The sequence below is a fragment of the Nitrobacter hamburgensis X14 genome, assembly GCF_000013885.1.
In the GTDB taxonomy this organism is placed as follows: Bacteria; Pseudomonadota; Alphaproteobacteria; order Rhizobiales; family Xanthobacteraceae; genus Nitrobacter; species Nitrobacter hamburgensis.
The window spans coordinates 3,071,237-3,128,907 of sequence record NC_007964.1 but is presented as its reverse complement, the minus strand read 5'-3'; the positions used below and the strand labels follow the sequence as shown (position 1 = coordinate 3,128,907).

The following is a 57,671-nucleotide window of genomic DNA, read 5'->3' as shown; positions in this document are numbered from 1 at the left end:
GCGGCCCGTCTTTCGACCGCCTGGCAGCGGCCCGTGTCGTCTGTGCGTTGAAATCAGCCCGGAGTGGTAGGGGCGACATGGCGAACCTCCCGTGTTCACGCAAACATGTTGCCGAACCTTCAACTGCTCGAAGGCGCCATCAACAACGAGAAACGGGCAACCTTGCCTATAGCTTGGCTGTCGGCGCATCTGCCCGATACAACATCTCATGTCCACTATCGCACCAAGCATGAACTTGGTGAGATGCCCGCCGATCTTGAAGGGTTCGAAGCCTTCTATTTTGGCCGGCGAGATCGTCTCCGAAAGAAGCTTATTGATCTACTTGGAAGTCCAGTGGCTGCGGCGGCACCGACCATCGCGGTCAAATGACCGTTTCATTTGAAAAGCCGTTGCCGTGGTGAAATCACGCCGCGACGTTGCGCCGGTCGTGCCCCCCTTTAAAGAGCAGGATGGGGTGGGCAATATGATTGAGCCGATAAGACCGAGAGACGACCTCTTTCCTTACGAGATCGTCAACGAGGAAGATCGTGTGACACTCAAGAAGAACTGGACCAATGAGAAGGAGATCGACCCTCGACATTCGAACCATCGACTACTTCCTTCAATTCAAGGAATATCATCGTTTCGGCGCGTTAATCAACATGATTGCGAGCGACAGCATACGAGCAATGAAAATCGGGACCGAGAAACAGAAGGAACGTTTTCGAGAATTTCTGGCAGTTCGGGAGGAATGGCTTCGCGCTCGAAGTGCTGCTTGAATCCGTTACATCCCAAAACTAGTGGATGGAATCTAACACTTGGTGCCCGCGTCTGACGGCTCGGATAATTTTGTTGGGATCGGCAGTCCATGTGAAGGGCTTCGGTTCGGCGTTATGTTCGATTACGAAGCGATTGATTGCAGCCTGCAGGTCGACGACCGATCGGAAGATGCCGCGTTTCAGTCGTCGTTTTGTGAGTTTGGCGAAGAAGCCCTCGACGGCGTTGAGCCAGGATGCTGATGTGGGCGTGAAGTGGAAGGCCCAGCGGGGATGCCGGGCCAACCACTGGCGCACTTTCGGGTGCTTGTGGGTTGCATAGTTGTCGACGATAGCGTGGATTTGCTTTCGCGGCGGCACCTGCGCTTCGACGGCGTTGAGGAAGCGGATGAACTCCTGGTGCCGATGGCGCTGCATATTGCGGCCAATGACGGTGCCGTCGAGGACGTTGAGGGCCGCAAACAGTGTCGTCGTGCCATGACGCTTGTAGTCGTGGGTCATCGTCCCGGCGCGACCCTTCTTTATTGGCAAGCCGGGCTGGGTGCGGTCGAGCGCCTGGATTTGGCTTTTTTCATCGACCGAGAGAACGACGGCATGGGCGGGCGGATCGACATAGAGGCCGACGACATCGCGCAATTTGTCGACGAAGCGCGGGTCAGTGGAGAGCTTGAACTGTTTCACCCGGTGCGGCTGCAGCCCATGGGCGCGCCAGATGCGTTGAACGGAACTCGCGCTGATATCGACGACCTTCGCCATCATGGCCGAGGTCCAGTGGGTCGCCTCTGCTGGCGGCTCGGTCCGGGTGAGCGCCACGACGCGTTCAGCGATGCCCGACCCCAGCGGCGGAATGCGCGAGGGGCGTGTCTTATCGTGCAGGAGGCCGTCATAACCCGCCACCATGAAGCGTTCCTGCCAGCGCCACACACAGGTCTTCGACTTGCCGGTCCGGCGCATGATCTCATGGGTGCCGAAACCGTCCGCGCTCAACAGTACGATCTCGGCCCGCCAAACATGCTTGTGTGGGGTGTTGCGATTCCGCGCCAGCGCCTTCAGATGGCGGCGGTCGGCAGGCTTAAGGGTGATGAAAATTCCGGTTCGCATGCGCCAGACTCGCATGCATCCAGTCAGATGGGAATCCCATCCCGGATTCAAATGTCAGACGCGATCCACTAGGTGGTGGTGGATCGATTGAAAAGGCTGCTTCCTGATCTGCTTCAGGCGTTTCGTATTTCCCCACAATTCGAGGACCATCGACGAACTACAGAGCGATCTCGATGGTTGATGACGGCGTATACGAAATGCGTTCTCATCAGGGACAATGGTGATATGGCAATTGGCAATGAATTACCGAGACGACACGAAGAATCGTGAAGACTGGATCAACAAAAGATCTGAATGTCGCCTGCAGACATTTCGTAACGACCATCATCCTGCCAGTTCGACCGACCACTTAACGCGCTCGGCAAGGAAAGTCGCAAACGGTCTAACGTTCATCTCGACGCTGGCCGTTTCAAGACACGCCAAGTATTGAGATCGATCATCGACTCGCACAATGGTCCATGAATATCCGCCTGAAGCAAGCATTGCATTCATGAGGAATCGCGCCATTCGACCGTTTCCATCAGGATATGGATGCACGTAACCGACGAGCCAATGACCCAGCACTGCGCGTACTGCGGATTCCTTTTCTTTCTCCAGGAGGTCGAATAGCGCTTCCATACCATCCGCTACCGTCTCGGATCGCGGCGGCACGTGCCATGAACCGCGCAAATAAACCGGATGGTTACGATAGCCAGCCAGAGCTTCGGGCCTAAGGATGCCGGCAACAACGGACGGGCTGAAGAGTTCACGATACCAGTCGCGATGCTTCTCACGCACGAACGATCCGGGGTCTGCACCGTTCAGGATTTCGCTGACTGACGCTTTTACGCTCTGAAACGCTTGCCAATAACCGCGTGCGGCGAGCGCGTCGCGGTTCTTTTTGTCCCGCTCGTCGGCCTGCGGGTTCCAGTCGCCCTGCCGGACGCGGTCGATCAGTTCGGGCGTCACGCTGTAGCCCTCGATCGACAAAGAGTGATAGGCATCGCTCTTGTAAATGCCATCGACGAATTTCATGTACTTGTCCTTGTCGTCCGGAATGCCGGGAGCTTCCGGAAACTCTTCAAGGACTGCCTGCCGTTGGGCCACCCAAATGGCGTTCAGTCGAGCAACGATTGGTGCTGCGCCAGCGACGATCGCAGGGACATACTGCTGCTGTGCGAACGGATCGCTTTCTCGAGCGTTGTAGTCGGCACTTTTCATGGTTTTGAGGATGTCGTCGGCGAACCTCTCGCGGCCAACACGCCGGAACGCGCCTGCGAGCCGCCCTGCAACGGTGGAATGCCCCCCTTCGAGCAATCTTCCGAGGATGCTGGAGACGTCACGCACCATGCCGAGCGTAACTTGCGCCTCGACGGGGTACTGCTGGAAGAATTGCTCGGACACCTTCAGAAGGGCGGCATCGACGCTGTATAGGCGCAGGTTGTTCTTCTCGCTGATGTCTTTTGCGGGCGGCATCTCCTTGATCTTGACGTCGAAGAGTGACGTCCCGAACAGCAATTTGAGATTATTGTTGGCCCCCTTTGTACTGTTCACGATCACCTGGGCGGGAATAGCCGTTGCCTCGGCGTGAACCAGCAACGAATGTTCAGGCGATAAAAACCATGTCGTCCCGAACCGATCTCGGCAGTAGCGCGAGCAGAACTCCCAAAACGATGCGTACCAAGGCGTTGTGTCACCTTCTTGAGGTTGCGGTCCGGTGGACATAAGCCAACCCTTGATGATCTCGCGTAGAAATCCGTGCTGGATCAACCGCTCGCGGTGGACGCGGGTGATCTCGCTGGATTTGAAAATCCGCCGCCCTGCATCTTGCAGTTCTTTGAGAATGGCGAGGGAGTCTGCGAGCTTTTCGTTTGGAGCAGCCATGAAACAAGTTCCACAGTTTTGTGTCATTACACGTATATTATGTTGTGTGTTTACAAGTCAATAATGCTGCGTTATTGCACGTTGTTTATGATGCGCTGGTACAAGTTTATTTTGCTGTTTCGTTTCACGTTTTATGTTATCATATTGTAAATACTTTGAATTTTAACCGCAGCACGGCGACGCACGCATTGCTCATTATCTCTGCATTCATGCGTCGATGAGGTTGTTGACCGTCCCGTTCTACGCATGGAATCGTATTGACAATTGTTGAAATGTTCTCTACTTGTTCCAAACGATGAAATTCCATCGCTTCATACGCTGATCGTCGAAAGCCACCCAAACCGGGTGGGACGACTTAGCGTGCGGCGAAGACTTCCCCATAATCCTTTTGCCGATTTCATCCGCTCTGCGGAGCGCTTTGACGCGCGCGGCCTACCTGCTGATTGCAACAGTCGTCCCACCCGATGCCTGCACCGCTGATGCGGTGCGTTCTCATGCATCGGTGTTTTCAATGTTCAGATCCTCTCTCCCCTGCTCACCCGGCCTTGGCCTCGTGAAGGCCTTCAAGGCCAACGCGGCCATGTTTCTTGCGTATTGTTCTTTGGCCCGCTCCCTTCGAAGGGAGCACTATCTCCGGCGCGGGTTGCCCGCGATCATCATTGCCGTCGTTCCGGAAGGAATGTCTGCGTCGGACGTCGGTGACGCGGCTCATTACCTGGTGGACCAAAAAGCTACGAGGTTTTCAACCTCGCAAAGGTTCGACGTTCCGGTTCTCAGACGACCCTTAGCACAACCGAGCTTGCGACCATTCTGCATAAATCGCATCAGATCATCGTTGCCGAAGCAACCCAGGCGATCCCGGAAGCCATCATTGCGGCGGCCGACTCCGTCGCATCGATGGAGCCGCCCTACTCGCCGCCATGTCGAAGCCTCTTGCCACCTCACACTGGGTTTCGTGCCGGATTCCGCTTCGCTCGATATGCTGATGCAGGCTCCGGCGTCCGTGATCGGCGTCGCAATCCGTCAGAGGCGCTCCGCCCGGCAAACGCTCGATCGGTTGGAGCGGCTGATGGCACATCGGTCCAAAGTCTCCGGCATGCGTGCCGGAGATGACGAGGTGCCGTCCCTGAACGACATGCATGGCCTCGGCGAGGCAGGCAGTTGGGGACGCGATCTGGCCGTTGACCCGAAGGCGTGGGCCGAAGGCTCCTTGCCGTGGAGTGACGTGGATCGCGGCGTTCTCCTGCATGGTGTCCCCGGTACAAAACGACCTACGCAAGAGCTTTGGCAAAGACCTGCGGAGTGCCGTTGATCCTGGGCAGCATTGCGCGGTGGCAGGCCAAGCGACACCTCGGCGAAATGCTGCAGGCCATCAGATCGGCATTCAGCGATGCGAAGAGCAAAGCACCGAGCATCCTGTTCCTGGACGGGATCGACGCGGTCGGTGATCGCGAATAGTTCGATGGTCACAACGCTCAATATTCGACCGAAGGCGTTGCCGCCTTGTTGGAATGTGTCGACGGGAATGGTGGTAGCCGGCACGCTTGGCCACGATGTGATAGCCGGCGCCCGCAACGCCATCCTCATCGAACTCGTCCTGCATGATCGGCACGATCTTTTTGATTGCGCGCAGGCCGAGCCGGCAATGGCCGTCCGGCAGCGTCGTATTGGCGACGCGCGCGGCCGCTGCGCCGTCAAGTGCGCATTCCATTTTGAGCCATGCGAGCAGTTCGTTTTCGTCTTCGGTTTCTTCCAGTCTGGTGACGATCGCGATCTGCCGTTCCGGAGGAAACCCGCACCACGTCTTATTGAAGCTCTTCTTGTCCGACAGCCGTGCGGCGGTCTGGTCGCCGTCGAGCGCCGGTCTGATTCAAGATTGAACCTGGCTTCCGCCGGAAGCTTGAGCAGGGTGCGCAGCTTGTCGAATTTCACTTCCCTGTTGGCGAGCAGCGCCGCCACGACGAGATCGCTCTGGTCCTTGGTCAGCCTGCGCGAGGTTTTGCCGGTTTCGCGGATTTCGAGGTTGCGCGCCTCCGAGAGAATACGAAATCGCTGCGCCAAAGGATGGGACCACGGTGCGCGATAGCCTTCGGGGTCTTCCTTGAAGGGGCGCGTTGCGGGGTCGAGCGTGCATTTGCCGACAATCGCAGGCTTCAGCGGGCGGTGGTAGAAGATGATGTGCTCGATCTCCGCCTTCGCCTCGTCCGTCATCGCGAGGTGGTGTTCGCGCTGCGCCGCCCAGATGGCATTGAACTCATCCAGCAGCATCGCGCGGGTCGGATAGAAGTCGTAGCTCGCCTTGGTGCCGGTGGTGGTGGCGCGGGCGCGCGCACCGTCCGAGGTATCCTTCGGCCGCAGCACCTCATCGCCGAACAGACGCTTGCGAACCTTGGCCCAGACCTTCTTGCGGGCGTTGCCGGTGAGGTGATCCTTGCCGAGCCGCACAAGTTCGGCGCGGATCGCAGTCTGCTGGTCGTCATAGGATTTGCGCAGGTGCATGTCAGCGAAGAATGCGCCGAGTGTCGGTGCGGCTTCCTCGTGCATTCTCGCCTTCAGTTTCGAGGCCGCCTGCTTGATGGCGCCGTCCTCGCTCTGCTTGCGGTCGGTTTTACGATTGGATTGAAATCCGCGACGCTGGTTGAGGTGGAAAATAGCGCGGCCGACGCGATGCGCAGGCAGGGCGTTTGTCAGCGCGGCCTTGCGCAATGCATAGGGGTCGACGAAGCGGTCGCGCCGCTTGCGCGCGCCCCGCGCCATCCGGCGATCGACGGCGTTGGACATGCCCGATTGCGGGTCGCGGCCATCGGGGAAAATACGGACACCGCCGGGATCGAGCGCGACAGGTTCATAACGGTCGCCGCGTTTCTCAAGATGGGTGACGAACCAGCCGAGAGAGTTGGAGCCGAGGTCCAGTCCGAGGCGATACGATCTTGAGTTCCTTTTGTGCATTCTTCATGCTTCCCCAGCACGAGAGACGAGAAGCGAATCAGGAAGGCAACGCTTGCATCGGCTGTCTTATCGATCCGCTCCCGCCTCCTTGCCCCAGCCAAGCTGACGAATCGCGCTTGTGGCGTTACGATGGGCCCCATTCTTGACACGTCCATTGGAACACGACACAATCCGCGTGCAATGGCCTTACGGCAGACTTACTGGTTTAGCGGACTGGTGATTGAGGGCCTCCCGTTAACAAGCTTATGCACAAAATGGGGCACCCCGCGGGGTGCTCCTTCCATGTGTGCGGAATAGATCGTTCGTCAAATTCCGTTTCTCTCTGCCGTCGCCGACATACGCGCGTGTGACCACCCCGTGAAAAGATCCTCCATCTTGTCGATGGCCGCCGGACCGCCACAGAGATGCGTTTCACCTTTATTCACGCAGCCGATCTCCACATTGACAGCCCGCTCGCCGGCCTCGGCCTGAAAGACAAAGCTGTTGCGGAGCGGTTTGCTGACGCCGGTCGCCGTGCGGTGGAGGCGCTCGTTTCCGAGACGATCGAAAGCAAGGCCGCTTTTCTTATTATCTCCGGTGATATTTTTGACGGTGACTGGAAGGACGTCACGACCGGACTGTTTTTTGTCCGCGCCGTTAGCGCGCTGCACCGCGCCGGCATTCCCGTCTTTATGGTGAAGGGCAATCACGACGCCGAAAGCGTGATATCGCGCGGCCTTCCTTATCCCGAGACGGTTCATGTCTTTCCATCCGACAACGCGGCAACGATACCGATCGAGTCTCACCGCGTAGCGCTGCACGGGCGCAGTTTCCCCAGTCGTCTCACGGGCGATTTCGTCGCCACCTATCCGGTGCGCCGCGAGGGGTGGCTCAACATTGGCGTGCTGCATACATCACTCGACGGAACGCGCGGTCACGAAGGATACGCGCCGTGTACGGTCGATGACCTGAAGCGTTTCGGTTACGATTACTGGGCGCTCGGGCATGTTCACGCGGCGGAGATCGTGAGCTGCGATCCCTGGATCGTCTATCCCGGCAATCTGCAGGGGCGTAGCGTACGGGAAACCGGCGCAAAAGGCGCGATGCGCGTTACTGTCGAGGATGGCCGTATCGTAGAGGTGGCGCCGTTGGTGCTGGACTGCGCACGATGGGCGCATCTTGCGGTCGACGTGTCGGAAGCGACGAACGACGCCGATGTGATAGAGCAGATTTCGGCTGAATTGGCAGGCGCGCACACGCAAAGCGAGGGTCGCCCGATGGCCGTTCGCGTGACGCTGGTCGGCGCGACGGCGTTGCACGACCAGCTCGTTGCCAGGCGGGAGCCATTGCAGGACGACGTTCGCGCCCGTGGCTTCCGGCTCTCCGATGATTGCTGGGTCGAGCAGGTAAAAGTGAAAACCGCGTTACCGCAGCGATCGGCTGCCCCCCTGCTGTCGGCCGAAGGCCTTGATGTCGATATTCTTCTTGAGCAGGCCGCCAATGATCCCGGATTCGCTGCGGACCTGGCCGAATTGGCCGAAGCGGTGAAAGCCAGGTTGCCGAAAGACCTGCGCGACGGCTTCTCCGACGCCGACATGCTGAGAGCGCTGGCCCGCGATGCACGCGCGCTGCTCGCCGGAGAATCATCGTGAGAATCGAACGGCTGGTTCTTGAGCGTTATGGCATCTTCGCTGACCATACCCTGTCGTTTCATCCGGATGCGGCACTGCATGTCGTATACGGCGCCAACGAAGCCGGAAAAACCTCGGCGCTCTCGGCCATCGGCGATCTGTTGTTCGGATTCGGCGCGCGAACGCCCTATGATTTCAGGCATGACAGCAAGACGTTGCGCGTCGGCGGCGCGTTTCGTCACTCGAATGGCCAGGTAATCGCGGCCCGCCGGCGCAAGGGCAACAAGAATACGCTCATTGACGCCGCCGATCAGCCGCTGCCGGATGACTGGCTTGCCTCCCTTCTTGGCGGGGTGTCTCGGGAGATTTACAGCCGCGAATTCGGCCTGACTGCGCAGGCGTTGCGTGACGGTGGCGATGAACTGCTCAATGCCGGCGGACGGCTCGCCGAAACGCTTGCCGCAAGCTCGGCCGGGATGACGATACTGTCGCGGATCAGGGAAAAGTTGCAACTCGAAGCGGACGGTCTGTTCACGACGCGCCGGTCGAGCGGCAAGCCGTTTTACATGGCGGTGGATCGCCGTGACGACGCCGACAAAAGGCTGCGCGATGCCATTGTGACGCGTGAGGCTCTACAACAGTTGGAAAACGCGGCGCGAGACGCGCGCGCACATCTGGAGGCGTTGACCGCAGAACACCAGGCGAGCGGCATCACGCTTGCGCGCTGGCAGCGGACGTTGCGCGTGCACGCGAAACTGGCGCGGCTTGAACGCCTGGCCTCAGAATTGGCTGCATTTACTGACCTGCCTGCGGTGCCGCCGCAATCGCTCATGGAATGGCGCCAATCGCTTGACGCGGAAGCTGCGTTGGATCGCGAGATGTCCGCGCTGGACATGGCCGATGCAGCGGATCGCGCAGAGATTGCTGCCTTGGCCGTCAACGAGACGCTGCTCTCGGAGGGTGATGCGATCGACGCGCTGCGCGAACGGCTCGGCGCGATACGCAAGGCCATCGAGGATTTGCCGCGACGCCGGCAAGCACGCGATGCAGCGAGAGACGCGCTGGACGATGCCGCCCGGCGTCTTGGGCTGGCGTCGCACACAGTGCTGCTGGAACGGTTGCCCTCGGACCTCGCGTTGGCGCATGTGCGAGATCTGCTCGACCGGGTCGGGCGTCTTGAACAGGCGATCATCGATGCCGACATGCGGCGCACCCGTGCGCAGCAGGAGCTTTGGGATATCGCGGCTGGGGAGAGCGAGGCCCATGCCGTGATCGATCCCGAACAGTTGCGGCAGCGACTCGATGCTTTGAGCGACATTCCCGCACAAGCCGACCGGCTGCGCCACGACACCGCATTGCTCAATATCGAGTCTGGTGCGCTGGTCGCGGAGGTGGCTTCGCTGGATCCAGTGCCGGGCGCGCTCGAAACGTTACGGTCGCTACCGTTGCCCGATGGGGCCAGCATCGCAAATCATGCCCGTGCTGCGGAGTGCTGCGAAAGCGAGGAGAAGCGACTTCGCGACGCACTTGATGCTGCTGACAATGCGATCGCCGCGTCCGAGGCCGAACTCGCCCGGCTGGCGAGCATCGGGTCCGTGCCGACCCGTGCCGATCTCGCCGGCGCGCGACAAGAGCGGGACATCCATCTTGAAGGACTGCGCGCCGTGCTCGACGGAGATCTTGCCCCGCGCATTGCGCGCCTGTCCGACGTGACGCGATCGTCTCGGATCATCGATAGCATGACGGATTTGCTGCTGACCGATACCGGACGCGCCACTCGGCAGGAGGATGCGCAGCAGCGCATCGCCGCCGGCCGCACAGAACGTGAGCGGATCGTGATGAAACTGGCCGACCTGCGGACGCAGATAGCTGCGGTCGCCGCGGCGTGGACGCAGCAATGGGCGCTATCGGGTTTGACGCCACGTAGTCCGGCCGAGATGCAGCGTTGGCGCGAGCGTCTGGACAGCATTCTCAATCGGTTGGAGAAACGCGACGCGCAGAAGGCGGGCATCGACGCTCTGGCGACAACGCTCGATGCAAACAAAGCGGCCGTTATTGCGTTTCTCGAAAGCGCCGGTCGTTCACCTGATCGCACATTGCCGCCGGATATCCTTTTCCGTGAAGCCAAAGCGCGATTTGATGAATTGCAAAGAGCGTGGGCCGACGCGCGAGCACGTTCGGCATCAAAGCTGCGGATCGAACGTGATGTGAGGGAAGCCATTGCGGCGCGCGATGCGGCGCAATCAGGGCTCTCGGATCTGCTTCAGGCGTGGCCGATGGCGATGGCCGGCATCGGTTTGACGGGCGAGGTGACACCGCCTCAGGCCGAAGCAGCATTGACAGTCTGGAACTCAGTGGTGGTGCCCAAAGCGAGCCATGAGCGTGAGGGACGCAGCGTCGAGACCATGGAAGCGGATATTCGGGCGTTCGAGCGTGACGTATTCGAGATCGCGAGCAGCGTCGCCCCGCACCTTGGAAGCGAAGACGCGCAAGAAGCCTTGGCGCGGCTCTCGACTGCGCTGGCAGATACGCGTAGCGCTGGTGAGGCTCGCAAGCGTCTGTTTGAGGCGTGCGCGAAACGGGCTGCGTCCTGCAAGGGCCTCGAGATGCAGCGCGCGCCGGCCACAATGGTGCTTGATCAAGCTCGCCGAATTCTGATTGTGGCCGACAGTACTGTATTGCGTGATACAATAGATCGCCTCTCGGAAAGGAGACAACTGGAGGATGAGCGGGCGCGATTGCAGCGCGATCTCCACGAGGCGAGCGACGGCCGGGATGAGACAGCGTTGCGGCAGGAGCAAGAGGGGCTCGATCTCGATCGATTACCGGGTGACATCGCGCTTGAAATGATTCGACAAGAGCAATTGCTCAAAGACATCACCGGCGCGTCCGCTTTCAGCCATCAAAAGCAGGCCGAGCTTGATAACTTGTTGAAGGGGCGCGATGCGAGCGGTACGGCTGCAGAACGTGCGGAGGCTAACGCCGAGCTTTTGTCCATCGCCGAGCGCTGGCTGCTGCGAGCTGCCGCATCCCGGCTTGCCGCCCGCACCATCGAGCGGCATCGCGCCATGGTGCAGGACCCACTGATCTCGCGCGCGGGCACGCTGTTTGCAATGGCGACGGGCGACGCTTTCTCCGGTCTCGGCGTCGCTTATGGGGACAACGATCAGCCGATGCTTGTCGCGCAGCGCAATAACGGGGAGCCGGTGCAAATCACGGGTCTCAGCGAGGGGACACGCGATCAGTTGTTTTTGGCGTTACGCCTGGCGCTGCTCGAGCGCCGGACATCGGAGCCGATGCCATTCATTGGAGACGATCTTCTGACGAGTTTCGATGATGAGCGCACGCTGGCGGGACTTCGGTTGCTGGCCGCTGCCGGAAAGCAACAGCAGATTGTTTTGTTCACGCATCACAAGCATGTCGTGAATCTGGCGAGAACCGTGCAGGATCATGCGGTCGATTTCATCGATCTGTGAACCTGATTTCAGTATGCAGGCACTGTCCTGAAGCTTGGAAAAGGTCGCAAGTTATACTTGCCGTCCGACGCGATCTTCAGCACCGCGCGCGCGCCGGGCGTGACTGTTCCTTCGTTCAGCGCGTTGACATCAGCCAAGGTAAGCTTGCTGTTTGCAATCCCGTTTGTCATGCGCGTACACCACGCCTCTGCCGCCCGGTCCACCGGCACGCCCATGAATTTGGCTGCTCCGGCCGGATGATCGCCGATGCCTTGCTTGATGCAGATTGCGATGGCGGACTGCCGTTCCGCATCGTTGGCTTTGAGAGCCGCGGACAATTGCTGAAACTCATGCTCGTTGGCCGCGATCTGCGCCCATACCGGAGCGATCGGAAGGAATCCGAGAAGAGCAGTCATCGTGACAATCGATTTCATTTGCATGATGGTTCTCTTTTTCTTTCTATCTCATTTGTCGTTATCGCCTGCGGCGGCGATCATCCATGGCCGGAAATCCATGATTTGCCGCATCAGCGGATGTGGCAAGAGATCCTTCACTTGATGCTGTGGCTTCGCCGACCGCGCATCACTCGCTCCGTGTCATGCTGCCGTCGAAGCCGCAAGAGCCACCGTGATAAAAGGTACACGGTCCGACCACTTCAGTCGTCAGCACTCCCTTCCTGTCGAGCGACAGCTCGACGCGGCAGACAGGGATGCCGCGATTATTCGGATCATAGCTTTCGCCGAGTACCGCATTGTCCTTTGGCTTGCCATAAAGTGTGACGGCGCCCGAGCAGCCCGGCATTCCGGCGACCAGATCGATGACCAGATAGTCCGGCTTGGCCGCGCCGCGCCTGATGGTGGCGGAGAGAGAGCTGTTGTCGCTGCCTGCCCATTTTCCGACCCATGGATCGGCGAGGGCGGTATTTGCCTTTGCCGGGAGTGTTCCGGAAATGGGCTTGGGAGTTGGCGCGCTGCCGGCGGCTTCCAGATAGGCGAGGCACACGCGCCTGATGCTGTCGTCATCCGCATCCGGGTTGATTTCATCGGCGGCGTCGCTCATGCAGGTGCCGCGGGCCCAATAAACGAGGATGTCGCCATCAGCCGACATGTTGATTGGCCTCACTTCAAGCGCCCCGCCGCGCGTGCCCTTGAGGCGGCGGGTAGCCTGAGTATCGGGGTCGGTGACGACAAGCCCGCCCTCGCCATTGTAGAACACCCTGGTGCCGCCCGGATCGAACTGAAAATTCTCGATCTCCCAGCCGCCGGAGGCAATCATGCGCGGCTCCTCGTCGCCGGCGCGCGCGGCCTTCAGGTCGAAGGAGCCGTGTCCCTTGTTCTGAGCCCAGGTGGTAAAGGAGCCGCCATCCTGCTTGTTGTAGCTGTCGTCGTTGAAGCCGGGCGGCCGTTTTGGCTTGGGGGCGTTTGGGTCGTAGATTGCCGCTTTATGGGCGGCGTCCTGGGCTGCGATTTTCGCGACCACGTCGGCTGGCAGCTCCCGCATCTCGGCATAGCCATTCATATCGGCGCCGAACACGCTGTCTTCGCCAAGCGGCCGGCGGGCGCGCACGTAGAAACGGCCGTCATCGCCCCAGATCCATAAATTCAGCTCGGAAATATCCTTCGGCGTATCCGTCCTGTCACCATCGGTTTGCGGCGAGGCGACGGCCAGCCGCCCGCTTGCCGGCTGGTAGAGCCAGACCTGCTTGACATAGCCGGCGCTGTCTTCGACGCCTAAAGCCATCAGGGTCTTGTCAGGCGAAAAGGCGGCCTGGTAGCCGGGTTGCCGCCAATCGTCGGGATAGGCTGCCTTCAACGGTTCGATCGGCACCATCTTGACATCGAGCGGCGCCAGAGGCGGCGCGGCGAGATCCATGAGCTGCGCGATCCGCGGCGGATAAATGGACTGGAGACACATAAGCTGCCCGAATTGCTGCGGGCTCAATCCGTCCTCGCTGCCTTCCTTCGGCTTCACGGTCTTCAGCGCGCAGCGGCGGTCGCGCTCGCTGAGCCATGCCTTCTGGTCGGCCTTGACCGAAGCGATGGCGGCTTCGTCATTGTGGGCAGCAATCGCCTTCGTGTAAGCCGTCGCCATGCGCCCATCGAGCGACCCCACCGTGTCCCATGCGCAGATCGCCTTGTCGATCTGGCGCGTCGCCTTGGCGCAGTCGAAACCCGGACCGGAAGCGTTCGCTAGAGCTGTCGGCAGCAACATCAGGGCGCAGCACATGACTGCCGAAACAACCGTATGCCGGATCATGGGTTTCCTCGTCATTTCTGCGTACTTGAAGAGGTGGCATCCGGGTCCACGAAGAACAGCACGCCGAGCTGGCGTTCGGGTGTGAAATCCCTCGCCGTCCATTCGAACGTCGTCGGTGCAATCTTCTTTGCCGCCAGCGGACAGAACGCGACCAGATTGACGGCCGCGCCCTTGTCGACCGTCAGTCGATAGTGGCCGACCGGCCCGCGCCATCCGCCCGGCAGGGAAACGAGATGCGTGACGCTGTAAAGCTCGTAGGAAGGTTTGCGTAAAAAGGCCCGGCGCAGCGCATCATTGATGCAATAGGCCCGCGTCGCCGAGCCGCCCGGGTCAACACTCGAACCTATGTCGCTCAAGTATTCGGAAGCCGGGGCATAGCTTATCTCGACGCGCGTTTCGCCCGGCTCAAACGACTGATCCCATTCGAAGCTGGCCTGATAGGTCCATTGTGCCGTGTCGTTATTGATAAGGCCGCTGGCTTCAAGCCTTGTCTGCACCTCCGGCGATAGATGGCGCCACGACGGCTCGCCGTCGGGACCGGAGAGCAAAGGCACACCGGCATCGAGCAATGGCCGGGTCACATCTTTTCCATCCAGCAGCGCATGGCCGTGGCCGGCAGGCGTCAGCGGCTTGCCGTTCACGCGCACCGAAAGGTTCAGATAGTTGGGCGGCTGCGTGTCGGCGGTGAGCCCCGCGGCTACGGAGTTCTCACCGAGGGCCACGATATCGGGATCGGCATCCACCGGCATGGCGGGCATGGCGAAGCTGAAATGCACAGTCTGGCGTCTGGGAGATTTGAAGACATAGGTCAGCCGGACGGAATGGAGCGAGATAGAGACCTCCTGCCGTGCGACGCTCATGTCGGCTGGCAGGTCGAAAGCCGGGCCGGTGGCGGCATGGCCGATTCCGCGATCCTCGTTCGCCGCAAAGGACGGCATGGCCATCGATACCAGGATGGTCGCGCCGCAAAGGGCGGCAAGCGTGCCACGCATCACTTGCTCCTCTCCTGCTTTGGCAGATGCGCCAGACAAAAGCGCTCCGGCTTGCTTTCGTCCTGTTCCGTCAGGAATTCGTCGCCGCACTGGTTGCGGGTCGACCACACGAACAAACGACGATCGGTGGAGATCGCATAAGGTTTGTCGCCGCGCGAGGTGCCCGCAATGCGCCGCTCACCGCGCGTCGTCATGTCGAAGCTGGTGATTCCCGTATCGGCCGAATAAACGAGCTGTGAGCGACCGGTGTCGAAGAGATACTGCCACAGGCCCCACGAGCCCCAGGCCACCAGATAGACCGGCGATCCGGACGCCCGCTTGCGCGTTCTCAATTCGATCGTGCCGTGGCCGAGATCGAAGGCCCAGGCGAGGAAGTCGCGATTGCCCCGGATGGTTTCGAGGATGTCCCAGTCGCTTTCCGGCACCTCGTCCTGCCCGACCACGCCCGGTTGGCTCGCATCGTCGAGCAGTGCGTAGATATCGCCCGGCACCTCGTCCAGCCGGCGATTGGCGTCAACCGTGGCCGCATAGACAACGGTTGTGCCTTCCTCGCCTTGGCCGTCCTTGCTCGACACCGCAACGCGCGCGTAAAGCGTGTCGCCCTGCCAGGCCAGCGAGTTGATCGCCAGCGGCGAGCCGTCGGGGTGGGGTTGGTGTTGATCCGGTTTCGGCGTCGCCGCGACCAGCTTGCGGTCGGCAACCCGATAAAGCCAGATCTGGTCGGGGACGTCGAGTTCCTGGCTGGGCAGCAGGATCGCCAGCATCGAACCGTCGGGCGACGCTTTTATCCCGGCGATGCGCGGTTCTGTTCCCTCGGCGATCTCGGGGCGGGCCGCCGCGATCGGCTTGAGATCTATTTCCGAAATGCCCGTCAACGCCACTGGCGTCAAGCCAAGGTCCTGCAACGCGCGGCGGCGATCGAGATAAACACTGTTCAGGCAGTCATAGGCCTGGGTCCGCAATGTGGTGGACGGCGCGGACAAGTCCTTGAACGAGCGGTCGGCGATGCAGCGACGGTCGCGTTCGCGCACCCAGTCGCGCTGGCTGACCAGCAGATCGTCACGCGCGGCGCCGACCACGGCATTGCTCGCGGCACGGTAGCTGCGCGACAGGGCGAGATCCTGCCAGCGCAGCACCGCCTGTGAGCAGATGAATTTTTCGATCGCGCTTGCAGCTTTCTTGCAGTCGAAACTCGCTTCCACGGCGCTCGCGGGATCGGCGCTCGCCAATCCTCCCAAGAGTACGACGCAACAAAGGAGAACCGCTTTCACCCCGCACACGACGGGCTGAGCAAAGCTAGTCATGGAGGACGAATTCGCTGTTCTCGCACAGGTTCTGCGTGCCTGCCGGCTTTCCCATGCTGCAGCATTCCTCATCGTCCTTGGCGAGAAGCACGGAGATGTCGAAGGTGCAGATCTTGCGCCCGTCGGGAATGGTGAACGTCCGGCTGGCGCCCGGTCCCAGCGTTTTATTACCGAACTCGCCGCTTTCGAAGGAATTCACGCCGGCTTGCGAATAGGCAAAGCTCTGCAGCGGCAGCCCAGCCTTGTTGGTCACCGTCACGTCGAGATCGTCGGCCGGCTTGGGAGAATCGCAGGCCGCGATCATCCTGGCCGCCGGCTCGGCTGCGCCGTCCATGGCGTAGCGCTGCGTGTGCCCCGCGACCGTGATTTCCAACCGCTCTTTCGAGGTCAGGATGTGCCGCAAGCCCTCATCGAGAGGCACGTCGGCGTGGAGTTCGACGCCGCCCGAATCCTGGTTGAGGACGGCCTTTTCGGAAAACTCGACTCGCTCTGTTCCCGCCGCCAAACGCACGAGCAGCAGGTCGCTCTCTTTGGCGCCGCTTTCCTCGTCCTGCACGTCGACTTTCACGACGGACGCGCCCGGCCGGCACGAAAACAATAGAACGACATAGTCGCTGTCCGGTACGCCGTAAGCGAGGATCGTCTTGTTGTCGAAGCTGCTGCCGAACCAGCGCGGACGCTCGTTATCCTGCGTCGTGGCCGACATTACCGCCGCCGGCATGAGAGCGATCGTGCTTGCCGCAAGGAAAATCCGGTAAATGCCCTGTCCGAAGCGGCCTGCTGACTTGGTTTGCTTCACGTCGGCTCCCTGTTTCTATCCCGTTTATTAGCCGCCGATCGGCCGGAAAAATGTGATGACCGGCCGGAAATTCCAGCCGGAATTGCGGATGATCTCGATCATCGGTTGCTTGAGTTCGTTGAGGTCGAACGTATAGGCATAGCTGAGGTCGAGGGTCGGCTTGCCGTTCTTGAATTGCAGCCCGAAGACTCGCTCGTGCTGGTATTCGTAGAAGGTGATGCCGAGGGAGACATTCCATTTGAGGGTGACGAGATTCGGCCCCGCCGACCAGTCGAACGAGGCATATCGATCCTGCGCACGGGCGTTATGCGCGCCTTCGTCGAAGCGGAGCACCAGCCGATAGCCTTTGCTCATACCGTGCAGGCGCATCAGGTCGAGCCATTTGGCGTCTGCGTAGCGCCAGTCGACGACGAGTTCGTTGCTGCGACTGCCGCGGCTGACGGCAAAGGGGATGTCCTGCTGGTTGAGCGCCAGCAACCGCGACATCAACATTTCCTTCGCGATGGGGGTTACGCCCGGAACGGCCGGCTCGCCGCCGGCCCACGAAGCGACCCGGCCGAAGATAAAGAACTGCAAGCCTGCCCAAACGAAAATGCCGTATTTGGCCGCCGTCTTGATCTGCTCGCCAAAGGCATCCGGCGGAAAGGAAGGGGGGCCGTCGATCAGGCCGTATTTCGCCTGGACCACCGCAATCGTCAGCACCGGTATACCGACTGCGAATACGAAGAAATAGATGAAGAACAACAGCACTCGCACGCCCTTTCCCGGGCGCGGCGGCAAGCCCGTCGAACCTTTGTCATCCGCGCCAGCAGCGACGCCGCCCGGCAGGCTCATGTCTTTATCTCCCCTGCGGCCTTGCCTCTTCCGATCATGACGTATCGGCGATAAACCGTCGTGGACAGGCAGGAACCGGATGCGGACGGAACGGAACAAAATTGACGCCCGGCCGCCGCTGTTGCATCCTTGCGACAGGGGGCGATGCAATCGTGAACTCGAACGACCCGAATTCGACGCCTTCTTCGTCACTGTTTCTGTCGACGGCCGCACTGCCTGCGCGCGACCGGCTTCCGGTCTGGCGCGAAGTGTTCGGGCAGACGATGGTGCGGCTCGATATCGAGCCGGCGAAAGGAACCTCCTTTCACGCCGAAGGTGAACTCTGCGCGCTGCCGGGCGCCGCCTTCGCTTCGGTGACTGTTAGCCCCGTTCGTGTATCCCGAACGCAGCGGCTCATCGCCGATGACATGGCGGACATGGTCTTTCTCGTCACCGCCGACGCACCGCTTCGCATCGCCCAGCGCGGCCGCGAACAGGTGCTCGACGCCGGCGACGCCATCTTCCTCAGGGGAAGCGAGTGCAGCGTCATCCAGTGTCGCGATCGGGCGAGGTTTACCAACATATCGGTCTCGATCGACGATCTGACGCCGATGCTTGCGAACCGGGAGGACGTATCGCTGACCGTGGTGAGCAGGCAAAACGAGATGCTTGATTTTCTCGTCGGCTATGTGAGCCTGCTGCAAGCCCGGCAAAAGCCCTGTTCGGATGAACTCGGCCGGATCGCCACCGCCCATATCCGCGACCTCATGGCGGCCATGATCGGGGCCGAGCCGGATTGCGGATCGCCGGCTCGCGAACGCGGTGGCGTGCGCGCGGCGCGGCTGCGGGCGATCAAATCCGACATCGGTACACATCTTTGCGAACCGGGCCTTTCCATCGACATGATCGCCGCGCGCCACGGCATTTCACCGCGCTATGTGCGCAAACTGTTCCAGGACGAGCACACGACGTTTTCCGATTTTGTCCTTTCTCTGCGGCTTGAATGGTCGCGACGGTTGCTGCTCAGTCCGGGGCACGCCACCTGCACGATCGCATCGATCGCGCATGCTTCCGGCTTCAGCGACCTCTCTTATTTCAACCGTACGTTTCGGCGCCGATACGCCGTCACGCCATCGGACATTCGCAACGGAATCCGGATATCCAGAGCGTGATCACTTCATGTTGAAGCGTGTCCTGCGTTGGCGAAGTGGTTAGCTCATTGCTGTAGAGTGAAGCAGGTCGGTAAGGCTCTGCTGGGCGTGTTGGACGGGCGTCTCAACACGCAGATCGCCTTCGACATCAGTGAGGTGAAAATGCACCGGGATAATGCCATGTGTAAATTGGCGACTACCTCGATCGGTCATCTTGTCCCTATCCGGGAGGCGTCGCCTGTTCCAAGGCGCACGGGGGCGGCTCGCTCTTTGTCGGTGTTCTTCGATGGTCGCATGGGCAATGCTCAAATCTGAAATTAGGCCTCGTTTCCCCTCTTACACATGGGCGTATGGGAGGTTATATAAAAGATGTATCATCGATGCATCAATTGAGGAGGCGCTCTGACGTTGTCTGTGCTAATATCCCCGCGCATCGAAAACCTTCGCTCGCGGGCTGCATCTGATTTCCTCGCATGGCGCGCAGAAACCGGACGATCACAATATCCACACATGCTGGCCGGCTTCACGGCGCTCCCTAATCAGACCCGCTGGAGCTAGTCGGAACGGCCAAGCTTACAAAACGGAAGGTACCGCTATGGAAGGTATGAGCAAGGGTAGGATGGTCGTTTTAGTAGCGTTAACGGCCATACTCATCATTACAGGCGTGTGGACGATTTCAGTCCTCAACGGGATCTCCGGCACCGACATGAGCATACACGGCTGGATCGCGCTCGGTCTTGGCACGTTTTTTTCGCTTGTCATCGGATGCGGGTTGATGATCCTGATGTTTATTAGCAGTCGCCGTGGGTACGATGAGGCGGCAGACCCCTTCAGGAAACGACACCCGCCTTCGCCGTAACACGGCTTCAAGGGGTTTTTTTCGTGCGTCTGTATCGGTCCTGAGGGTGACATATCTTGAGGATGACCTGGATCTGACGTTGCCAGCCGGCGGCAGCCTGATGCGCTGCCGGAATGGCTGCTTAGAAGGTTTTCGAGCGAAGCATGTCCTCGGGCGTGACCCGAGGAGGATACCGGTTCGCGTGAAGAAAACGCGTCAAATCAAAATCGTGGAGCCCGCTTCTGATTCCATCAGAAGCGAAAAGGCTCTAGCCCGCTGAACGAACAATAATGTGAAACGTCCAACTGCGGTCCGGACATCAGGCGGCTGCCTGATCCTTGAAATCAAGTCCGATGTCGAGAATGCCGACGCTGTGTGTGAGCCAGCCGATCGATATCAGATCGACGCCGGTTGCGGCGACCGATGGCGCCGTCGCGGGTGTAATGCGGCCGGAGGCTTCGGTCACCGCCCGGCCGGCGACCATCGCGACGGCTTCCCGGAGCATGTCCGGGCTCATGTTGTCGAGAAGCACCGCATCGATGCCTTGATCGAGTGCTTCGTGCAGTTGATCGAGCGTATCCACCTCCAGTTCGATCTTGACCAGATGGCCGACGCCACGCTTCGCGCGCTGCAGCGCTTCGGTGACGCCGCCGGCGATGGCAACATGGTTGTCCTTGATGAGAACGGCATCGTCGAGGCCGAAGCGGTGGTTGCTGCCGCCGCCGACGCGAACGGCGTACTTTTCGATCGCGCGCAAGCCAGGCGTTGTCTTGCGGGTGCAGACGATTTTCGCCTTATAGTCTCGAACCGCGGCGACCACGGATGCTGTCGCCGTGGCGATCCCGCTCAGGCGGCACAGGAAATTCAACGCGACCCGCTCCGCCGTCAAAATTCCTCGCACCGGGCCCGACAAGGTCGCGATCACGTCGCCCGGCTCGACAACCGCGCCATCATCGTGCGCGACCTGCATCTCGATCGCCGGATCGATAAGTTGGAAGGCGAGCCGTGCCAGATCGAGCCCGGCGACGATTCCCTGCTGACGAGCGACGAGAAGGACCGTGGCACGGTGGCCGGCAGGCACGATCGCATCGGTCGTGAGGTCGCCCGCGCGGCCGATATCCTCAAGCAAGGCCATGCGAACCAGCGGTTCGATCATGACGCGGGGGAGGGCCGGGAGGGGCATTGTGTTCCTTATGCTAGTTGACCGGATCGGCGATGTAGTCTTGTGCGGCGTCGAGCGCATCGCTGAGGCGAAGTGTCGCACGTTCCGCGCGGATTGCTCGCTCGGGAAAGTCGGTACGCGCATGCGCGCCGCGGGTTTCCTCACGGCGCAGCGCGGCGATCACGATCATCAGAGCGACGATGGCCGGGTCGCTTGCGGCCTGTTGCGAGGCAGCAAGCGGTGAGAGGGCGCGCGCGGCTGCGCGCAATCCGTCGCCGTCGCGCAACACCCCGGCAGCACGCGACAGGATCGGCCGGATCAAGGTCGGATCGCCGCCGCCGCCTCCATCCGGAGTCCTGGGGTAACGCTTTTTCGTGGATGCCGTGCCGGCGATGTCCTGGGCGACCAGGCCGGCGCACACTACCGCCTCGACAAGCGAGTTGCTGGCCAGCCGGTTGGCGCCATGAAGGCCCGTGCAGGCGACTTCACCGCATGCCCACAGACCGTCAATGGACGTCCTTCCGCGTTTATCGACGGCAATTCCACCCATGTGATAATGTGCGGCGGGACGGACCGGGATCGGCTGCGTTGCCGGATCGATTCCCGCGTCGCGGCAAAACGAGGTGATCGCGGGGAAGCGTCGGGCGAAGTCGATCCCTTGCAGATCGCGCGCATCGAGGAAGGCGCGATGGCCCGCCGCCATATGCCGCCAGACGGCGCGCGCGACGACGTCGCGGGGCGCAAGCTCGGCGCCGGGCGTGTCAGCGATGAAGCGATCGCCATTTTCGTCAATGAGCGTCGCCCCTTCGCCGCGCACGGCCTCGCTGATCAGTTTCAGCGGGAAGGAGCCGGTGTCGAGTGCCGTCGGATGGAATTGGATAAATTCGAGATCGGCCATGATCGCGCCGGCCCGCGCTGCCAGCGCGAGGCCCTGACCGCAGGATCCCGCCGGATTGGTCCCATGCAGAAACAATCCGCCGATGCCTCCGGTCGCGACGACGATGTGGTCGGCGGCGAAAGCCACGGGGTCCCGGTCAGTCTGGCAGACGACCCCTCTCACCGTATTGTCTTCGACGATCAAACGCTGCGCACGGGTCGCCTCGCATACGGTGATCGAAGGTGTCTCATAGACCTTGCGGACCAGGGTGCGAATGATGTCGTGGCCGCTCGCGTCACCTCCGGCATGGATAATCCGGCGGCGCGAGTGGGCCGCCTCGAGGCCAAGCGCGAGGTTGCCGTCGGCGTCGCGATCGAACGCCACGCCGAGCTGCGACAGCCGTTCGATGGCAGCCGGCGCGCCACTGAGGATTGCCGCGGCAACGCTTTCGTCGCAAAGGCCGTCTCCGGCGGCGAGGGTGTCCGCCAGATGCAGCGAGGCGTCGTCATCCGGCCCGATGCTGGCGGCGATGCCGCCTTGCGCGAGGATGCTCGATGTTTCGAATCCCAATGATGCGCTGCTCAAAAGCAGCACCGGTCGCGGCGCCAGCCCAAGGGCCGTCATCAGGCCGGCCAGGCCCCCGCCGATGACGACGACGGCGCCGTTGGCGTCATGCACTGTCGTCATTTCACCGCCAGCATTCGCTCGACAGCGAGGCGTGCGCGTGCAGCGATGCCTGGGTCGATCGTGACTTCGTGCTGCATTGTCTCGAGCGCGCGGCGGATATTGCCGAGTGTGATCCTCTTCATGTGCGGGCACAGATTGCAGGGACGAATGAACTCGAGGTCGGGATGATCGGCGGCGACGTTGTCGCTCATCGAGCATTCCGTCAGAAGCACGACTCTGGGCGGCCGTCGGGTGGCGACATAGGAGACCATGGCGGCGGTCGATCCGGCGAAATCGGCTTCCGCCACAACCTCCGGCGGGCATTCCGGATGCGCCAGGACGACGACGCCGGGGTAATTGTCGCGTAGCTGCCGCACCTCTTCGGCGCTGAAGCGCTCGTGCACCTCGCAATGTCCGGCCCAGGCGATCACCTTGACGTGCGTTTCCGCCGCGATGTTCTTCGCCAGATATTCGTCGGGCAGCATGATGACGCGCTCGACGCCGAGGGACTCGACGACGGCCCTGGCATTGCCCGACGTGCAGCAGATGTCCGACTCGGCCTTCACCGCGGCCGACGTATTCACGTAGGTGACGATCGGAACACCGGGATAGGTTTGCCGCAACAGCCGCACATCCTCGGGCGTGATCGAGTCCGCAAGCGAGCAGCCGGCGCCAAGGTCGGGGATCAGGACCGTCTTTGACGGATTCAGCAATTTGGCCGTTTCGGCCATGAAGTGCACGCCGGCGAGCACAATCACGTCAGCTTCCACCTGCGTCGCCTCGCGGGCCAGCGCGAGGCTGTCGCCAACGATATCGGCCACGCCGTGAAAGATCTCCGGTGTCTGGTAGTTGTGCGCAAGAACGACCGCGTTGCGGCGCTTCTTCAGCTCGATGATCGCATCGACGTCGTCGGCGAATGTGGGCCATTCGATCTCGGGGATCGCGTGCCGCACGCGGGGGTAGATGCGGGTCGACGGTCGCAGTTCCAGGACGGACGACATGATTATACTCCAATCGAGCATCTGTTATACTGATGTTGAGTATAAGTCTTGTCAAGCCCCTGAAATCGGCAATTTGGTCCCCGCGATCGCGCGCTCCGCCAGCACCGCGCGGCGGAAACGGAAGAGTTTTGCCGGCCGTCCACCGGTCTCCTGGCTGGTTTCGCCGGTATCCTCCACGAGCTCCTGCTGCTCGATCAAACGGCGAAAGTTCGGTTTGTGCACGAGTTTTCCAGCCAGCGCTTCAACGCAGCGTTGCAATTGCAGCAGCGTGAACGTGTCCGGCATCAACTCGAAGACGACCGGGCGATATTTGATTTTGGCCCGGAGTCGCGCGATCCCGGTCGCCAGGATCCGACGATGGTCCAGAATCATGGCATCACCCGGCATGGCGGCGGTGTCGGCTGCCGGAGCGGCCGGACGGTCGCCTCTGAGAGCTTCCGGGATCAGTCGGGCCTCGTAGAGCAACTCGTAACGTTGCAGGACCAGTTCTTCGTTCCAGATGTGGCCGTCGAAACCGAACAGCATCGCCGCCCGTTGCCGGCGGTCGCTCCGCGCTGCCCGGTCAGGGGCAGTTCCAGTCCAGGCGGCAAGGCCGGATCGGAGCGTCTTCTCCATCGGCGGCGCGCCGAGGCGATGATCTTCCCAGGGGAAATAGTCGTACCAGCTCCGCCAGCTTGCCCCATATTGGCCGGACTCGGCCTGCTCGCGGGTGAGACCGAGATAACTGATCGAAATGACGCGCTGGTCGGTGGCGGCGGCGCGATCCCGATCCGCGAACGTGTAGAGTTGCTCGACATAGCCCAGCGGCAGCCGGGTTTGGCGTTCGACCCAGGCGCGGAGTCCCGATTGCAGCGACCGATGCGCCAGTTCGAAAGGACCTGACGGCAGGGCGTGCTGATCCTGAATTGTCAAAACACGGGGATCGCCGGAGGTGACCGCCACCAGCAGCGCAATCAGGTCCGCCGCAATTCCCTGTTTGGATACAGGAGACACCGAACGCATGTGTGCCTCTGGTCGGAGGTGACCAAGCGGATCACTCATTGCAAGCGGGTCACTCATCGAGCGGGCTCAAGCACCGAAGTCGGGTCCGGGGTTGCGGACATCGGAAGAGAGTCATGTCTCATATGGGCAGTATTTGGCAGAACATTCAACCGGACGTCCCCAGCTTGTGAAGATCGCGGGACCCCCGACGTTGCCCCCACGGAGACATCGCGCCGTGCCGTTAGCGTTGCGTTGGAGTTGATGGCAAGATAGTCATGCGACCGGGATCAACCTTTACGTTACGGCCAGCCATGATTCGTCACATCGTTTTGTTCACGGCGAAAGACAAGGGCGATATCGACAAGATGATCGACGGCCTGTCGTCTCTCAGGGCGATCCCGCATGCGCGCCGGCTCGAGGTCGTGCGCAACCGGAAGACGGATCAGCTCGGCAACGACATCGACGTTGTCGTTTACGGTGAATTCGACAGCGAGGCGGAACTCGCAGCGTATAAGGCGCACGATCTATACCAGGAATCGACCAGGCGGGTGCGACCGCTCCGGGACTTGCGCTTCGCGGCCGACTATGATGTGCCGGCCGAGTAGATGGTTGAATTCTGACGGTCGAATTCGAAGGGTGTCGGTCCCGGCGGAGAGCCGCCTTCGCTGGAAGCCCATGCCGCAGAATCGCGCGCAGCACGGCTGCCGTCGTTGGTGACGTAAGCGCGACGCTTTGGCACTGGCCGGGACACATGATGATGCACGAGATTTATACGGCAGATTTACAGGCGCTCGCAGGTCGGGGCCGTCTCCGTGCGCTGCGCGGGCGCTCGGGCATCGATCTCGCGTCGAACGACTATCTTGGTCTGGCTGAATCCGGAGAATTGCGACAGGCCACCGTCGATGCATTGGCGCGAGGGGTGCCGATCGGGGCCGGAGGGTCGCGCCTGTTACGCGGCAATCATCCTGAACATGAAGCGCTGGAGCGCGAAGCGGCAGCCTATTTCGGCGCGGAGTCTGCGCTCTATTTCGGCGCCGGCTACGTCGCCAACTTCGCCATCTTCTCGACGCTGCCGCAGCGCGGCGATCTCGTCGTGCATGACGAACTGATCCATGCCAGCGTCCATGAAGGCGTTCGTCGCGGTCGGGCCGAATCCGTCGGTGTTCCGCACAACGATATCGATGCTTTTGAGTCAGCGATCGCGAAGTGGCGTGCGGCCGGCGGCAAGGGCCGGCCCTGGTTGTCGGTTGAAAGCCTCTACAGCATGGACGGCGATTGCCCGAACCTGGCTGAGCTGTTTGCCGTTGCGGATCGTCACGATGCGATGGTCGTGATCGACGAGGCCCATGCGACGGGCGTGCTGGGGCCGCAGGGGAGGGGGCTTGCCGCGTCGTTCGAGGGCCGCGACAACGTCATCACGCTGCACACCTGCGGCAAGGCGCTGGGGACGGTCGGCGGCTTCATTCTCGCACCGACGATCATCCGCGACTTTCTGGTCAATCGCGCGCGCCCGTTCATTTTTGCCACCGCGCCATCGCCGCTGATCGCCGCGGTGACGCGTGCAGCGCTCGACATCTCCCGGACCGATCCCGAACGTCGGGAACGCCTGGCGCGTCTGGTGCAGTTTGCGGGAAACGAACTGCGTCGGCGCTGCAATATTGAACCGTCCGGCTCGCAGATCCTTCCGGTGATCGTCGGTGCCGATCAGGCGGCGGTCGCGCTGGCGGCGTCATTGCAGCACAGAGGTTTCGATGTTCGGGCGATCCGTCCGCCGACGGTCCCCGAAGGCACCGCGCGGCTTCGCATCGCATTGACGCTCCATGTCGACGAGGCGATCGTCACTGAGTTGTTCGCAGCTTTGGCCGAAGACATGCGGGTAGCTGCGTGAGTACGCGGATCGTTGTGACGGGTACGGATACCGGCATCGGCAAGACGGTTTTCTCGGCGGCGCTTGCCGGTGCTCTCGACGGATTTTACTGGAAGCCGATCCAGGCGGGGCTGGACGACGAAACGGACACCCAAACGGTGCTGCGGTTGTCGGGCCTCGCCGCCGAACGTGTGCTGCCGGAAGCCTATCGGTTGCGGACGCCGGCGTCTCCGCATCTCGCCGCCGAGCTTGACGGTGTGACCATCGAACACCAGGCTCTGCTGGTTCCGGAAAAGGACCGTCCGCTGGTGGTCGAAGGCGCCGGCGGTTTGCTGGTGCCGCTGACGCGCACCATCACCTATCTTGACCTCATGGCGCGGTGGCGCATTCCGGTGGTGCTCTGCGCCCGAACCGCGCTTGGCACCATCAATCACAGTCTGCTGTCGGTCGAGGCGCTGCGCGCACGGGGCGTTGCGATGCTTGGCATCGCTTTCATCGGCGAAGAGAACGTCGAATCCGAACGCATTATCACCGAGATGGGCAAGGTGCGGCGCCTCGGCCGTCTGCCGCATGTTGCACCGCTGACTCGCGACACGTTGCGCGAAGCTTTCGCCGACGGTTTCGCTATCGACGATTTTCTGAAAGGACCGGCCTGATGACGTCGGCATCTGCGGTATGGCACCCGTTCACCCAGCATGCGGTGCAACCGGAGGCGATACCGATCGCCAAGGGCGAGGGTGCCTGGCTTGAGACCGCCGACGGCCGGCGCATCTTCGATGCGATTTCGTCGTGGTGGGTAGTGACGCATGGTCATCGTCATCCGCGGATCGTGCAGGCGATCAGGGATCAAGTCGATCGCCTCGATCAGGTGATCTTTGCCGGCTTTACCCACGAGCCGGCCGAAAAGCTCGCGCGGCAACTCATCGCGATGACGCCGCCGGGGCTCGAATACGTCTTCTTTTCTGATAGTGGCTCGACGTCGGTCGAAGTCGCGCTGAAAATGGCGCTCGGCTTCTGGCGGAATCGCGGCGAGCCGCGCAGCCGCATCCTGGCGCTGGAAGGGGCCTATCACGGCGACACCATCGGCGGCATGTCGGTCGGCGAACGAGGTGTCTTCAATGCACCTTACGATCCGCTGCTGTTCGATGTCGAGCGGATTCCCTTTCCCGCTGAGGGCCGCGAACAGGCAACGCTGGATGCGATCACCACGGCATGTCGGAACGCCGGCGTCGCGGCGCTGATCGTCGAGCCGTTGATCCTCGGCGCCGGCGGCATGTTGATCTATCCGCCTTGGGTACTCGCGGAGATGAAGCGAATCTGCGAGGGCCACGGCGTTCTATTTATCGCCGATGAAGTGATGACGGGGTGGGGCCGCACCGGAACGCGCTTCGCCTGCGAGCAGGCCGACGTGACGCCCGATATCGCCTGTTACTCCAAGGGCCTCACCGGCGGTTCGCTGCCGCTGGCGGTGACGCTGTGCCGTGCGGATATTTTTGAGGCGCATTATTCAACGGATCGCAGCAAGACCTTTTTCCATTCCAGCTCCTTTACCGCGAACCCGATCGCCTGCGCGGCCGCCTGCGCGAACCTCGCGATTTGGCAAAATGAGCCGGTGATGGAGCGCATCGCCGCCGTGGCGCGCGCACAAGCCAGGGGCCTCGATCGCTTTCGTGAGGATCGGCGTTTTGCCAACGCCCGTCAGATCGGAACCATCGCCGCGCTTGATATCACCACGGAGGACGCCGGCTATCTGGCCGGCATCGGACCGCGTCTTTACAACGATTTCCTTGAGCGCGGGCTGCTGGTCCGGCCGCTCGGCAACACGATCTACCTCATGCCGCCGTACTGCAGCACGCCGCACGAACTCGACCGCGTCTTTGATGCGATCAGCGAAATTGTCGACGGGATCGGATAACCGAGCGTAAGTTGTTTCGGCACCGGCCGGTGGTCGCGGTCAAAAAATCGACCACCCATGGCTTCCTGCGACCGCTGCGAAGACGGTCCCCAGACTGAGCCCGAGCAGAATCCAATGCGCCCGGTGCAACCATGCAAAGGCAACGTCTGGCCGCTCGGCCGCCAGCCGATGGAAGTGGCGTTGCAAAATAAAAGGCTCACCAATGAAGAGCACGAAGGTGAACAGCAGCCAAAGGCCCACCATGGCGTCCATCCACCAGAAAGCCGGCATCCGAAACCGATCCCAAAGGTCGAGCTGCCACGTCATGTAGAGGCCGCTCAAGCCGACGATGATGACTGACGCACGAGCTTGCCAGATGAAGCGTCGCTCGATCGCCCCGAACGCCTTCAGCCGATCCGGCCCGAGATCGCCGCGCCGGAGCGCCGGCAAGGCCACCGTTGTTGCCATCGAGACGCCGCCGATCCAGACGACGACGGCAAGGACGTGCAGGGCACGCGCGACGATGATGTCATTCATGAAGCCCCCGTAAATCCCTATGGTAACTGTGCGAGCCGTCGGCTTCCGCAAGCTGTACGGCACCGCCGTTCGCCAGGGGTTGCGCAAAAGCAATTTGCTATCCTTTTCTGCGAGGCCGCATTAGTGTTCGCGAATGAGCAAAGTTCCGCCTCTGTCCCGGCAGGTCCTTTCAAACCTTGAGCTCTTTCGGGGCTTGTCGACGGCAGCGCTGGACGACGTCGTCGCCTCCGCCAGTACGCGCGCTTTTGCTCGCGATTTTCGTGTGTTCAACCAGGGTGAAACACGCGTGCGCGCTCATGTCCTTATCGATGGCTGGATCAGGATTTCTCAATCCGGCAGCGATGGAGCGCAGATCGTCGTGCGCTTCATCGGACCGGGCGACATTTTCGGTGCAATTTCCTTGTTCACGGATCGGCGCTATCCTGCCGATGCCGACACCCTGACGGATGCAACCGAGGTGAGCTGGAGCGACAGAGCTTTGCTCGACCTGATGAACAACCATCCGCAGATCGCCATCAATGCCGTTCGCATCGTCGGCCAACGGCTTCAAGAGGCACAGCATCGGGTTCGCGAACTGGCCACCCAGCGCGCGGAGCGGCGCGTGGCTCATGCGTTATTGCGACTGCTTCGTCAGGTGGGCACCACGACCTCCCGAGGCATCGTCATCCGCTTTCCGCTTCGTCGGAAAGACATTGCCGATATCGCCGGAACGACGCTTTATTCCGCGAGCCGCATTCTGAGTGCCTGGGAAAGAGCCGGCTGGCTAAAGACGCTCGACCGGCGCATTGTGGTCCAAAGTCTCTCGGACCTGATGCGGATCGCAGAGGATGAGAGCGGACAGGACATCACGCCATTACCGCCGTGAGCGATCCATGGGCCCGGCTGAGGCTTATTAGAGAAAACCCTCCCTCCGAATCCGATGGCTGGAACGGCCGTGAGATCGTGTCTTTGAGAATGAGGTGGCGGCTGCTCGGGTCATCCGTCATATCTGGTCAAAGAGGTCTGATTTTTCGGCGGAAACACCATTCTCTTCGACGAAAGTGACATTGACAGACCTGTGATCGATGGGACTTGTAGTGGTGGTACCCTGGTCGGCGCTGGTTAACGGGCGCGCCAGCCTGACTGTCAGATTCGACCCTGTCAGAATTCGACGATGAGTAAAATTGCACACGACACTTTTTGAGAGGATCATGCGCGATGAAGAAGATTTTTGAGCAGGAATTCAATGCGGCGGTATCGCGCCGATCCCTGTTGCAGGGCAGCGCCGGCCTGATCGGCGGCTTGATGCTGCCGAATGGCCTTATCATGCCGGCCTTCGCCGACGACAAGCCGGCGATCGGCACCTGGCCGGCCGGCTCGTCCGGTTCGTCGGTGTCAATCGGGGTCGCGGTGCCGCGCACCGGTACCTACGCCGTGCAGGGCGAGGACGAACTCAAGGGCTGGGAGCTGGCCGCGGAGCATCTTAATTCCGGTCACGAACTGGTCAAGAAGCTGTCGCCGAAGACCAAGAAAGGCGTACTCGGCAAAGAAGTGAAGCTGGTGGTCGCGGATTCCGGCGCCAAGCCGAACCAGGCCGTGCAGGCGGAGCAGCGCTTCATCACCGAGAACAAGGTCGTGTTGATGACCGGCTCGACTTCGAGCGCGGTCGCGGTCGCCCTCAACAAGCTGGCGCAACGCGAGCATGTGCTTTACGTCGCGGGAATCTCCGGCTCCAACGATACCACCGGCAAGGACTGCGTGCGGTACGGCTTCCGCCAGTGCTTCTACGGCGAGATGGCGGCGAACGCGATCGGACCGGTGATCGTCAAGGCTTACGGCAAGAACAAGAAGGCCGCGTACCTGACGCCCGACTATACCTATGGCCACACCACCACGGCCTCCGTCGAAAACTATCTGAAGTCGCAGGGATGGACGACCGTCACCAACCAGGTCTCGCCGCTCGGCGCACCCGACTATTCGTCCTATCTGCTCAACGTCGTCAACTCCGGTGCCGACGTTCTGATCAACGTCAACTGGGGCCACGATTGCGTGCTCTCCACCCAGCAGGCCAAGCAGTTCGGCGTGCTCGACAAGATGAAGCTCGTGGTTCCCTATCAGGTGCCGTTCCTGGCGCGCGAGACCGGCGGCCTCATGGAAGACGTCTATGCGGCCACCGACTACTGGTGGACCCTTGAGGACAAGTATCCGCTCGCCAAGATGTTCAACGAATCGTTCGAGAAGAAGTACGGCTACAAGCCGGAGTGGGGTGCCGAGAACGCCTATATCGCCGTCGTGCATTGGGCTCGCATGGTCGAGGAGGCCGGCAGCTTTTATCCGCCCGACGTCATCAAGGTCTGGGAGAAGGGCGAAACCATTCCCTCGCTGGTCGGCGACGTTCACTACCGCCCCGAGGATCACCAGTGCGTGCGCCCGGTGATCATCGTCAAGGGCAAGGCCAAGAAGGACATGAAAAACAAGGACGACTGGTACGACATCGTCGAGATCGTCCCCGGCGAAAGCGTGATCCAGAAGCCGGATGCGTTCGGCTGCAAGCTCGGCGACTACACCTGATCGAAAAGGTCCCGGCGCCGCGGCGGAAGGGTTAAGCGCCGCCGCGGCGCGGGGGTCGTATGTGTGTAGTGTGCTTCTTGCGAGCTCTATTCCGTTTTCAAACGTACCCGGCGATTGCGCGGCATGATCAACTGGCAAAATTTCGTCTCGCAACTTTTCAACGGGCTGGTACTCGGCGCGCTGCTCGCACTGATTTCGTCCGGCCTGACGATCATCTACGGAACGCTCGGGGTTCTCAACCTTGCGCACGGCGCAATGTTCATGCTCGGCGGCTATGCCGGGTATGTCGCCTACACCTATACGGATTCCTTCATCGTCGCCGTCATCGCCGGATCGCTGTTCGTGATGGTGGTGGGAGTGGCGATGGAGCGGATCATCATCCGCCGTTTCTACGGCCGGCCGGACGAAGACCAGTTGCTGGTGACCTTCGGTCTCGGCATCTGCTTCGTCGAGGTCGTGCGCCTGTTCTTCGGCAGTCTGTCGCTGACGGTGCCGACGCCGACGATCTTCGCCGGCATTACCTCGCTCGGCTTCATGTTCTATCCGACCTACCGGCTGGCGCTGGTCGTCATCATCGCGGTGGCGCTGCTGGTCCTGTTCCTCGTCCTCTACCGGACGCGGCTGGGTCTGATCGTACGGGCCGGAATCGAGGATTCGGTGATGGTGTCCTCGCTCGGCATCGACGTCTATCGCGTGTTCATGGTGGTGTTCGGCATCGGCGCAATGGCGGCGGGCTTCGCCGGCATCGTCAACGCGCCGGTGGTATCGCTGACGCCGGACATGGGCGAGGCGATCCTGGTGCAGACCTTCGTCGTGGTCGTCATCGGCGGCGTCGGGTCGTTCCCCGGCGCTATCATCGGCGGACTGATCGCCGGCGAGATCATCAGCATCACCGCGATGATAAACCCGGGCTACGCCTATATCATGCTGTTCGCCGCGATGACGCTGGTGCTGCTGCTGCGGCCGCACGGCCTGCTCGGCGCGCAAGGTCGAAGCTGACACGGGACCATCATGCTCAAACAGCGCCCCCTCGTCATCGAGACCCTCACGGCTCTCGGCCTGATCCTTGCGCCGTTCATCCTGCCGCATCTCGGCTTCGCGCCGAACACCATCAACCGCATCCTGGTGTGGGGGCTGTTCGGCATCGGATTCGATATCCTGTTCGGCTTCACCGGGCTGCTGTCGTTCGGCCAGTCGGCGTTCTACGGCACCGGCGGCTTCGTGGCGGCCTATCTGTTGACCCAGGCGGGATTCCCGCATGTGGTGACGTCGCTGTTCATCGGCATGATCGCGTCTGCGGCGGTCGGCTATCTGGTCGGGCTGATCGCGTTGCGCCGCACCGGCATCTATTTCGCGATGATTACGGTGGCGATCGCGGAGGTATTCTTCTTCGTCGAGTTCAATCCGCTGGCCGATTGGACCGGCGGCGAGAACGGCCTGCCCGGCGTGCCGACGCCGCATTTCGATCTCGGATTCGCCGACTTCCAGTTCAATACGAGCTGGTCGCTCTATGTCTTCCTCGCCTTCTGGTATTTCCTCGGCATCGTCGTGGGGCTGCGCATCGTGCGCTCGCCGGTCGGCACGATCCTGCGGGCGGTTCGCGAGAACCCGATGCGGGCGTCGGCGGTCGGCCACAACATCCATTCCTACAAGCTGACCGCATTCGTCATCGCCGCCGCCTATGCGGGCTTCGCCGGCGGTCTGCTCGGCGTGATGCAGGCGTTCATGCCGCCCGACGCCTTCATGTTCCACACCTCGGCCGAACTCGTCATGATGACGGCCATCGGCGGCACAGGCACCTTGTTCGGCACGCTGGTCGGAGCCGGAGTCTGGCTGTTTCTGCAGGACTTCCTGCAGGCCGCGCTCGGTCTCGGAGCGGCGTGGAAGCTGGTGCTGGGTGTCGTGTTCGTGCTGCTGGTGTGTTTCCTGCGGCACGGCATCATCGGCGGCATCGCTGATCTTTACCGCCTTGCCGTCGGCAAGCGCGCCCACCGGGAGCCGGTCGCGGCGCCGGCCAGCGCTTTGACCGCGGAGGAAGAACAAGAGGTTGCGGAGGCCGAGCTCGCGAAGGAGCCGGATCCGTTTCCGATGGCCCCGGTGCATCGCGCGAGCGACGGCTATTCCGGCCCGATCCTGCAGGCGACCGGCCTGACCAAGCGTTACGGCGGTCTCCTCGCCAATAGCAAGATCGATTTCACCGTCAACCATGGCGAGTTGCGCGGCATCATCGGCCCAAACGGCGCCGGCAAGTCGACGTTTTTCAAGATGTTGACCTGCGAAGTCGCGCCGACGTCGGGCAAGATCGTGTTCGAGGGGCTCGATATCACCGGGATGAACGTCACCGACGTCTGCCAGCTCGGTCTGACTAAAAGCTATCAGGTCAATCAGTTGTTCTCCGCACTGACCGTGCGCGAGAATCTGACCATCGCGGCGCTCTCGGAATTGCGCGGCAAGTTCCGCCTCGACATATTCCGCAGTCTCGGCAACATTCCGGGATTATCCGAGCAGGTCCAACGCACGCTGGAACTGGTCAATCTGACGACGCGGCCGGACACGCCGGTGTCCGAACTCGCCTATGGCGAAAAGCGCCGGCTGGAAATCGGGCTGGCGCTGGCCACCTCGCCAAGCCTGCTGCTGCTCGACGAGCCGCTCGCCGGCATGAGCCCGCGTGAGCGCGTGGAGACGGTCAAGCTGCTGAAGTCCATCAGCAAGGGCCGCACCATGATCATCATCGATCACGACATGGATGCGCTGTTCGAACTTGCCGAGCGCGTCACGGTGCTGCAGGAAGGCCGGGTGCTGGTCGAGGGAACGCCGGACGAAATCAAGAACAACGCTGCGGTCCAGGAGGCCTATCTCGGAGGTGTAAACGGAGTGCTCACCGCATGAGCCTGCTCGAGGTCAACGGTCTGAACAGCTATTATGGGGATTCCCATATCCTCTTCGATGTCTCGATGCGTGTCGAGCGCAACGAGGTCGTGGCGCTGCTCGGGCGCAACGGCGCCGGCAAGAGCACCACGCTAAAGAGCCTGATGGGCGTAGTCACGCCACGGGCCGGCAGCGTGATATTCGACGGCACCGACGTTGCAGGCCGCAAGAGCCACAAGATCGCGCAGGCCGGAATGCAGCTCGTGCATGAGGAGCGCCGCATTTTCGGCAGCCTCAGCGTCGAGGAAAACATTGTGCTCGCGGGGCTGACGGCTTCGAAACGCTGGCCGCTCAATCGCATCTATGAGATGTTTCCCCGGCTGAAGGAGCGGCGGAACAATCGCGGCAACGAGCTGTCCGGCGGCGAGCAGCAGATGCTGGCGATCGCGCGCGCGCTGATCCGCGATCCCAAGATCATCCTGCTCGACGAGCCGTTCGAGGGGCTCGCGCCGGTGATCGTGAAAGATCTCATGAAGGCCTGCCGCGATCTGGCTGCCGCCGGTCAGACCATCGTGCTGGTGGAGCAGAACCTGGCGGCAACGCTCGCGCTCGCCCAGCGCATCTATATCATCAACAACGGCCATATCGTGCATGAGGGGCCGGCCCGGGAACTCAAGGCGCAGCCGGACATCCTGCAACGCTACCTCGGCGTTTAGAGCATTTTCGAGCGAAGCATGTCCTCGGGCTTGACCCGAGGATGGATGCCGGTTCGCATCAAGAAAACGCGTCAAACCAAAATCATGGAGCCCCGCCTCTGATTCCATCAGAAGCGAGACTCTATGGCATGATCCCCGAAAAGTAGAAACCGGTTTTCGGATAAGGTCATGCTCAATCAATAGGCCCGGGCATCCCGATGACGATGATCGAGAGTCTCCGTCAGGCAGGAAACGAGCTACCCGCCGAGCGCGGCGATCAGCCGGGCCGCGTGATTGTCGAGCACCGCGGCATCCTCTTTCCGGCTCTGGGGCGGCAGCAGGTCAACCCCCGACTTCATCGGCATGACGTGCATATGCAGGTGAAACACCACCTGTCCGCTGGCGGCTTCGCTGAACTGCTGGACGATGATGCCTTCCGCATCGAAGGCCTTCATGGCGGCGATCGCGATCGTCTTCGCGGTTCGCGCGACTTCTGCTAAATCGTCCGCTGAAATATCGAGGATTCCGCGGGCAGGGGCTTTCGGGATCACCAGCGTGTGGCCCGGCACGCGCGGCATGATGTCGAGAAACGCGAACGTGCGTGCGTCTTCATAGACCTTGAAGCAGGGGAGCTCGCCGCGAAGAATTTTCGCGAAGGCGTTCTGATCGTCGTAGGCCGGCACCGTTCCCACCATGTCTGTCCCGGGTTTGCTTAAATCCGCGTTTGGCTTGTCACCGCATCGCCGGCCCGCTTGCGCTGGTCTCCGCGCAAGCTGGGACTGAAAGCTACTCCCGGCTGCGCGATCGCTCCGCTGGCTTTGTCAGGCCAAGCTGGCTGATCCGCTCGCGGGTGAGCTGATCCCGCGCGCCTTCTTCGATCAGCAGGTCAATGAACGCCAGCCGCTTCGATTCGTCGGTCGCCTCGGCCAGCAGGTTCCGATAGCGCTCGTAGTCGTATCCCTTGTCCGGTTTATCCATGGATGCGTCTCGCAGACCTTTCATTGCGCCAATCCTACGCGTGTCCTTGCAATCGCGCCACGCGCTATGCACAGATTCGGGCGGTCAGCGCCGTCAAACGTGGACGCGGTTCCCGCGGTACCAGGGCGGTCAATTGCAGGGATGCGGGCGGCCATCCTGCCCGCGATAGGAGGCGGCGCTCTGCTTGCATCGCACGTGGGCCGGTCCGTCGTAATAGGCGAAGGGTTGATCCGGCGTAACGGCGGGTCCGTAGTTGTGGAGATAGATATCGGTCTCGGACGAATGATGTTGGTGGTACTTATGGTTATGGTGCTTGTGGTGATGAGACCGCGCCAGCGCCGGCGCCGAGACGGCCATCGAAACCACGGCGGCCGCAGCCAGAATCCTCAAAGTCATCATCGGGCCGATCTCCTGTGCTGCGGATGGCATGGCGGGTGCCCTTGTGTGTGGATCAAACCGGAATTTGATGCAGGTTGGTTTCATGTTCGGGCCGGCCTCAGTCGCTGTCAATGGCCGTTATCAGTCGCCGGCTGTGATGCTTGGCCCGTATTCTTGAGCATTGACGGGCGCCTGCGGGCGCGGGACAACGCCGCCAGATCATGATATTCGACCCTGAAATCCCATAAGAATTCCCCGGAAAGGACCCAAGATGACGCTGCACACAGGACGGCACTTTCTCCAGATTCCAGGCCCCACCACTGTGCCTGACCGCGTGCTGCGCGCCATCGATATGCCCGTTCTGGATCATCGCGGTCCGGAATTCGCTGTGCTTGGCTTTGAGGTGCTGGCCGGCATCCAGCGGATTTTCCGCACCAAGCAGCCGGTCGTCATCTATCCGTCGTCGGGCACCGGCGCCTGGGAAGCCGCGATCGTCAACACGCTGTCGCCGGGCGACAAGGTGCTGATGGCGGAGACCGGTCAGTTCGCCACGCTGTGGCTCGGGATGGCCGAGAAGTTCAAACTCGACGTCGATGTGCTGCCGACCGATTGGCGCCGTGGCGCGCCGCTGGACCTGATCGAGGAGCGGCTCAAGGCCGATCGGGAGCACAAAATCAAGGCTGTCATGATCGTGCACAACGAAACCTCGACGAGCTGCGTCACCTATCCGCTCGAGGTCCGCAAAATCCTCGACCGCGCCAAACATCCCGCGCTGTTGATGGTCGACACCATCTCCGGTCTCGGCGCGCTCGAATACGAGCATGACGCCTGGGGTATCGACGTGTCGATCGCGGGGTCCCAGAAGGGCATGATGTTGCCGCCGGGCCTCGGGTTCAACGCGTTGTCGGAAAAGGCCCTGGCGGCCTCGAAGGCCAACACCTCGACGCGGTACTACTGGGACTGGCACGCCATGATCGCCAACAACAAGCAGGGCTCGTTTCCCTTCACGCCGGCCACCAATCTTCTGTACGGCCTGAAGGCTGCGGTCGCGATGATGGAGGAGGAAGGTCTGGAGAACGTATGGGCTCGCCACGAGCGTCACGGCGCCGCAACTCGGGCCGCTGTGAAGGCGTGGGGGCTGGATCTCGTCTGTCAGGATCCGCACGCCTATTCGCCGGCGCTGACCGCCGTCATGGTGCCTGATGGACACGACGCCGACGCCTTCCGCAAGGTGGTGCTCGACAATTTCGACATGTCGCTCGGCGCCGGCCTCAACAAGATCAAGGGCAAGGCCTTCCGCATCGGCCATCTCGGCCATCTCAACGACCTGTCGCTGATGGGAGCGATTGCCGGCATCGAGATGAGCCTCGACCTCGCCAAGCTGCCGCATCGCGCCGGCGGCGTCGCGGCGGCGATGGAGGTGCTCAAGGGACGCGACGTGGCCGCGATGCCGAAGGCCGCGGTTGCCTGAGTTGGGATCGTCGGGGCGGGGCGGCTACGCGCCGCCCCGCCCCGCCATTTGACGTAAACAGGGAAGAGCGGGCGCACTGGACGCTCACGGCCACCACAAAGATCTGCTCTATGTCGTCGAGGACGGTATCGCGTGTCTGACCTTCAACCGTCCGCAGGCGCGCAACGCGCTGACGTTCGATGTACGAGCGGATGGCAGAGATTTGCGAGAGCATCACCTTGGGATCCTCGAGATTGAGCGTCATTGCGTGCTTGTTGCGGTGCAGGTTCTGGAAATCCGAACAATGGCGTGGGCCGCTGGGCTGTTCGCCGTCGGCATCCGTCAGCGCCTCGATCTTGATGACGTTGGCGCCCCAATCCGCCAGTTGCCGCACGGCGGTTGACCCCGAGCGGGCACGGGTGAGGTCGAGAACCGTGAATGCGAAAGAGCCTGGGAGGTGCGGGGAGAAGCCATTCATCGAACTCCGGAAGGTAGCAATCGGGAAGGTCACGAGGTGCATCCGACGATTACCCATTCTGTTTGCCACAACAGCCAAGGCAAAGACGATCAACCGCCCGTGCAGCGACTCGGTGGCAGCGTAGCCCGATGCATCGTGGCGGCAGCCATCGCACGTGACGACTACGGAGCGGGTATTGGCTACCCTGGTGGGTGAATTCGGGGGGACTGCGGCCTAGCGCCGCCGTGCAAACCACGACATGACCGATGTCACGGCAAGCGCGCCGATGATGAAAAGCCCTATTCTTCCGGTGGATGATGGTATCGCAATAGACGCCAAAGCGAGGCCGACGAGACCGAGATTGAGTGCGAAAACCGTGCCGACTACACCGGTGACCGTGAAGCCGTTGGCGGCGGCGCGTTGATAAAAATGCGAGCGGTGGGCGATCCAGATTTTGTCACCCGCGATCAAGCGGCGAAGCATTGTCGCCGTAGCGTCGGCCAGATAGTAAAGCGGTAGCAGCAAGGCTGCGATGAGGTGGCCCCGATAGGCAAGCTCCAGCAGGCACCATCCTAGAAGCAGCCCGATCGGCAGACTGCCGACATCGCCCAGGAAGACCTTGGCAACAGGGCGATTGAACGGCGCAAATCCGACCATTGCGCCACCGAGCGCGGCTGCAACCAGACTGATCATCGGATCCAGATCGCCGGTCAGGCCCAATGTGACCAGAGCTGCGGTGATTGGGACGGTTTCGGCAACCGTCATCAAGTCTAGCCCGTCCATGAAATTGACCAGGTTGACGAACCAAAGCCCTGCGACCAGCAGAACGCCGCGCTCCAGCCAGAGCGGGTAGGCCGGGACAATGTGCAGGTTGGTAGGCGCGGTCAGAAAAACTGTGCCGACGGCAAGCGTCTGCAGGACCAAGCGCGGCAGCACCGGGATCGGCTTAAGGTCGTCGGCCGCACCGACGGCTGCGATAAACAACGTTGCGCCAAAGACGGACGCGGGAATTCCTAATTCGATTGATTGCGACAGCGCCATGAAGATACTTGCAACGATCAGCGTCGCGCTGATCACGGCAAGACCGCCACCTTGCGGTGTGGGGGTCTTGTGCGAGGAACGTGCGTTCGGCCTCGCCAACGCGTAGCGCGAAAGCAAAGGGTGCAGTGCCCACGTCATTGCCGACGAGAGGATTGCCGCCAGGACAATGCTCAACAGCAGAAGTAGCGGGCTCAACGGCAGTACTCCAAGGCAAATAGTCGATGAATGCTGATTGTGGTCGTATACTTTTCGGAGCTTCTCCGTCGAGAGATCCTACCCGCGAGGGAGCAGCCAGTCCGGTGGAGGACCACCGTTTCTAATGCAGCATTTCTAATGCTACATGCAGGGTCAAGAGCGGCTCGAAATTTCGACGGCTCGCGTTTGCAGCACCATCCCCCCGGCAACTCCCACGCCAAGGACATACATCCATCCTTCATGGAAATCGAATAAGTGAGAGTTAAAGAGGGATGTCATCATGTTTTGAGCCACAACCAACAGGCCGACCCAATCGGCCAAACTAGTGCCGCGAAAAAGTGATAGATGAAATAACCACATCGCGTAGAGCACTAAAATCCCCAGGCTCCCCCACTGTACCGCCGCGTTAAGCGTTTGGTTATGCGGGTTGTTGACGACCTCCGCGGCTGCACCCGTCTGACCCACGGCGGCGGCGGTAAAAAGGCCCTGAACCGATCCCGTTCCATGTCCTGCGAGAGGAGCGTCTACAAAAAAACGCAGCGACTTGCGCCAAAACTCTAGCCGCAAGCCGATCGAGGTTGCCTGGTCCGAAGTTTCGTATTGATCGTATTGTGAGGAAAAGCTGGCGACTCGGGATTGCAGAGAAGGGGACGCAAACCACATCACAACGCCGGCAAGGAGAGTTGTGCATGAGACGGCGATCATGCGTCGGGGCGTCAAATGCAAAAACATGAATATGCCGAGCATAACCGGCATCGTTACCAAAGCCGTTCGCGAGACCACGACGAACATCATGTTCGCAACAAAACTCACGGCGACTATGAGAAGTAATGCGGCCTCCTTAATCCGTTTTTGCAGTAAGAGGTGCACAACAGGATAGGCCAAGGCTACCGCGCACAGCGCAAATTCCTGGCTCTGGTCGATATAGTTCTTGATCGGAACCCCGTAATACGCGCCGGATTTGAGGGCAAGCCGCGGATCAAAGGCGACGATCCACGACATGATCATCAGAAGCGCGCATGACACCAAAAATGCGGTGAACACCCATTGTCCCCGGGACGAACGTCGAAAATGATAAATGAGGAGGGGAATGACGAGCAGTTTGGCCAACGGCCCGACGGCGTGTAGTCGTGCGGTCCACGGCGCGCTTGACCACAACGTACCAGCCAAGGCCAGCACGAAGAATGCGACCGGTAGAATGCAGATCGGGCGCTTGAACAATTGCAGCAAAGTGGGCTCGATCGTTGGCACCAGCGCGAAGAGCCATATAACAGCGAAGATGGCAGGCAGCGAGGTTGACCACGGCAGCGACGCGGCGATCAATACGGCCAAAATATCGAGATTTCGAAGTGCGGTCGCCGGACTGAGGCGCAGATTGATCACAAGGCCATCCCATCTCTGCTCTGATCGAATGTGGTGTCCGCGCGCTCCAATTCGTGCGGGAGATGTTCGGTTCATTTGGGGCAGGGGACTAGCGTGAATCACGTAAGCGGGCAACATCAACGTTTTCCAAGGGGAGTCGCTTGCGACAATACCGCGATGATAGGTCTGTGTCGCCGAACCGTGGGCGTCCCCGAGGACCGATCGAACGTGAATAAGGGCCATGCCGTACCTCCAAAACGCCGTATCATTGAGGTGTTGGCGAGATATTATTTCCTCTCCCCCGACGTGCGATGCTCGCCGATGAGCCAGGCCTCGTCGCGTGGAAGATGTTGCTGGCCCTTGTCCTTGATGCGCGGCGGAGGCCCATCGGCGGTCCACACGCGAACAGCGGCGAAGCGGTCTTTCAACCGCTCCTTGGTTCCGTTTCGCCAGCTCACATTTTGTCATCTGGCATTGGCCAGGATGTCTTCGCCGGTACCGACAGGATATCTGGAATACGCCGCTTGCGGGGACGTCCCCGACCGGCCACCGGAAAGATCAGCTTCGCCCCAGCCGGATAAACTTTCTGACGCCCCGGAATGCCGACCGCCCAAGCCAGCCCACGGGCAGTGAGCCCCTGACGGAACGGCGCGCTGAGCCCGTAACCGGCATCCGCCAGCGCACAACCGAAGCGAACACCGGCTGCGATCGCGCGATCAATCTCGACCAGTGCGATCTCCGGCTTGGTCCGCACTGCGCGATGCTCGACAGGAACGCCGGCACGTTCCAATCGCGCCGGATCGCTCGTCCAGCTCTCGGGAACGAAGAGACGCAGTGTGATCATCATTGGCATTTCACCCCGCGCAAGCGTTAGCGACACCAACCGAATGATCGCCCTTCTTCGGCATCACCGTGTCGTCGATGACCAGCACCGCATCCTCGCCGCCGACGAGACGGCCGGCCTGAACCAGCAGTTTCGACTCCAACGGCGCCGTGTCCCAGACGTCATCAGCAATAAAGTGGTGCAGTTAATCATATCGCCCGCTGCAAACCGTTCTGCATCGGCTGCACACTTTTGCGATCGCCTGGACCGATCAGTCCTGCAACGTACTTCACGCCGATAGATATTGCGAAGGTCGACAATGATCGGCTGCTTCAATCTCCTGCTTCAGACGCTGCAGATTCAGAAATTGCGCTCATTCGGTGACGATAACCAGAGCACCCGCGTTGTGCGCACAGGTGTAGCCCCAAACCTGACAACTTTGCACTATTTTGCGGCATTTCCTTTTGTTCTTTCGATATTTCAAACAGGTAGCTTGAAGTTCCTCCGTCGCGGGCTTAATTGGACGCCGAGATCATCCCGCCCTATCGTGGTATATGCAGTTTCGGCCAAACCCCACACAACGATGGATCTAAAACGGAAGAGCCGGCCCCGGCCGGATTGGCGGACGCCATTCGAATGACACCAGTTTCCCATCTTACGTCGCGCAATCTTCTCATAGCCGTCCACGACGCGCTGGCGACCGTCGCGGCGGTTCTGGTTAGTTTCTATGTCCGGTTTGGAACCGCTCAGCTCGATGATCGCTTACCGCTGCTCCTGACGATATTGCCGCCGTTCGTCATCCTGAGCGTCATTGTCTGTTACATCTTCAACCTCACGACCACCAAGTGGCGGTTTATCTCTTTCCCTGACGTCTTCAATATCGTGCGCGCGGCGACGGTGCTGACCGTTGCGCTGATCGCGCTCGATTATATTTTTGTGGCTCCGAACGTTCAGGGAACGTTCTTTTTCGGCAAAGTCACCATTGTTCTGTATTGGTTTCTTGAGATCTTTTTTCTCTCCGGTCTTCGTTTTGTCTATCGCTATTTTCGCTACACCCGAACCCGTAACAAAGCGCGAATCAGCGATGCCGCGCCGGCGCTGCTGTTGGGACTAACCGCCGACGTGGAGATTGCGCTCAGGGCGATCGAGAGCGGCGCGATCAAGCAATTCTGGCCTGTTGGTATTTTGTCGTCGTCGGCCGCCGACCAGGGACAGCTCGTGCGCAACACACCGGTGCTGGGCAGCGTCGACGATCTGAAGGAGGTCGTTTCCGACTTTGCGTACCGCGACAAAGCGATCAAACGCCTAGTGTTGACGGCTTCGGCGTTCAATGCCGAGTCCAAACCGGAATCAGTGATCATCCAGGCCCGTCAGCTCGGCTTGATCGTGAGCCAGCTTCCGTCATTACAGGATGGTTATGCGCCGCAACTTAGACCGGTTGCTGTCGAGGATCTGCTGTTGCGCTCCAGTGAAAAAATTGACTATGCGCGCCTCGATGCATTTGTTCGAAACAAGGCGGTTATCGTCACCGGCGGCGGCGGATCAATCGGGTCGGAGATTTGCGATCGTGTGGTCACATTCGGTGCCGCGCGGCTCCTTGTCATTGAAAATTCTGAGCCTGCGCTGTATGCGACCCTAGAAACTACGCGAACGGGTGAGGCATCCGTTGAGGGGCGGATTGCCGATGTGCGCGATCGCGCCCGCATCAGCCAGCTGATGAATGAATTCAAGCCGGATATCGTGTTTCACGCGGCGGCGCTCAAGCATGTCCCGATCCTGGAACGGGACTGGACCGAGGGTATCAAAACCAACATTTTCGGCTCGATCAATGTTGCGGACGCTGCTGTTGCGGCCGGCGCGGAGGCCATGGTGATGATTTCCACTGACAAGGCGATCGAGCCGGTCTCCATGCTCGGCCTGACCAAACGGTTCGCTGAGATGTATTGCCAGGCGCTGGATGAACAACTTGCGGAGAAAGCGCCGCCTGTCGCCCCTGCGCGCCTGATTTCGGTGCGGTTCGGCAATGTGCTCGCATCAAAGGGTTCCGTGGTCCCGAAGTTCAAGGCGCAGATCGAGGCGGGGGGGCCCGTCACGGTTACCCATCCGGACATGGTCCGCTACTTCATGACCATCCGCGAGGCTTGCGATCTCGTCATCACCGCAGCAGCTCACGCGTCATCCGGAACCAACCGGAACGTATCGGTGTACGTCCTCAACATGGGGCAGCCGGTAAGGATCGTCGATCTCGCCGAACGCATGATCGAACTGTCAGGCTTGCAAGTTGGCCGTGATGTCGAGATCGTTTTCACCGGAGTACGGCCGGGCGAGCGGCTCAACGAGATCTTGTTCGGAAATAAGGAAATGACGGTCGAGATCGGCATCAAAGGCATTCTTGCGGCGACGCCTAAGCAGCCATCAATGCAGGCCTTGCGCGCCTGGATCGCGATCTTGGAGGAGGCGATCGAACGCGACGACCGCGGCGCGATCAAGGCGGCGCTGATCGAGGCTGTACCCGAGTTTAGCCGCCAATCGGCGTAATCACCGTGATGGTTATTTACGCGGCCGCGAAGCGACGTTCCCTGCTCCGCGACGTCAATCCATAGAGCAATCGGATCGCTGACGTGGCCTGCTTGCCGGGCAAGCCTCTGCAGTTACCCCACCACGCAATAGATGAGATGATGAGCTCGCAGCGAAGTATCGTCCTCGGCGGCACCGGCCTGGTGGGAAGCCATATCGTCCGTCAGTTGGTCATGGCCGGAGAACGGCCACTGACGCTATCGCGGCGACCGCGCACAGATGACCATGTTGATTGGCTGCAGGGCGACTTGGCGCGGCCCGCCGATCTAGCGCTGCCTCTAGTCGAGCAACTGTTCTGTACCGTCAATATTCAGCTTCTGGCCGATGCGTTGCCGTGCGTTGCTACGCCCTCGTTGCGGCGTGTGGTTGTTTTTACTTCGACAAGTATCGTTACCAAGGCCAATTCAGAAATTGAATCCGAGCGCGAAGGCGTGCGACGGCTCGCCGAGGGCGAACAACGGTTGATCGCTGTCTGCGACCGGCTGGGGATAGGTTGGACCATCCTGCGGCCTACGCTCATCTACGATGAGGGACGCGATGCCAACATCACGCGGCTGGCGGGACTTATCGGACGGTTTGGTTTCTTGCCGCTGCTAGGCGGCGGCACCGGTCTGCGTCAGCCGGTGCACGCGGAGGATCTGGCAATCGGCGCGCTGGCGGCAATGGCTGCTCCTGCGGCGGCGAACAAGACCTATGTGCTGGCGGGATGCGATGTCATGACCTACCGTGAAATGGTGGGACGCATTTTTGACGGAATGGCGAGATCCCGGCGTTTGATCTCGGTACCGCCGTGGGTCTGGCGAGCCGCCTTTCTGGCCATGAAGCCGATGCTCCCACATGCCAATGTGGAGATGGGAATCCGCATGGCGCAAGACATGAATTTTGACTCCTCGGCGGCGCAAGCGGATTTTGGCTGGAATCCACGCGGGTTTCACCCGCAGTTCCTGTCGCGTTAGAGCGTCGGGCGATCATTTGGAATCGCGGCGGATTGAACGAAGCCGCTGCCGCGGCGTGCGGGGCAAGGTGGCGTAGATCGCCTCCTGCCTGAGAGGATGTGGGTGTTGCAGCCCACCCTCTCAGACGGGAGTATTGAGATGGCTGATTTGAGCCCTCTTCGCCGCCGCATGATCGAGGACATGACGGTCCGCAATCTGTCGCCGGCGACGCAACGATCCTACATCAGCGCGGTTTCGAAGTTCAGCCGCTATTTCGGCCGATCGCCGGATCGGTTGGAGCTGGAAGACGTCCGCGCCTTCCAAGTGCATCTGGTTTCGCCGGGACTGTCAGGAATTTCGTGTGCGGGCGTGCATAATGGGTAAAAAGGATTCCCACTATGACCCGACGCAAAGACTCTGCGATACCAAATGATCTTCTCGACCAGCTTCTGGCGGGAGGCGCAGCCAGTGCAGCCTTCGAACAGGGCGGCCTGCTGGATTCGCTCAAGAAGGCTCTGACCGAGCGCGCGCTAAACGCGGAGATGGACCATCATCTGGCGAGCGGCGAAGACGCTGGCAATACGCGTAACGGCTACGGCCGCAAGACCGTGACGACGGAGACCGGCAAGCTGGAGATCGACATACCGCGCGATCGCCAGTCGAGTTTCGATCCGCAGTTGATTGCCAAGTATCAGCGCCGTTTTCCCGGCTTCGACGACAAGATCGTGTCCATGTATGAGCGCGGCATGAGCACCCGGCAGATCACCGGGCACCTGCGCGATCTGTACGGCATCGAGGTGTCGCCGGACCTGATCTCAACGGTGACGGACGCCGTTCTCGACGAAGTCGCCACCTGGCAGCAAAGACCACTCGATCCGGTTTATCCGCTGATCTTCTTCGATGCGATCCGGGTCAAGATCCGCGACGAAGGGATGGTCCGCAACAAGGCCATCCACATCGCGCTGGGGGTCCGCGCCGACGGCGCCAAGGAGGTACTCGGCCTGTGGCTCGAGCAGAACGAAGGCGCCAAATTCTGGCTGCGGGTGATGAACGAGCTCAAGAACCGCGGCGTCGATGATATCCTGCTGGCCGTCGTTGATGGCCTGAAGGGCTTCCCCGATGCGATCACCGCTGTGTTCCCGGAGGCAGTCGTCCAGACGTGCATCGTCCACCTGCTGCGCAACTCCATGGACTTCGTGTCCTGGAAAGACCGCAAGGGGCTGGCGACAGCGCTCAAGGACATCTACCGCGCCGTCGATGCCGATGCGGCCGAAAAGGCGCTGGCGGCGTTCGAGGCCGGCCCCTGGGGCCAGCGCTACCCCGCCATCGGCCAGAGCTGGCGGCGCGCCTGGGGCGAGGTCATCCCGTTCTTTGCCTTCCCTGCCGAGCATTGGGACCATCTGCGCACGTCGGATGAGATCGACAAGCAGTTTCTTTCCGGTCGTGATATTATTCTGCTGCGTAGGCGACCTCGTGGCGGAGCACGGTGCATCGGCTGAAAGCGCTGCCGGGCAGCCTTATTCGAGCCTTGCCGGATTGAGGCGCCCGCGCGCCTTTTTTGGCGGGCGCGGGCGCCAGGCTTCGACAAAGTGCTCGTAGCCCTTCTGTGCCTGTTCGGCGACGCGCACTTCCTGGTTCCGGAGTTCCTTGACGTTGTAGGCGTAGGCGGGGCCGCGCGTGTTGCCTTTCTTCTGCGGTCGGCCGGCTTGCAACTCCATGCCGCGCATTTTGTGGGCAACGAGACTGGGGCGTGCCCAGAGGTAGTTCGTTTCTTTCGTCAGCATATGCCAGCACAGGACGGTCAGCTTGCGCGCCACTGCAACGGCAGCGACCTGATGGCCCCGCCTGGCCCGGACGCGGACGAAGAAGGCATGGAGTGGGCCTGGCGTCTTGGCGGCTGCCCAGGCGGCTTCCACCAGCATCGCGCGGGCATGACTGCGTCCGACCTTGCTGATCCGCCCGTGATGGGCTGCCCCAAGCCCCGACTGGCGCACGCGTGGGTTCAGGCCGAAGTAACTCACCAGCTTTTGGGGGTTGGAAAAGCGGCCTATATCGCCGATCGCCGCCACTAGCCCGGCGGCCACCGTGAGATTGACGCCAGTGATTGTGAGCAGCCGTTCGATCGCCGCATCGCTGAGGGCGCCCTCAGCGATCTCCCGGTCAAGCACGCCGAGATCCTCTCCCAACCGATCCAGTTCCCGGATATGACGCTCGATCGCGGCGCGCTCGTCATCCGGCACCTGCTGTCGGATGAGCCAGGCACGACCGAGCCGCCCGAACAGGTCGGCATGAGGGCACTGCGGAATCAGGTGAGCATAGAGGATCGAGTGCACCTCGTTCTCGAGCCGGCGCGCCGTCACTGCCTCCGGCTTAAGCGTATGGTCAAGCGTAGACACAACACGATCTCCGATTCAGAGATCGTCACACTCGCCGATCGTAAACGTCAGGAAAAGGTGCAGTCAAAACACCGCTCTGATGTCCGCTGTCAATACACCAAGCGTGCAATATCGCCCCTTCGTCCCTTACGAGGAATGGCAGTTCAATCTGATGGTCGCGCATGGGTGGGGGCGGAACTGTAGGACGTCGGTGATCAAGCTCTGATGCGCGGGTTGGATACCGCATTCCCGATTATGCGTCCGGGGCTGTTCCTATCTTACTGCGGGCGTCGGTCATTGCCGGCCACAAAGCGTCTGACGGGCATTCCCCTGCCGTCGTTCCGCCCCCGCCCATACGCGAGATGATCTTGTTCTTCATGACGATCTATTGCAACCTCGGCTGCGCCTCCCTTGCAACGGCCCACATGAAGCCGACCAATTCGCGAGCGATCGCCGTGCAGACTACCGTCGTCCGCTTGCCCCGTCCGATCAACATCCGGTAACGTGCGGTCAATCGGCTCTGCGCTTTCCATGCGATCTCGCGCACCGCTTGCGGCGCTTGCTCTGATGTCCGCTGTCAATACACCAAGCGTGCAATATCGCCCCTTCGTCCCTTACGAGGAATGGCAGTTCAATCTGATGGTCGCGCATCGGCGACGATCAGATCTACGCCGCGCAATGTCTGCAACGCCCGGACGACCGGCGCGAGAGACCACTCGGGCACAAACTCCTCGATCACCCTTTCCAGTCTTTCCACTCGTTCTTTCGAGATGCGGACCGCCTCAACCATTTCCTGGAGAGCGATCTGATGGGCGGGATGTTCAAACTTCTGTTCCTGCAGCCAGCGCAGGTAGCGCATCGTCCAGCCCTTCTTGCGGGGATAGATACGGCCATGCTTGAGCATGAAAGCGCTGATCTGCTGCCGATGCACGCGTAATGTCTCGACGGCGGCCGCACGAGCGCGCACAAGATCCCGCATGGCCTCATGACCCTCGTCCGGAACCCATACCGCCGTCAGCTCGCCGGCCCTCAACAGCCGGGCGAGCGATAGCGAGTCCCGCCGGTTTGTCTTCACCCGATCGCCCGGCTTCCTTGGGATTAACGTAAGCGCGATTTTCTCCGCACGTTGACGCCCGCGATATTGACGGACGGCCTTCGTATCGGGGCGATACTGACCCGTTCAGGCAGTGGCGGTTTTGGGGAGGTTGAAGGGCAGCAGGTCGGTAATATCGGCGTCGCCCGCGCGCTGAGGCAACTCGGTGAGAACGTGGCGCAACCACGCTAACGGCTCGACGCCACAGGCGCGGCAGGTCAGCACCAAGCTGTAGACGATGGCGCTGGCCTTGGCGCCCTCAACGGTATCGCTGAACAACCAACTTTTCCGGCCAGTGGCAAAGATTCTGATATCGCGCTCCAGAAGATTATTATCGATCGGCATCCTGCCGTCTTCGGTGTAGCGCGTCAGATAATCCCATTGGTTTCGGGTGTAGGATACGGCGTCGCCAAGCTTGCTGTCCGGCAAGACCCTCGGGGCGATTTGATCGAGCCATTTCTTGAGAGCATTCAGGACGGGAATGCTGTGTTGCTGGCGGAAGCGGCGAATGCATTGATCTGGCATTTCGCCTTTGTCCGGTTTTTTGTCCCGCGCCTGCCTTTCAACCCGGTAGAGTTGTTCGAAGAACCGGAGCGCCTGTTCCGGCGGGCCGCCGCCTTTCTTTCTCGCCTTTAGGGCATCGACGAAGCGCCGCCTCGAATGGGCCATGCATCCAATGTGGGTGGCCCCTTCCAGCGTGCGCCAGGCGGAATAGCCGCCGCTCATCACTATGCCGCGGTAATCGCCGAGGAAGGTCTGCGGGTGTATTTGGCCGCGGCCCGGCTGATAATCGAGCAGCACGATCGGCTCGTCACTGTCCTCGCCGCTCCGGTATGCCCACATATATGACATGCTGGCGGCCTCCCGATCCTTTTCCTTCAGGACCTGAACAGTCGTCTCGTCACCATGGATGAGGGGCTGCGATCGGAGCCGCAGCTTCAGCGCGTCATAGATTCGGGACAGATGCTTTTCGCTCGAGCCAATCACCCAGTGGCCCAGAGCGCCACGGCTGACAGGAACACCGGCGCGCTCGAAGGCCTGCGCCAGCCGGTAGAGCGGCGTGCCGTCGACATACTTGTGAACCAGCGCGAACGCCAGCGTTGAGGCCGTGGCGATGCTGCCCGGCAAGGGTTGTGCGGGCATCGGCGCGATCACGACCGGCGTGTTGATCCCGGTGCGGTCGCAATGACGGCACGCATATTTGAAGCGAACATTCTGCAGGACCTTCGCCTTCACCTCGATATGAAGCTGTTCGGTAACGGTTTCGCCCATGCGATGCATCCGGCCACGACAGCAAGGACACGCCTTCTGGTCGTCGGGAAGGTCATACTCGACGCGCTCGCGCGGCAGGTTTTCCGGCAGCGGTCTGCGGCCACGTTTCTTCCCCGTCGTGCTTTCGGCGGGTGGCAAACCTGTGTCCGGAGGTTCGACGACATCGCACTCTTCGCTGCCGGCGCGATCCGCGACGGCCGCCTGCTCGGCTTCATTGAAGAGACGATCGACGTGCTTTTCGCTGCGTGGCGCAAAACGATGCAGGCGTGCCAGCGCCAGTTCTTCCTCGAGCTTGACGACGCGCTCCGTGAGCTGACGGTTGTCCGCCTGCAGCGCAGCGATGCGAGCCAACAGCACTTCAACGCTCGGATCGCCGGTTCGATTCATTGGATTCTTGAATCTGAACCGTTCCGACGCGTCAACCGCTCAACTCGAGAGTTCAGCCGGCAACCTGATATTGCCGCACCGGATGGCGGACCATCGCATCGATATCGATGCCGTCGAGGATCCAGTGCAATTGCTCGGTGGTAAGCGTGACGACCGCCTCTTGGCGGCGCGGCCATCGGAACTTGTCCTCGCTCAGCCGCTTCAGGACCAGCACAAAGCCGGATCGGTCGAAGAACAGCAACTTCATCCGGTCGCAACGGCGATTGCAGAACGCAAAAACCGCCGAAGCAAACGGATCGAGCGCCATCGTCTCCTGGACCAGAACCGCAAGGCTGTTGATGCCAGCCCGGAAGTCGATCGGCTCACGGTGCAGATAGACCTGCAGGTCAGCGCCCAGTCTGAATGCGGATTCCGATTTATTCCGGCCGGGTATTCCGATTTGAAGCCGGCCACTGTTCCGACATGAAGCCGGCCACCGTTCCGAAATGAAACCGGCCGGCATTTTGATTTGAAGCCGGCCGGGTTTTTGGAAGTCGGCGTTTTCGTTTGGGTCAGTCCCTCAGGCATCAAGTCCCTCGTTGACCAACGAGGGGAAGCGGATGCCGGCCAAGAGAGAACTGACCATGCGACAGATACGACAGATGCTGCGGCTTGCCCGTGATGGGGTGAGCGCCCGGGAGATCGGGCGCACGCTCGGCGTGGCGCGCAGCACGATCCAGGACAATCTCAAGCGTGCCTCGACTGCCGGGCTGGCGTGGCCTTTGGCGGGCGATCTGACCGACGCCGTTCTTGAACAACGTCTGTTTGCCCATGCCGGCGTCAGGCGTGGCTTCCGCCGGTGCAGTGAACCGGATTGGGCCTCGTTGGCCTGTGAGCTGAAGCGGCCTGGCGTCAATCTGATGGTGTTGTGGGAGGAGTACCGGGCGGTCCACCCGGAAGGCTATGGCTACAGCCGGTTCTGCGATTTATTCCGGGAATTCGAGCGGCGGCTGTCTCCGACGATGCGGCAGGACCATCCGGCCGGCGACAAGGTCTTTGTCGATTACTCCGGCAAGAAGATCATGATCGTTGATCGCGAAACCGGGGTTGTGCGCGACGCGGAGATCTTCGTCGCCGTGCTTGGCGCCTCGAATTACACTTACGCCGAGGCGACCTGGACGCAGGCACTTCCGGACTGGATCGAGGCCCATGTCCGGATGTTCCGGTTCTTTGGCGGGGTGCCACGTCTGGTCGTTCCCGACAATCTGAAGTCCGGCGTCTACCGGGCCTCGTTCTACGACCCTGAAATTAATCGCAGCTACGGGATGATGGCGTCCCATTACGGCGTCGGCATTCTTCCGGCACGGCCAAGAAAGCCCCGGGATAAGGCGAGTGTTTCATAGTGCGTCCTGTCTGGTTGATAGCGCGGTAATGGAGGCAGTGCGGGTGGCGAGAGCGGTACGACCTGGGCGGCCTTTGATAATCCTGAGGTCGGAAGGAATGTTCCACAGGCCGCGGTTGCAGTTATCGCTGCAAACTTTGCTGATGAGCCCCTGGCGCCCCCATTGATGCACGGTGGTCTCAGCGATCTCGAAGTGCTTGGCCACCTCCCGGGTGGTGAGCATACCCTGATCTCGCAGCCGCTGGCGACGACTGGGCAGATTATAGGCACTGCGGATGAAGCTGATCTTGTTGAGACTGAACGGCTTGCCTTCCCAAGTCCGCAGACCTCGTTCATTGAAGATATCGGCGATCTCCCGATCGCAATGACGGTCGAGCAAGTGGTCGACCTCGGCGACGAGTTCAGGCTTGAACCTGCGTATCTGTGCAATGGGCAAAGGCCGGTCGAGCGTCAAGATGCGGGTCGCCCCGCCGGAAAGTCGCACGCTTACGGTAATTGCCTCGGCCTTGATCAAGGTGACGTCGGCAACCAGCAGGCGGAGGATGCGCTTACGCTCACGTACGTCGACGCGGGGATCATTCCAGATCCGGGGAAACTGCTCGGCAAGATCCCGGACGCGTTGATGCATCCCGGCGTCGAGGGCGGCGGCTTCTTCGGGCGCGCGTCGTTCATAGTCCTCGACGACATCGGTGTGGAGCCGCAGCTTCTCGTTCCACTCGGCTTCGAGGGCATCGGCAACGAGGCGATTGTCGGGATCGACCTTCATGTAGCGGCTCCGGGCGAGCTCGGCGTCATAGCGCGTCCGCTGGATATGTTGTCTGCGCAAAGTGTCCGTTTCTGCGGCGCGTGCCTCAAGCTCGCGCTGTACCGCCAGGGTGACTTCAAGAGTCATCGGCGTCATCAACTCGACAAGCAATGCACCCACTGCCGGGTCAACAACTTTACCGGGAACGGACTGGCAGGCCTTGCCGCCACCGCGGATGGTGGTCTCCTGGCAGATATAGGTCGGGACGGGCCGACCATGCTCCTGGCTGTAATGGACGCCCATGCGCGCGCCGCACAGGCCGCATAGAACTCTGCCCTGGAGCAAGGCGGATCCTTCGCGGACTGGTCCGGCGCGACGCTGTATTCGATAGGCTTGTGCATTGTCGGCGAGACGCTCCTGGTTAGCCTTGAAGCGCTCCCAGTCGATATAGCCCGGGTGCATGTCAGGCATGACGAACCGCCAGTCAGCCATGGCCAGCTTGATCTGCGAGACGCCGCCGCCCGGCCGAGGCCGTCCGCGCGTTCGGCCGTAGACGAAGGCGCCGGCATATCTCGGATTGTGCAGAACCTGAAGGATGCGGGCGTGCCGTGGCGGAGCCCACATCAACTCGCCTTTGTGCGGCCCCTTGCGCAGTCGTCGCGGGAACAGGATGCCTTCGTCGAGGAAAAACTTGACGGTTCTGGTTGCGCTTCCCAGGCGCCCGAAGGTGGTGAACACCATGTGGAGCGCGGCTTGCACCTCGGCGTCCGGGTCGAGTGCGAGGGTGCCATCGGGCAAATAGACCAGGCCCACGGGCGGCGCCATTTCCAATTCGCCGCGGCTCGCCTTGTTGAGTTGGCCGCCACGCATGCGAGCCTTGAGGAAGTGCAACTCTGCTTCCGACATCGTTCCTTTCAAACCCAAAAGGAGCCTGTCGTTGAAGCTGGCCGGGTCGTACACGCCATCCTCGTCGAGGATGAGGGTGCTGGTCAGGGCGCAGAGTTCGAGAAGCCGGTGCCAGTCGGCATTGTTGCGGGCCAGTCGCGAGACTTCCAGACCCATGACGACGCCGGCCTTGGCGAGCGCGACTTCGCTGACCAGTTCCTGGAAGCCGTCGCGGGCAACGGCGCTGGATCCCGATTTGCCCAGGTCGCAGTCGATAACGTGGATGCGTTCGGCGGGCCAACCAGCAGCAATGGCGCGATGACGCAGTCCATACTGTCGCTGCGTGCTCTCGCCGTTCTCGGCGACCTGTCGCAGCGTGGACTGACGGATGTAGAGGTAGGCGTCGCGCCGAAGGTGATCGGCGGTGACTTTGAGATCAGGCATGTGCTGGCTCCACGGTTAGCGAGACAACAAGGCTGGCAAGGATAAGGGTGAGTTCGCTGGTGGCGATCTCATCCGCCGACAGGCGGCGATGGGGCGGACAAGGCGGCGTGAGGTCGGGCATTGTCGATGCCGCCTTGATCCAGGCGACGATGCCTTGGCGGCGCATGATTACGAGGCCTGATCCGGTGATCAGCTGGGCGCTGAGCACCGCGGCACGCAGTTGTTCGTATTTGCCGACGAGGCCGATCTCGGGACCGGTTAAGGGGTGTCGTATCGTTTTTTTTTGGGTGCCATGGCCCGCTCCAGGCTTCGTCGATGCACACTGACTCCGAAGCGTGTGGCGATAGCGTCTACACACTGTGGCACAGTGAGACCTGGCCTCGTCGCCCTGAGTTGATCGATATAGGCGAGGACATCGGCAGAGATCTTGTGGCCGCCCTTTGGACCCCGCTGCCGGGGCACCAGCCCGGCCAATCCGTGATCGGCCAGGGCGCTCTGCGCCTTGTAGAAAGTTGGCCGCGACACGCCAAAGGCGCTGGCGACGTCGCTGATCGGCAAGCGATCGATCTGATGGCGGCGCACCATCTCGTAGCGGACCTGCACAAGGTCGTTGGCATCGAAGAAGGGATGGCTGGTAAACACGGTATCGCGCACCACCTCGGGGTGGGGGTGGAGCGCGCCAGCGCTGGCCAGGGCTTCGGCCTTTGGGTCCAGTCGCGCTGGCTTTGCCATGACAATTGCCATCCAAACTGATTCGTAAATAAAAATACGCCTCACCCGACAAGGTGTCAAATAAGCATTCTTCATAGTGTTCGGAGATATTCTTGCATGATTGAACGTTTCTCCGATATCCATTCAAGTGCTGCGGCATATTTTGTCTTATATGTACGGCGTATTTTACCTTACGCATCGTCTACCTCCACGGCCGCAGAGATCCGTTCCAGCAGTGCGAGTAAATCCAATAGGTCGGCCGTCCGGAAAGCCGCGCGCCCGGCGGCGACGCGCCGGAATGTGTCAGGCCGCTCCATGTCCGTCATTGCCGCAGCAATCGTCGGTAAGGTTCCGTCGGCCGCCCGGTAGATCACCCGGTCCTCGCCCCAATGCAGGCTGCGGCTGATCACCTCGAACGTCTGGTCCTTGAGAGGGTGGAATGGATGCGTAATGCGGACCGTGAGACCGGTCGTCATCCCCACACCGGCTGCAGTTGGCGGCTTTATCCAAGGCAAAAGTGGAGGCCGGGGTTCGTTTTGCCCAGACCTACATTCTCGGACGCCTTCGCCGGCAAACCTTCTTCTCGCTGGCTGAAGCGAACGCGGCCATTGCCGCCGCGCTGGAGCGGATCAACGCGCACATCATGCGTCGGCTCGGCGTCAGTCGCCGACAATTGTTCGAGACCATCGAGGTGCCGGTCCTGGCGTCGTTGCCGGACGCCGATTATCAGTTCGCCGAATGGCGCGTGGCCCGTGTCTCACTCGATTATCACGTCGAGATCGACGGCTTCTTTTACTCTGTTCCCCACGGTCTGATCCGAGAGCAGGTCGATGTCCGCGCCACCACCCGGACCATCGAGCTGTTCCATCGGGGTTCGCGTGTTGCGGCTCACCAGCGCCGCTACGGCGGCCGCCGGCACGGCACCGATCCCGACCACATGCCCAGCGCACATCGGCGTTACGCCGAGTGGACGCCTGATCGATTCCGTCGCTGGGGACGGTCGATCGGACTTAACACTGAGGCTCTCGTCCTCGCCATTCTGGCCAATCGGCCTCATCCCGAGCAGGGATTCCGGACCTGTCTCGGCGTGCTTCGGCTGTTCAAGGATATCGATCCCGAACGCGCCGAACTGATCGCGGCCCGCGCCGTTGCGATCCGCGCGCTGACCCACAAAAGCATCGCCTCGATCATCGCCAACAAGCTCGACCGCGGCGCTCGCCCCACCGATGACGCCGTCGTCGACCACCCCAATCTGCGCGGCCCCGGCTACTTCCATTGAAAGGAAAATCCAGCATGCTGACCCATCCCACGCTCGACCTGCTGCAAAATCTCGGTCTCCACGGTATGGCCAAAGGCTTCAAGGAGCTTGATGCCCAGCCCGAAGCACGCAGCCTCGAACATGCCGAATGGCTGGCCCTGCTCCTGGAACAGGAGAAAACGCAGCGACAGCAAAAGCGGTTTGAGAGCAGAGCCCGAGCCGCCAAGTTGCGTCATGCCGCCTGCGTCGAGGATGTCGACTACCGCGCCATCCGCGGGCTCGACCGCTCGCTCTTTCTAAAACTCGCCGCCAGCGACTGGATCCGGGCGAGACATAATCTCCTCGTCACCGGGCCATGCGGCGTCGGCAAGAGTTGGCTTGCTTGCGCCCTCGGCCACAAGGCCTGCCGGGATGACTTCGCCGTTGCCTACCATCGCGTGCCACGTCTGTTTGCCGCTCTCGCGCTCGGCCGCGCGGATGGACGGTACACCAAGATGCTGCGGGCCATCGCTCGGCTCGATCTGCTCATTTTGGACGACTGGGGACCGGAGCCGCTCGACGCCGACCAGCGTCGCGATCTGCTCGAAATCGTCGAGGACCGATACGAAGCTCGTTCGATTATCGTCACCAGCCAGCTTCCCGTCGATCGCTGGTACGAAATTATCGGAAACCCCACCATCGCCGACGCAATCCTCGATCGCCTCGTCCACAATGCCTATCGCATCGAACTCAAGGGAGAGAGCCTCAGGAAGCAGAAGCAGTCCGCTCAAGATCAACCGGTCTCTTGACCTTCCCAGCCCTCAACGACATCATGAAATTGACCCATGCGAACGACGCAACGGGTGGCCGGCTTCAGATCGGAATACCCGGCCGGCTTCGAATTGGAATGCATGGCCGGCTTCGTCGGAATCCGCAGTCTGAACATGGCCCAGTGCTCCGATGATCGCCGTCAATGCATCCACATCGCCGCATTCCAGCGCGAGCTTCACGCCGTTCGGCAGCGACACACTCACTTTGGCTGGAGAGCAAAAAGCTGCAACCCTTTTGGATTTCGACCCACGCACTTCATGGGGATGTCCCGGGTTCTGTTGAATTTCTGAAGAGGTCGGCGTTGCCCACCTTGAGCCGGTAGGCTCGGGGTGCTGATTCCACAAGGAGAGCAACGCCATGACGAGAGATATCACACCGGCTGGTTTGCCGGCGACCGGAGCTGTGGACGAAGCGTTTGCGGAAGTGCGGGCGAGCTTCGATCGGTTCTGCCTTACGGCAGGGATCGAAGTGCTCGGCACGATGATGGAGGCGGATGTCACGGCGGCCTGCGGGCCGCGCCACGGTCGCGATGCGGCGCGGCGGGCGCACCGTTGGGGCCGAACGCGGGGACGGATCGGCTTCCACGGCGGCAAGATCGAGGTCGAGCGCCCGCGGGCCCGGGGCGTGGACGGCCGCGAGATCACGATCCCGAGCTGGGAAACGGCGGCGCAGGAGGACTGGCTCGGTCGCTGGGCGATGAACCTGATGCTGATCAATGTGTCGACGCGCCGGTTCGGTCGCGCTGTCCGGCTGCCCGAGGGTGACGTGCCGGCACCGCCCGGATCGGGGGTTTCGAAGTCGGCGGCCTCGCGGAGGTTCGTAGCGCTGTCGGCGGCGCGGCTGGCCGACTTCATGGCTGCCGATCTATCCGCGCTCGACCTTCTGGTGGTGCAAATCGACGGGTTGCATCTCGGCGGCGATCTCGTGCTGGTCGCCGCGATCGGGGTTGACGGCGAAGGCAACAAGCATCCGCTGGCGCTGGTGGAAGGGGCGAGCGAGAACGCCGCAACGGTTCAGGCCCTGCTGGACAACATGGTCGCGCGCGGGCTCGACCCGACGATGCCAAGACTGTTTATCGTCGACGGCGCGAAGGCATTGTCGAAGGCGATCCGCCGCACCTTCGGTTCGGC

Annotated in this window: 46 protein-coding genes and 8 pseudogenes (2 of these 54 running past the window's edge); 23 read left to right on the top strand and 31 right to left on the bottom strand. The window is 61.3% G+C overall.

Going from position 1 to position 57,671, the window contains the following annotated elements:
* A protein-coding gene (locus tag NHAM_RS14535) for a helix-turn-helix domain-containing protein (protein WP_011511272.1) crosses the window boundary here: on the bottom strand, positions 1 to 79 show its 5' end (the start). Its footprint begins 485 nt before the window's first position; only the first 79 of its 564 coding nucleotides appear in the window; its start codon is at positions 77 to 79; its stop codon lies off the left edge, out of view.
* Between the two features lie 26 nt (positions 80 to 105).
* Here NHAM_RS14535 and NHAM_RS14530 point away from each other — a divergent pair, with 26 nt between their 5' ends.
* Complete coding sequence (locus tag NHAM_RS14530; protein ID WP_041358188.1) at positions 106 to 369, top strand: hypothetical protein; 264 nt, start codon at positions 106 to 108, stop codon at positions 367 to 369.
* Between the two features lie 407 nt (positions 370 to 776).
* Here NHAM_RS14530 and NHAM_RS14520 read toward each other — a convergent pair whose 3' ends face one another.
* The 3 genes from NHAM_RS14520 to cas9 form a co-directional block, all read right to left on the bottom strand.
* The gene (locus NHAM_RS14520; protein ID WP_081434946.1) at positions 777 to 1,856 is read right to left on the bottom strand and encodes an IS630 family transposase; all 1,080 of its coding nucleotides are present in this window, start codon (positions 1,854 to 1,856) and stop codon (positions 777 to 779) included.
* Between the two features lie 324 nt (positions 1,857 to 2,180).
* Positions 2,181 to 3,719, bottom strand: coding sequence for a Fic family protein (locus NHAM_RS14515; RefSeq protein WP_011511270.1), 1,539 nt, complete (start codon positions 3,717 to 3,719; stop codon positions 2,181 to 2,183).
* Between the two features lie 1,023 nt (positions 3,720 to 4,742).
* Positions 4,743 to 6,668 (bottom strand): type II CRISPR RNA-guided endonuclease Cas9, encoded by a 1,926-nt coding sequence (cas9, locus tag NHAM_RS28265; protein ID WP_011511269.1) that lies wholly within the window; start codon positions 6,666 to 6,668, stop codon positions 4,743 to 4,745.
* Between the two features lie 404 nt (positions 6,669 to 7,072).
* On the opposite strand from cas9, the gene NHAM_RS14505 reads away from it, so the two are divergent.
* The gene (locus NHAM_RS14505; RefSeq protein ID WP_011511268.1) at positions 7,073 to 8,299 is read left to right on the top strand and encodes a metallophosphoesterase family protein; all 1,227 of its coding nucleotides are present in this window, start codon (positions 7,073 to 7,075) and stop codon (positions 8,297 to 8,299) included.
* The gene (locus NHAM_RS14500; protein ID WP_011511267.1) at positions 8,296 to 11,754 is read left to right on the top strand and encodes a YhaN family protein; all 3,459 of its coding nucleotides are present in this window, start codon (positions 8,296 to 8,298) and stop codon (positions 11,752 to 11,754) included. The genes NHAM_RS14505 and NHAM_RS14500 overlap by 4 nt, the downstream gene beginning before the upstream one ends.
* A gap of 8 nt (positions 11,755 to 11,762) precedes the next feature.
* Here NHAM_RS14500 and NHAM_RS14495 read toward each other — a convergent pair whose 3' ends face one another.
* The 6 genes from NHAM_RS14495 to NHAM_RS14470 form a co-directional block, all read right to left on the bottom strand.
* The gene (locus tag NHAM_RS14495) at positions 11,763 to 12,071 is read right to left on the bottom strand and encodes a hypothetical protein (protein WP_198136935.1); all 309 of its coding nucleotides are present in this window, start codon (positions 12,069 to 12,071) and stop codon (positions 11,763 to 11,765) included.
* A gap of 244 nt (positions 12,072 to 12,315) precedes the next feature.
* Complete coding sequence (locus NHAM_RS14490) at positions 12,316 to 13,989, bottom strand: lysozyme inhibitor LprI family protein (RefSeq protein ID WP_011511265.1); 1,674 nt, start codon at positions 13,987 to 13,989, stop codon at positions 12,316 to 12,318.
* 11 nt (positions 13,990 to 14,000) lie between these two features.
* Positions 14,001 to 14,981 carry a DUF4424 family protein gene (locus NHAM_RS14485; RefSeq protein WP_011511264.1) on the bottom strand — a complete coding sequence of 327 codons (981 nt, stop codon included), beginning with the start codon at positions 14,979 to 14,981 and terminating at the stop codon, positions 14,001 to 14,003.
* A complete protein-coding gene (locus NHAM_RS24085; protein WP_049769347.1) occupies positions 14,981 to 16,210 on the bottom strand; it encodes a lysozyme inhibitor LprI family protein in 1,230 nt (409 codons plus the stop codon). Before NHAM_RS24085 ends, NHAM_RS14485 begins: the two co-directional genes overlap by 1 nt.
* A gap of 67 nt (positions 16,211 to 16,277) precedes the next feature.
* Complete coding sequence (locus tag NHAM_RS24080; RefSeq protein WP_011511262.1) at positions 16,278 to 17,084, bottom strand: hypothetical protein; 807 nt, start codon at positions 17,082 to 17,084, stop codon at positions 16,278 to 16,280.
* 27 nt (positions 17,085 to 17,111) lie between these two features.
* Positions 17,112 to 17,918, bottom strand: coding sequence for a hypothetical protein (locus tag NHAM_RS14470; protein ID WP_011511261.1), 807 nt, complete (start codon positions 17,916 to 17,918; stop codon positions 17,112 to 17,114).
* A 152-nt stretch (positions 17,919 to 18,070) separates the two neighbouring features.
* Here NHAM_RS14470 and NHAM_RS14465 point away from each other — a divergent pair, with 152 nt between their 5' ends.
* Positions 18,071 to 19,069 (top strand): AraC family transcriptional regulator, encoded by a 999-nt coding sequence (locus NHAM_RS14465; RefSeq protein WP_011511260.1) that lies wholly within the window; start codon positions 18,071 to 18,073, stop codon positions 19,067 to 19,069.
* A gap of 1,136 nt (positions 19,070 to 20,205) precedes the next feature.
* Here NHAM_RS14465 and nadC read toward each other — a convergent pair.
* Genes nadC through NHAM_RS14435 form a run of 4 tightly spaced genes read right to left on the bottom strand, consistent with a single transcriptional unit; the run spans position 20,206 to position 24,594 of the window.
* Positions 20,206 to 21,069: a carboxylating nicotinate-nucleotide diphosphorylase gene (nadC, locus tag NHAM_RS14450; protein ID WP_011511258.1), complete on the bottom strand. Its 864-nt coding sequence runs from the start codon at positions 21,067 to 21,069 to the stop codon at positions 20,206 to 20,208.
* 13 nt (positions 21,070 to 21,082) lie between these two features.
* Entirely contained in the window at positions 21,083 to 22,612 is a 1,530-nt protein-coding gene (locus NHAM_RS14445; protein WP_041358182.1) for an L-aspartate oxidase, read from the bottom strand.
* Positions 22,609 to 23,592, bottom strand: coding sequence for a quinolinate synthase NadA (gene nadA / locus NHAM_RS14440; RefSeq protein WP_011511256.1), 984 nt, complete (start codon positions 23,590 to 23,592; stop codon positions 22,609 to 22,611). The genes NHAM_RS14445 and nadA overlap by 4 nt, the downstream gene beginning before the upstream one ends.
* Before the next feature lie 51 nt (positions 23,593 to 23,643).
* Positions 23,644 to 24,594, bottom strand: a complete 951-nt coding sequence (locus tag NHAM_RS14435; protein ID WP_011511255.1) for an NUDIX hydrolase — start codon at positions 24,592 to 24,594, stop codon at positions 23,644 to 23,646.
* 290 nt (positions 24,595 to 24,884) lie between these two features.
* On the opposite strand from NHAM_RS14435, the gene NHAM_RS14430 reads away from it, so the two are divergent.
* The 4 genes from NHAM_RS14430 to NHAM_RS14415 all read left to right on the top strand — a co-directional run bounded on the left by NHAM_RS14430 (position 24,885) and on the right by NHAM_RS14415 (position 28,355).
* Positions 24,885 to 25,178: a Dabb family protein gene (locus NHAM_RS14430; RefSeq protein WP_041358180.1), complete on the top strand. Its 294-nt coding sequence runs from the start codon at positions 24,885 to 24,887 to the stop codon at positions 25,176 to 25,178.
* Between the two features lie 152 nt (positions 25,179 to 25,330).
* Complete coding sequence (locus tag NHAM_RS14425) at positions 25,331 to 26,461, top strand: 8-amino-7-oxononanoate synthase (RefSeq protein WP_041359036.1); 1,131 nt, start codon at positions 25,331 to 25,333, stop codon at positions 26,459 to 26,461.
* Entirely contained in the window at positions 26,458 to 27,096 is a 639-nt protein-coding gene (bioD, locus tag NHAM_RS14420; protein ID WP_011511252.1) for a dethiobiotin synthase, read from the top strand. Before NHAM_RS14425 ends, bioD begins: the two co-directional genes overlap by 4 nt.
* A complete protein-coding gene (locus tag NHAM_RS14415; protein WP_011511251.1) occupies positions 27,096 to 28,355 on the top strand; it encodes an adenosylmethionine--8-amino-7-oxononanoate transaminase in 1,260 nt (419 codons plus the stop codon). The genes bioD and NHAM_RS14415 overlap by 1 nt, the downstream gene beginning before the upstream one ends.
* 39 nt (positions 28,356 to 28,394) lie before the next feature.
* Here NHAM_RS14415 and NHAM_RS14410 read toward each other — a convergent pair whose 3' ends face one another.
* Positions 28,395 to 28,871, bottom strand: coding sequence for a membrane protein (locus tag NHAM_RS14410; protein ID WP_011511250.1), 477 nt, complete (start codon positions 28,869 to 28,871; stop codon positions 28,395 to 28,397).
* A 193-nt stretch (positions 28,872 to 29,064) separates the two neighbouring features.
* Between NHAM_RS14410 and NHAM_RS14405 the strand changes: the two genes are divergently transcribed.
* From NHAM_RS14405 to NHAM_RS14385, 5 genes are all read left to right on the top strand, one after another.
* A complete protein-coding gene (locus NHAM_RS14405; RefSeq protein ID WP_245269899.1) occupies positions 29,065 to 29,736 on the top strand; it encodes a Crp/Fnr family transcriptional regulator in 672 nt (223 codons plus the stop codon).
* A gap of 332 nt (positions 29,737 to 30,068) precedes the next feature.
* Positions 30,069 to 31,421: a substrate-binding protein gene (locus NHAM_RS14400; RefSeq protein WP_011511248.1), complete on the top strand. Its 1,353-nt coding sequence runs from the start codon at positions 30,069 to 30,071 to the stop codon at positions 31,419 to 31,421.
* A 123-nt stretch (positions 31,422 to 31,544) separates the two neighbouring features.
* Positions 31,545 to 32,420, top strand: coding sequence for a branched-chain amino acid ABC transporter permease (locus tag NHAM_RS14395; RefSeq protein ID WP_011511247.1), 876 nt, complete (start codon positions 31,545 to 31,547; stop codon positions 32,418 to 32,420).
* Positions 32,421 to 32,432: 12 nt separating this feature from the next.
* Positions 32,433 to 34,310 (top strand): branched-chain amino acid ABC transporter ATP-binding protein/permease, encoded by a 1,878-nt coding sequence (locus NHAM_RS14390; protein WP_011511246.1) that lies wholly within the window; start codon positions 32,433 to 32,435, stop codon positions 34,308 to 34,310.
* Positions 34,307 to 35,005 carry an ABC transporter ATP-binding protein gene (locus NHAM_RS14385; RefSeq protein WP_011511245.1) on the top strand — a complete coding sequence of 233 codons (699 nt, stop codon included), beginning with the start codon at positions 34,307 to 34,309 and terminating at the stop codon, positions 35,003 to 35,005. The genes NHAM_RS14390 and NHAM_RS14385 overlap by 4 nt, the downstream gene beginning before the upstream one ends.
* 236 nt (positions 35,006 to 35,241) lie before the next feature.
* Here NHAM_RS14385 and NHAM_RS14380 read toward each other — a convergent pair whose 3' ends face one another.
* The 3 genes from NHAM_RS14380 to NHAM_RS14370 form a co-directional block, all read right to left on the bottom strand.
* Positions 35,242 to 35,679: an HIT family protein gene (locus NHAM_RS14380; protein WP_011511244.1), complete on the bottom strand. Its 438-nt coding sequence runs from the start codon at positions 35,677 to 35,679 to the stop codon at positions 35,242 to 35,244.
* 91 nt (positions 35,680 to 35,770) lie between these two features.
* Positions 35,771 to 35,962, bottom strand: a complete 192-nt coding sequence (locus NHAM_RS14375) for a hypothetical protein (protein ID WP_041359035.1) — start codon at positions 35,960 to 35,962, stop codon at positions 35,771 to 35,773.
* Between the two features lie 129 nt (positions 35,963 to 36,091).
* Entirely contained in the window at positions 36,092 to 36,361 is a 270-nt protein-coding gene (locus NHAM_RS14370) for a hypothetical protein (RefSeq protein WP_011511242.1), read from the bottom strand.
* Between the two features lie 250 nt (positions 36,362 to 36,611).
* Between NHAM_RS14370 and NHAM_RS14365 the strand changes: the two genes are divergently transcribed.
* On the top strand, positions 36,612 to 37,811 hold the full coding sequence (locus NHAM_RS14365; protein ID WP_011511241.1) for a pyridoxal-phosphate-dependent aminotransferase family protein: 1,200 nt from the start codon (positions 36,612 to 36,614) through the stop codon (positions 37,809 to 37,811).
* Between the two features lie 76 nt (positions 37,812 to 37,887).
* Positions 37,888 to 38,056, top strand: a pseudogene (locus NHAM_RS28250) (enoyl-CoA hydratase); the annotation flags it as partial.
* Here the strand turns inward: NHAM_RS28250 and NHAM_RS26150 are convergent.
* From NHAM_RS26150 to NHAM_RS24075, 4 genes and pseudogenes are all read right to left on the bottom strand, one after another.
* Positions 38,029 to 38,264 (bottom strand): annotated as a pseudogene (locus NHAM_RS26150) (CoA transferase); the annotation flags it as partial. The pseudogenes NHAM_RS28250 and NHAM_RS26150 overlap by 28 nt on opposite strands.
* Before the next feature lie 217 nt (positions 38,265 to 38,481).
* Complete coding sequence (locus NHAM_RS14355; RefSeq protein ID WP_011511239.1) at positions 38,482 to 39,483, bottom strand: glycosyl transferase; 1,002 nt, start codon at positions 39,481 to 39,483, stop codon at positions 38,482 to 38,484.
* 153 nt (positions 39,484 to 39,636) lie between these two features.
* Complete coding sequence (locus NHAM_RS14350) at positions 39,637 to 40,941, bottom strand: O-antigen ligase family protein (RefSeq protein ID WP_011511238.1); 1,305 nt, start codon at positions 40,939 to 40,941, stop codon at positions 39,637 to 39,639.
* Between the two features lie 194 nt (positions 40,942 to 41,135).
* Positions 41,136 to 41,955 (bottom strand): annotated as a pseudogene (locus tag NHAM_RS24075) (IS701 family transposase); the annotation flags it as partial.
* Between the two features lie 349 nt (positions 41,956 to 42,304).
* Between NHAM_RS24075 and NHAM_RS14335 the strand changes: the two are divergent.
* The 4 genes and pseudogenes from NHAM_RS14335 to NHAM_RS14320 all read left to right on the top strand — a co-directional run.
* Positions 42,305 to 44,206, top strand: coding sequence for an SDR family NAD(P)-dependent oxidoreductase (locus NHAM_RS14335; RefSeq protein ID WP_011511237.1), 1,902 nt, complete (start codon positions 42,305 to 42,307; stop codon positions 44,204 to 44,206).
* 83 nt (positions 44,207 to 44,289) lie between these two features.
* Complete coding sequence (locus tag NHAM_RS14330) at positions 44,290 to 45,201, top strand: NAD-dependent epimerase/dehydratase family protein (RefSeq protein ID WP_245269897.1); 912 nt, start codon at positions 44,290 to 44,292, stop codon at positions 45,199 to 45,201.
* Positions 45,202 to 45,339: 138 nt separating this feature from the next.
* Positions 45,340 to 45,531: pseudogene (locus tag NHAM_RS14325) on the top strand (phage integrase N-terminal SAM-like domain-containing protein); the annotation flags it as partial.
* A 47-nt stretch (positions 45,532 to 45,578) separates the two neighbouring features.
* Positions 45,579 to 46,604, top strand: a pseudogene (locus NHAM_RS14320) (IS256 family transposase); the annotation flags it as partial.
* Between the two features lie 93 nt (positions 46,605 to 46,697).
* Here the strand turns inward: NHAM_RS14320 and NHAM_RS14315 are convergent.
* The 4 genes and pseudogenes from NHAM_RS14315 to tnpB all read right to left on the bottom strand — a co-directional run.
* Positions 46,698 to 47,528 (bottom strand): annotated as a pseudogene (locus tag NHAM_RS14315) (IS110 family transposase); the annotation flags it as partial.
* Between the two features lie 412 nt (positions 47,529 to 47,940).
* A pseudogene (locus NHAM_RS14310) lies at positions 47,941 to 48,669 on the bottom strand (IS110 family transposase); the annotation flags it as partial.
* 66 nt (positions 48,670 to 48,735) lie between these two features.
* Positions 48,736 to 50,307, bottom strand: a complete 1,572-nt coding sequence (tnpC, locus tag NHAM_RS14305) for an IS66 family transposase (protein WP_011511233.1) — start codon at positions 50,305 to 50,307, stop codon at positions 48,736 to 48,738.
* A 52-nt stretch (positions 50,308 to 50,359) separates the two neighbouring features.
* A complete protein-coding gene (gene tnpB, locus NHAM_RS14300; RefSeq protein WP_011511232.1) occupies positions 50,360 to 50,809 on the bottom strand; it encodes an IS66 family insertion sequence element accessory protein TnpB in 450 nt (149 codons plus the stop codon).
* Between the two features lie 97 nt (positions 50,810 to 50,906).
* On the opposite strand from tnpB, the gene istA reads away from it, so the two are divergent.
* Positions 50,907 to 51,689 carry an IS21 family transposase gene (gene istA / locus NHAM_RS14295; protein WP_011511231.1) on the top strand — a complete coding sequence of 261 codons (783 nt, stop codon included), beginning with the start codon at positions 50,907 to 50,909 and terminating at the stop codon, positions 51,687 to 51,689.
* Here istA and NHAM_RS14290 read toward each other — a convergent pair.
* The 4 genes from NHAM_RS14290 to NHAM_RS14275 all read right to left on the bottom strand — a co-directional run bounded on the left by NHAM_RS14290 (position 51,684) and on the right by NHAM_RS14275 (position 54,949).
* Complete coding sequence (locus tag NHAM_RS14290) at positions 51,684 to 53,762, bottom strand: recombinase family protein (RefSeq protein ID WP_011511230.1); 2,079 nt, start codon at positions 53,760 to 53,762, stop codon at positions 51,684 to 51,686. The genes istA and NHAM_RS14290 overlap by 6 nt on opposite strands.
* The gene (locus NHAM_RS14285) at positions 53,755 to 53,928 is read right to left on the bottom strand and encodes a hypothetical protein (protein WP_157043638.1); all 174 of its coding nucleotides are present in this window, start codon (positions 53,926 to 53,928) and stop codon (positions 53,755 to 53,757) included. Before NHAM_RS14285 ends, NHAM_RS14290 begins: the two co-directional genes overlap by 8 nt.
* Before the next feature lie 92 nt (positions 53,929 to 54,020).
* Positions 54,021 to 54,617: a helix-turn-helix domain-containing protein gene (locus NHAM_RS14280; protein WP_245269896.1), complete on the bottom strand. Its 597-nt coding sequence runs from the start codon at positions 54,615 to 54,617 to the stop codon at positions 54,021 to 54,023.
* 47 nt (positions 54,618 to 54,664) lie between these two features.
* Positions 54,665 to 54,949 carry a DUF5372 family protein gene (locus NHAM_RS14275; protein ID WP_011511228.1) on the bottom strand — a complete coding sequence of 95 codons (285 nt, stop codon included), beginning with the start codon at positions 54,947 to 54,949 and terminating at the stop codon, positions 54,665 to 54,667.
* A gap of 41 nt (positions 54,950 to 54,990) precedes the next feature.
* On the opposite strand from NHAM_RS14275, the gene NHAM_RS14270 reads away from it, so the two are divergent.
* Positions 54,991 to 55,752, top strand: coding sequence for a Mu transposase domain-containing protein (locus tag NHAM_RS14270; RefSeq protein ID WP_245269895.1), 762 nt, complete (start codon positions 54,991 to 54,993; stop codon positions 55,750 to 55,752).
* A gap of 14 nt (positions 55,753 to 55,766) precedes the next feature.
* A complete protein-coding gene (istB, locus tag NHAM_RS14265) occupies positions 55,767 to 56,519 on the top strand; it encodes an IS21-like element helper ATPase IstB (RefSeq protein ID WP_011511227.1) in 753 nt (250 codons plus the stop codon).
* Between the two features lie 126 nt (positions 56,520 to 56,645).
* On the opposite strand, the pseudogene NHAM_RS14260 reads toward istB, so the two are convergent.
* A pseudogene (locus tag NHAM_RS14260) lies at positions 56,646 to 56,759 on the bottom strand (IS66-like element accessory protein TnpA); the annotation flags it as partial.
* Positions 56,760 to 56,898: 139 nt separating this feature from the next.
* Here NHAM_RS14260 and NHAM_RS14255 point away from each other — a divergent pair.
* Positions 56,899 to 57,671, top strand: the 5' portion of a protein-coding gene (locus NHAM_RS14255) for an IS256-like element ISNha10 family transposase (protein WP_011511226.1). Its footprint extends 502 nt past the window's final position; only the first 773 of its 1,275 coding nucleotides appear in the window; its start codon is at positions 56,899 to 56,901; the stop codon falls past the right edge of the window.

Bases quoted from the DNA above. Each gene is read 5' to 3' on its own strand.
- NHAM_RS14410 (WP_011511250.1), bottom strand. From the start codon at position 28,871: ATGAATGACATCATCGTCGCGCGTGCCCTGCACGTCCTTGCCGTCGTC.
- NHAM_RS14380 (WP_011511244.1), bottom strand. From the start codon at position 35,679: ATGGTGGGAACGGTGCCGGCCTACGACGATCAGAACGCCTTCGCGAAA.
- NHAM_RS14400 (WP_011511248.1), top strand. From the start codon at position 30,069: ATGAAGAAGATTTTTGAGCAGGAATTCAATGCGGCGGTATCGCGCCGA.
- NHAM_RS14285 (WP_157043638.1), bottom strand. From the start codon at position 53,928: ATGCGCCGCCAAGGCATCGTCGCCTGGATCAAGGCGGCATCGACAATG.
- NHAM_RS14445 (WP_041358182.1), bottom strand. From the start codon at position 22,612: ATGACGACAGTGCATGACGCCAACGGCGCCGTCGTCGTCATCGGCGGG.
- NHAM_RS14335 (WP_011511237.1), top strand. From the start codon at position 42,305: ATGACACCAGTTTCCCATCTTACGTCGCGCAATCTTCTCATAGCCGTC.
- istA (WP_011511231.1), top strand. From the start codon at position 50,907: ATGCCGGCCAAGAGAGAACTGACCATGCGACAGATACGACAGATGCTG.
- NHAM_RS14485 (WP_011511264.1), bottom strand. From the start codon at position 14,981: ATGCGTGGCACGCTTGCCGCCCTTTGCGGCGCGACCATCCTGGTATCG.
- NHAM_RS14530 (WP_041358188.1), top strand. From the start codon at position 106: ATGTTGCCGAACCTTCAACTGCTCGAAGGCGCCATCAACAACGAGAAA.
- cas9 (WP_011511269.1), bottom strand. From the start codon at position 6,668: ATGCACAAAAGGAACTCAAGATCGTATCGCCTCGGACTGGACCTCGGC.
- tnpC (WP_011511233.1), bottom strand. From the start codon at position 50,307: ATGAATCGAACCGGCGATCCGAGCGTTGAAGTGCTGTTGGCTCGCATC.
- NHAM_RS14425 (WP_041359036.1), top strand. From the start codon at position 25,331: ATGCACGAGATTTATACGGCAGATTTACAGGCGCTCGCAGGTCGGGGC.
- NHAM_RS14505 (WP_011511268.1), top strand. From the start codon at position 7,073: ATGCGTTTCACCTTTATTCACGCAGCCGATCTCCACATTGACAGCCCG.
- NHAM_RS14395 (WP_011511247.1), top strand. From the start codon at position 31,545: ATGATCAACTGGCAAAATTTCGTCTCGCAACTTTTCAACGGGCTGGTA.
- NHAM_RS14435 (WP_011511255.1), bottom strand. From the start codon at position 24,594: ATGCGTTCGGTGTCTCCTGTATCCAAACAGGGAATTGCGGCGGACCTG.
- NHAM_RS14350 (WP_011511238.1), bottom strand. From the start codon at position 40,941: ATGAACCGAACATCTCCCGCACGAATTGGAGCGCGCGGACACCACATT.
- NHAM_RS14280 (WP_245269896.1), bottom strand. From the start codon at position 54,617: ATGGATATCGGAGAAACGTTCAATCATGCAAGAATATCTCCGAACACT.
- NHAM_RS14520 (WP_081434946.1), bottom strand. From the start codon at position 1,856: ATGCGAACCGGAATTTTCATCACCCTTAAGCCTGCCGACCGCCGCCAT.
- NHAM_RS14290 (WP_011511230.1), bottom strand. From the start codon at position 53,762: ATGCCTGATCTCAAAGTCACCGCCGATCACCTTCGGCGCGACGCCTAC.
- NHAM_RS14490 (WP_011511265.1), bottom strand. From the start codon at position 13,989: ATGATCCGGCATACGGTTGTTTCGGCAGTCATGTGCTGCGCCCTGATG.
- NHAM_RS14365 (WP_011511241.1), top strand. From the start codon at position 36,612: ATGACGCTGCACACAGGACGGCACTTTCTCCAGATTCCAGGCCCCACC.
- NHAM_RS14385 (WP_011511245.1), top strand. From the start codon at position 34,307: ATGAGCCTGCTCGAGGTCAACGGTCTGAACAGCTATTATGGGGATTCC.
- NHAM_RS14370 (WP_011511242.1), bottom strand. From the start codon at position 36,361: ATGATGACTTTGAGGATTCTGGCTGCGGCCGCCGTGGTTTCGATGGCC.
- istB (WP_011511227.1), top strand. From the start codon at position 55,767: ATGCTGACCCATCCCACGCTCGACCTGCTGCAAAATCTCGGTCTCCAC.
- NHAM_RS14275 (WP_011511228.1), bottom strand. From the start codon at position 54,949: ATGACGACCGGTCTCACGGTCCGCATTACGCATCCATTCCACCCTCTC.
- nadC (WP_011511258.1), bottom strand. From the start codon at position 21,069: ATGCCCCTCCCGGCCCTCCCCCGCGTCATGATCGAACCGCTGGTTCGC.
- NHAM_RS14375 (WP_041359035.1), bottom strand. From the start codon at position 35,962: ATGGATAAACCGGACAAGGGATACGACTACGAGCGCTATCGGAACCTG.
- NHAM_RS14470 (WP_011511261.1), bottom strand. From the start codon at position 17,918: ATGAGCCTGCCGGGCGGCGTCGCTGCTGGCGCGGATGACAAAGGTTCG.
- NHAM_RS14390 (WP_011511246.1), top strand. From the start codon at position 32,433: ATGCTCAAACAGCGCCCCCTCGTCATCGAGACCCTCACGGCTCTCGGC.
- NHAM_RS14430 (WP_041358180.1), top strand. From the start codon at position 24,885: ATGATTCGTCACATCGTTTTGTTCACGGCGAAAGACAAGGGCGATATC.
- NHAM_RS14415 (WP_011511251.1), top strand. From the start codon at position 27,096: ATGACGTCGGCATCTGCGGTATGGCACCCGTTCACCCAGCATGCGGTG.
- nadA (WP_011511256.1), bottom strand. From the start codon at position 23,592: ATGTCGTCCGTCCTGGAACTGCGACCGTCGACCCGCATCTACCCCCGC.
- NHAM_RS14515 (WP_011511270.1), bottom strand. From the start codon at position 3,719: ATGGCTGCTCCAAACGAAAAGCTCGCAGACTCCCTCGCCATTCTCAAA.
- tnpB (WP_011511232.1), bottom strand. From the start codon at position 50,809: ATGCCGGCCGGTTTCATTTCGGAACGGTGGCCGGCTTCATGTCGGAAC.